Here is a 46,377-nt window from a genome sequence, read left to right on the forward strand (position 1 = left end):
AGGAACTAGGATGAAATATCTAATTCAGAAACAAGACAAAGTAGCTTTGATTTTGGAAAAATGAAATGACAGCATAGGCCCGTCCAGTATTTTTTCAGTAGAGGATAGATATCTATATCATTGGCTGACCTATAATATGACTGGAAATGATAGAGTAATTTGTTACTTTGTTCTCTGTTAAGAAAAGGAAAAGCGTGATTATAATAGAAAACGATTACTTTAGATGGAGGAACAGCAATGAAAAAAGCATTATTCATTTTGTTTGTGCTAGCGATTGGCTTTGCGCTTTCTGCGTGCAGCAAGTCAAGTGATGCGTCAGCTGAGCAAAAGACAGCAAAGAAAGAAACAACAGCAACAGAAAAGAAAACAGAGGAAAAAAACGAAACCAAAACGGACGAAAAGGTGCATAAAGTAGGCGAAACTTTTAAAGCTTCCAGCACAAATTTCTCGGTCAATAAAGTATATACGACGGCAGAACAAGGTGAATATAAGGCGAAAATAGGAGATAAAGAAAAAACAATAAATCAAAAGGAAGAATTTTTAATAGCTGAGGTATCGATCGAAAATACAAGCGACAAGCCTTTCAATTATACGAGTGGCGGTTTTGAATTGAAAGACAGCAAGGATGAATCGATCAGAGCAAACATAGTATCTACTGCTGACCTGAAAACAAGCCTAAAATCAGGGAAGTTAGCCTCGGGTAAAAAGGTATCAGGCACAGTCAGTTTTGTGATTCCAAAAGGAGAAAAAAACCTTACTCTATCATATAATCCATCATTTTTAAATTTTGAAACAGAGGATATTACATATTTGGTAAAATTGAATTAAGGTACTTTTGAGCATGTCACCGGAAGATCGGAGCATGCTTTTTTTATTTTAAAGAGACTTATGGTATAAAATGGTAGTGAGGTGATCGATTATGCAAACCAAATGGCTGGAACGGGCACAGCGGATTCGGGCCATCGCACAGGCGGGGCTTGCTTTTTCCAAGGATGTGTACGACAGGGAAAGGTACGAAGAGCTAATGAAGCTCAGCGCGGAAATGATGGCGGATTACTCACAGACGGACATTGAAGTTATCACTGATTTATGGAAAAGGGAGAGCGGCTATCCGACACCGAAAGCGGATGTGCGCGGCGCAGTATTCCGAGAGAATCAGATTTTGCTTGTCCGGGAGAAGCATGATGAGCTGTGGTCGCTGCCGGGTGGATTTTGCGAGATTGGTTTATCGCCAGCTGAAAACGTCGTCAAGGAAATCAAAGAAGAGTCGGGGTACGATACAGAGCCGTCTCGATTGCTGGCCGTGCTAGACAGCCATAAACACTCCCATCCCCCTCAGCCTTATCACTATTATAAAATCTTCATCGCATGCAGCATTACGGGCGGGCAGGGGGAAACAGGGATTGAGACGAATCATGCCGCTTTTTTTCCGGAAGACAGACTCCCGCCGCTTTCTCCAAAACGAAACACCCCCTCACAGCTTAGCATGCTGTTTGACTTTTTGCGCCATCCGGACATGAAAACGATATTTGACTAAAAAAGAAAGAGCCTATGGGCTCTTTCTTTTTTATAATGTAATGTGTTTTTCGTTGGCGAGTTTCAGAAGGGTCAAAATAGAATCGGCTTGTTTATGGCCGAGTTTTTGCTTTAATTTGTTTTCTTCAACTAATCGGCTGCCATAAATTTTGACAGAGGCTTTGTCGACGACAGTATGCCAGTTTTCCTGTTTTTTTCCCTCAACAAGCGGTTTTTCATGTCTCTCAGAAAAAGAGAACACAAACAGTACGAATGCAAGTGAAAGTAGGATGCCGACAACTTGTTTTTTGTAATCAGTCTGTGCTGCCACGTTGTTCTCTCCTTCACCTTTTACCTTCTATTTAATCATAGAATCAGCTTATTTTACATAATGGGAAAGTCATTTTTGGAGTTAGTGCATTTGGTTGAAAACAGAGACGTTTTTTGAGCGGAGCGGTGCAATTGAATCCATATTGGATTTGCGTGCTTATGCCTAAGGTCACGTTGTGAGCCAAAACAGCAGTGCAGAATAGAAAAAAATTGAAAGATTATGGTAAGATGAACGAAATTCGAGGGGGAATATATGATGCCTGCATCGAACATCGTGATCGCCTGCCTGCTGTTATCAATTTAATTATTTGTGGTAGTCCCTCTCTTTTTCGAAAGCGGGAGGTGAAGTGGAACATTAATTGCTGAATTCTTTCAAGGGGAGTGACCGTACATGAATGTGTTAAACCGCCGGCAAGCCTTGCAGCGAGCGCTGCTCAATGGGAAAAACAAACAGGATGCGTATCATCCGTTTCCATGGTACGAATCGATGAGAAAGGATGCGCCTGTTTCCTTTGATGAAGAAAATCAAGTGTGGAGCGTTTTTCTTTATGATGATGTCAAAAAAGTTGTTGGGGATAAAGAGCTGTTTTCCAGTTACATGCCGCAGCAGACAAGCTCTATTGGAAATTCCATCATTAACATGGACCCGCCGAAGCATACAAAAATCCGTTCAGTCGTGAATAAAGCCTTTACTCCGCGCGTGATGAAGCAATGGGAACCGAGAATTCAAGAAATCACAGATGAACTGATTCAAAAATGTCAGGGGCGCAGTGAGTTTGACCTTGTTCACGATTTTTCATACCCGCTTCCGGTTATTGTGATATCTGAGCTGCTGGGAGTGCCTTCAGCGCATATGGAACAGTTTAAAGCATGGTCTGATCTTCTGGTCAGTACACCGAAGGATAAAAGTGAAGAAGCTGAAAAAGCCTTTTTGGAAGAACGAGATAAGTGTGAGGAAGAACTGGCCGCGTTTTTTGCCGGCATCATAGAAGAAAAGCGAAACAAACCGGCACAGGATATTATTTCTATTTTAGTGGAAGCGGAAGAAACAGGCGAGAAGCTGTCCGGTGAAGAGCTGATTCCGTTTTGCACGCTGCTGCTGGTGGCCGGAAATGAAACCACAACAAACCTGATTTCAAATGCGATGTACAGCATATTAGAAACGCCAGGCGTTTACGAGGAACTGCGCAGCCATCCTGAACTGATGCCTCAGGCAGTCGAGGAAGCCTTACGTTTCAGAGCGCCCGCCCCGGTTTTGAGACGCATTGCCAAGCGGGATACGGAAATCGGGGGGCACCTGATTAAAGAAGGTGATATGGTTTTGGCGTTTGTGGCATCGGCAAATCGTGATGAAGCGAAGTTTGACAGGCCGCACATGTTTGATATCCACCGCCATCCCAATCCGCATATTGCATTTGGCCATGGCATCCATTTTTGCCTTGGGGCTCCGCTTGCCCGTCTTGAAGCAAATATCGCGTTAACGTCTTTGATTTCTGCTTTTCCTCATATGGAATGCGTCAGTATCACTCCGATTGAAAACAGTGTGATATACGGATTAAAGAGCTTCCGTGTGAAAATGTAATAGATAAGGAGACTGGAGATTCATGAAAAAGTACCATATTTCGATGATCAATATCCCGGCGTACGGACATGTCAATCCTACGCTTGCTTTAGTAGAGAAGCTTTGTGAGAAAGGGCACCGTGTCACGTATGCGACGACTGAGGAGTTTGCGCCCGCTGTTCAGCAAGCCGGTGGCGAAGCATGGATCTATCATACATCCTTGAATATTGATCCTAAGCAAATCAGGGAGATGATGGAAAAGAATGACGCGCCCCTCAGCCTTTTGAAAGAATCACTCAGCATTCTGCCGCAGCTTGAGGAGTTATATAAGGATGATCAGCCTGATCTGATCATCTATGACTTTGTTGCGCTGGCTGGTAAATTGTTTGCTGAAAAGCTTAATGTTCCGGTCATTAAGCTCTGTTCGTCATATGCCCAAAATGAATCCTTTCAGTTAGGAAATGAAGACATGCTGAAAAAAATAAGAGAAGCAGAGGCTGAATTTAAAGCCTACTTGGAGCAAGAGAAGTTGCCGGCTGTTTCATTTGAACAGTTAGCTGTGCCGGAAGCATTAAATATTGTCTTTATGCCGAAGTCTTTTCAGATTCAGCATGAGACGTTCGATGACCGTTTCTGTTTTGTCGGCCCCTCTCTCGGAGAACGAAAGGAACAAGAAGGCCTGTTGATTGACAAGGATGATCGCCCGCTTATGCTGATTTCTTTGGGTACGGCGTTTAACGCATGGCCGGAATTTTACAAGATGTGCATCAAGGCATTTCGGGATTCTTCATGGCAAGTGATCATGTCGGTTGGGAAAACGATTGATCCAGCAAGCTTGGAGGATATTCCTGCTAACTTTACCATTCGCCAAAGTGTGCCGCAGCTTGAGGTGTTAGAGAAAGCTGATTTGTTCATCTCTCATGGCGGGATGAACAGTACGATGGAAGCGATGAACGCAGGTGTGCCGCTTGTCGTCATTCCGCAAATGTATGAGCAAGAGCTCACTGCAAATCGGGTTGATGAATTAGGCCTTGGCGTTTATTTGCCGAAAGAGGAAGTGACTGTTTCCAGCCTGCAGGAAGCGGTTCAGGCTGTATCCAGTGATCAAGAGCTGCTCAGCCGCGTCAAGAATATGCAAAAAGATGTAAAAGAAGCTGGCGGAGCGGAGCGTGCGGCAGCTGAGATTGAAGCGTTTATGAAAAAATCCACTGTCCCGCAGTAAAAACATAAAAACCGAAATCAAATTGATTTCGGTTTTCTGTTTAAATATTTTTTTTCATCCCGCATCTCCGGCATTCTCTAAGAAATTTTCCGCCTTTTACAGAGCTTTTGAACAGTGTGTAATCACAGTTGTCGCAGCGCCCGCTGCGGGCGTCCGGATATTCATTGAATTCGTAAACGATCGATGTATCGTAGCCTTTTGTTTCATATTCTTCTTTTTTTGTTTCCATGTCGATCCTCCGTTACAAGACGTGTCTGCTGTTTATCTTACAGCAAGCTTCCGGCGTATTCAATGGATTTTAGAGGTTTGGGTTTATCTTGATTTCTCCCTTGGTTTGCGCCAAAATAGCTTTAATAAGCTTGTATACATAAAAAGCCTATGCAAAGAGGAGAGGAAACGGGTATGGGAAAAGGGTTACTTGGAAAACGCGTGGCAATCGGTGGCTCACGAAAAACGGAAGAAATCAGTACAATCATTGAAAAACAGGGCGGAATACCTGTCATCCGGCCTCTCCAAGGTACAGTTTACTTAGCAGAGAAGCAGGTGGAGCCGGATTTGCGGACGTTTGCGGAAGAAAAAGCTGACTGGGTCATTTTCACGACAGGCATCGGGTTGGAGACTCTTGTTGATATGGCAGAGAAAATTGGACTGAAAGATGAGTTTCTGCAGGCCATTCGCCAAGCGAAAGCGGCATGCAGGGGATACAAAACGCTGTCTGCGCTGAAAAAGCTTGGGATCACACCGGAAGCTTCGGATGAAGACGGGACAACAAGAGGCTTAATCCGTTCTTTGGAGCCTCACGACTTTTCAGGAAAAACAGTCATGGTGCAGCTTCATGGCGAAAAAGCGCCGGCTCTCATGGCATTTCTTGAAGAAAAAGGCGCGTTTGTCCTGCCGATTCTGCCTTATCAGCACATCCCGCCGGAGGAGGAAACGGTGGAGCGGTTATGCCGAGAGCTGATGAACGGTGAGGTCGATGCCGTTTGTTTTACAACGGCCATTCAGGTTCGTTCCCTGTTTGATTTTGCTAAGGGGCGAGGTTATATCAATGAAGTGAAGAAGGTATTCGAAGAACGCGCCATCGCAGCTGCTGTCGGAAAAGTGACTGCTGAAGCACTGCGGGAAGAGGGCATTACGAGACTGCTTGCGCCAGAGATTGAGCGGATGGGTGCGATGATTGTTGAGCTGGCCAAGTATTATGAAGAAAAGGAATAACAAGTACAAAAGCCGCTTTTCCCTCGGAAAGCGGCTTTTGTCTGTCATTCATTCTGCTTCAGCTGCTGATGAACGGTGAATAATGATGGGTATGTCAGCACGCTTAAGATTACACAAGTCAGCGCGGCTGAGGCCATCGTTGTAAACACGATTAAGAGCTGAAAGCGTACTGCCTGAATCGGGTCCGCGCCGGCTAGAATCTGGCCAGTCATCATGCCGGGAAGCTGGACAAGACCCAGTGTTTTCTGGCTTTCGAGCGTCGGGATCATACTCATTTTCATCGCTGAAGTAAGAATGCGCTGTATGGATTGCTTCGGTGTGCCGCCAAGTGACAATATTAATTGAATTTCTTCTTTGCGAACGCCGACTTCTGAGTTGAGCCGGTTTAGAAACAAACTTGAGAGCACCATCGAATTTCCAATGACCATCCCGCTGATCGGAATGACATATCGTGCCGTAAGCGGAATGATATGAAGAGACAGCAGAATTCCCTGCGTCACAATTTCTACGATTGCTAACGCGGCAAACACCCTCCAAAACGAACCGATTGCATTTTTCTTTCGCTTGATGACATTTTGCGCCGCCACCGCGAGCATTAACATCACCATCAGCAGGATAAAAACAGGATGGTCTCCGCGAAAAATCAGCGACAAAACATAACCGATGATAAGCAGCTGCACCGCGGCCCGGATGGTGGCGATGATCATGTCTTTTTCTATACCGGCTTTAAAGGATTTTGATAAAAACAAGGCGATCAAAACAAAGATCATCGTTAAAGAGAGAGAAAGGTAATCCATTACCTAGTGCCTCCCTTCAAAAATTCTTTCGCTGCTTCATGCTGCGGAGCGGAGAAAAATGTTTCGGTTTCAGCGATTTCAAGCAGCCGGCCATCTGCCATAAACCAAATGGTATCTGCTACTCGTTTTGCCTGCTCCATATTATGAGTGACCCACATGACTGTCCATTTTTTCTCTTGATGCTGACGTTTGATCAGTTCTTCAATCTCAAGAGCAGAAACCGGGTCCAAGGCCGACGTGATTTCGTCCAACAATAGAATGGAGGAAGGATTTGAGAGCGTTCTGGCCAGTGACAGTCTTTGCCGCTGCCCGCCCGATAAGTCTCTGGCGCTTCTGTCTAACAGCTCTGGCGGCAGCCCTGCAAGAGAAGCCAGCTTTTCAGGAGAGTACAGCTGGGATTGATGCAGCCTTTGTACAAGACTTAAATTGTCACGCACTGTCCCGTCGAGCACGGGAGCCGATTGAAACGCGAGGGCTGCCGTTCGCCTCAGCTCATTGACATTCCATTCTCTGACTTCCTTTCCGTATATGTTGACTTCGCCGCTGTCAGGCGTTCTCATTAAATTACACATAGAAAGGAGGGTGCTTTTGCCTGAGCCGGAAGGACCTAAAACGGCTACGAGTGCACCCTGTTGAATGTCACCGGTGACATCCTGCAGCACATCATAGGTTTGTCCATCTTGTTTATAGCTTTTTCTGACTGATCTGAAGGAGATGGCTGGTATGTTTTGTGTTTGATCGTTTGCTTCCATTACAATAATCACCTTTCAATATAAGTAGGCTGACATTATATTTAACTATAACGTGAAACAGATCCCTTTTGGTAGCACAAATAAAGGAGAACAGGCTTTCACCCATTCTCCTGCAAATGCTACGCAGTCAGATTTGACTGTGCTTTCTTTTTCGGTTTTCTCGGCTGTGAAGCGAAGGTATGTAACATCATCCCTGCTATTATAATGAATAAACCGGCAAATGATAAAAGAGATGGGAAAACGCCTGACAGCAGAACAATTTCACCCAGCAGCGCGAAAATCACTTCACCGGATTGAGTGGCTTCAACAGCTGCGAGTTTTTGAGGATTGTCTCTTACCATATCAGTGGCCCAGAAAAATAAAATCGTCGCAATGATGCCTGAGCTGATGGCAACGATAAGGATTGAACGGTTTGACTTGCTGTGGAAGGCCATCTGACCACCAGCCGTAAGCTGCTAATATAAGCCAGAATGGAAGGCTTGCCAATGTCATTCCAAGCACGCGCTGAAATGTATCAAGCCGGCCTCCGTATTCTTCGAGCATTCTCCTGTTTCCTAACGGATAGGCAAAAGCCGCAATGACAACCGGCAGCACACTGAAAAGAAGAGTGAAGCCAATATTCCAATAACGATAGCTTTCATGATATCCCTCATTCTGGCATTATTTTTTTATACTATTCGGTATCATGCAGATCAATGGAATCATGAGAAAAACATCATGTTTTGCGAACCGCAATGTGTGGAAGACAAAAAAGGGAGGTGAAATTGATGGAAAGAGAGACACAGACATACTTATTTTCGGATGACGGCAGGATTCCGAATCACCCTGATTTTCCGCTCGTGGTGTATCAAAACGCGCTTAAGGACACCGGACTGGCAGAGCGGATCGTCACCCGGCATGGCTGGTCAAACAGCTGGTCAGGGAGTGTTTTTCCATACCATCATTATCACAGCAATACGCATGAAGTCCTGATTGCCCTTAGGGGAGAAGCTGTGATTCAGTTTGGGGGAGAAAAAGGGGCTGCCATCCCTTTCAAATCAGGCGACGCAGTCGTGATTCCAGCCGGAGTCGGACATAAAAAGCTCAGCTCAAGCCCCGATTTTACTGTCCTTGGCGCCTATCCCGGAGGCGTTCAGTATGATATGAAGACGGGGAAGCCGAATGAGCGGGAGGAAGCGCTCAAACAGATTAAGCAGGCGGCGTTGCCGGCGAATGATCCGATCACAGGAAAAAGAGAGCCTCTATTGGAAATATGGGTAAAGTGAAGGGGAGAAATTGCTGGATTGTCAATAACTAGTGCCGCAGAAACGATATGACATGAGCTCCATATAAATTAATTTCATAATCGAAGCAATTCACGTTCAAATTTTGTTCAAAAAGTGTTATCATATAGAAGGTAATCGAATTGGAGTTTTTTGTGTTTGCTATTTTCAGAGAGAGTAAAGGATTTTGACTTATTCAATTGTTTATTTTTAGATAAAAATAATACTGAATATGGCAAGATGAAAAACTGGGTAGTAAACATTTATTTTTGTAAATGATTGTGCACGAATTCACAATCCTTATTCTTATGCCTTAAAAGCGTGAGACAGGGAGAGGCACTACCCTTTCCAAAAAAATCAGCAAACTGCTTATAGTAAAGGAGAATTGGATATGCCAGAAACAATCGATCAAACAAATGCGTCTGTCAGCCAAAGCCAGCAAGATCTTATTGATCAGCTATTAAAGCCAGAAGTTCAAGAATCATTGACTGTTTTAGTTGACCAGCTTCCGAAGCTGACTGAGTTAGTGAATATTTTAACGAAGTCTTATGATTTCGCTCAGTCTGTAGCGACTGACGAAGTGTTAAAGAGCGACACAGTCGGTGCGATCACTGAAATTCTCGAGCCTGTAAAAGAAACAGCGAAAGAAGTAGCTGCGACTGCGATCGAAGCAAAAGACCGCGCGGAAGCAAGCAACGAAACAATTGGACTTTTCGGCCTTCTTCGCATGCTGAAAGATCCTCAAGCTCAAAAGCTGTTCCGTTTTGCTAACAGCTACCTTGAAGTCATGAACGAACGCGAAAACCAAAAATAATCTCAGATTCAAATTGATATAAAGGACGGAGGATATACGATGTCAAAACATATTGTCATTCTAGGCGCTGGTTATGGCGGAGTTCTTTCTGCTCTAACAGTTCGCAAACATTACACAAAAGAACAAGCACGCGTGACAGTGGTAAACAAATACCCAACTCACCAAATCATTACGGAATTACACCGCCTTGCTGCAGGCAACGTGTCTGAAAAAGCGGTTGCAATGCCATTAGAAAAACTTTTCAAAGGCAAAGACATTGATCTTAAAATTGCGGAAGTAAGCTCTTTCTCTGTTGATAAAAAAGAAGTTGCGCTTGCTGACGGTTCTACATTAACTTACGATGCGCTTGTTGTAGGTCTTGGTTCTGTAACGGCTTACTTCGGCATCCCAGGTCTTGAAGAAAACAGCATGGTATTGAAATCTGCTGCTGATGCGAACAAAGTCTTCCAACATGTTGAAGATCGTGTGCGCGAGTACTCTAAAACGAAAAACGAAGCAGATGCAACAATCCTTATCGGCGGCGGCGGCTTAACAGGTGTTGAGCTTGTTGGTGAGCTTGCTGACATCATGCCGAACCTTGCGAAAAAATACGGCGTAGACCATAAAGAAATCAAATTGAAACTTGTTGAAGCAGGTCCGAAAATCCTTCCTGTTCTTCCGGATGATCTTATCGAGCGTGCGACTGCAAGCCTTGAAAAACGCGGCGTTGAGTTCTTAACAGGTCTTCCTGTTACAAATGTAGAAGGAAACGTAATTGATCTGAAAGACGGATCTAAAGTTGTTGCCAACACATTTGTTTGGACTGGCGGCGTACAAGGTAACCCATTAGTCGGTGAATCAGGCCTAGAAGTGAACCGCGGACGCGCGACTGTAAACGACTTCCTGCAATCTACATCTCATGAAGATGTATTCGTTGCTGGAGACAGCGCCGTTTACTTCGGACCAGACGGCCGTCCATACCCGCCAACTGCACAAATCGCATGGCAAATGGGTGAGCTGATCGGTTACAACCTATTCGCTTACCTGGAAGGCAAAACACTTGAAACATTCAAGCCAGTTAACTCTGGTACACTTGCAAGCCTTGGACGCAAAGACGCGGTTGCCATTATTGGTGCAAATTCTACACCGCTTAAAGGTCTTCCTGCTTCCTTGATGAAAGAAGCAAGTAACGTACGCTACTTAACACACATTAAAGGACTTTTCAGCCTGGCTTACTAATCCTTTTTATGAATTTGACATTGCCAAAAGCGTTCCTTTCCGGGTGCTTTCTGGCAATGTCTTTTTTTTTGTTTATATGCTAACGTTAACATTTCATTTTCAAAAAAGAGATTGATCCCAGAGGAATATAAAGGTAAAATAGATACAAATCAAAATGTTAACGTTAACATTTTGAAATAGAATGAAAGACGGTGAGGACATGGAACCCTTCATGGGCGAAAACTTTTTATTGAAAAATGAAACCGCTGTCAGCCTCTATCATAATTATGCGAAAGACATGCCAATTATTGATTACCACTGCCACTTAAGTCCGAAAGAAATCTATGAAAATAAGACATTTCAAAACATCACGGAAGCCTGGCTGTATGGTGACCATTATAAATGGCGCATCATGAGAGCCAATGGAATTGAGGAGACATACATCACCGGAGATGCGCCTGATGAGGAGAAATTTATGGCTTGGGCGAAAACCGTGCCGATGGCGATTGGTAATCCACTCTACAATTGGACTCACTTAGAATTGCAGCGTTTTTTTGGCATTTACGAGATTTTAAACGAGAAGTCCGGGCCGGCTATATGGAAACGGACAAATGAACTGCTCAAAGGGGAGGGCTTCGGGGCAAGGGATTTAATCGTGAAATCAAATGTAAAGGTTGTGTGCACCACGGATGACCCTGTCGATTCTCTTGAATACCATCTATTATTAAGAGAAGACAAAGACTTTCCTGTCAGCGTGCTGCCTGGATTTCGGCCGGATAAAGGACTTGAGATCAATCGTGAAGGCTTTACTGAGTGGGTGCAGGCGCTTGAAGATGCCGCCGCCATATCCATTACAACCTATGATGCGTTTTTAAAGGCGTTGGAAAAACGAGTGCGATTCTTCCACTCAGCCGGCGGCAGAGTTTCTGATCACGCGATCGATTCAATGGTATTTGCCGAAACAACAAAAGAAGAAGCTGGACGGATTTTTTCTGACAGATTACAAGGAACAGAGGTTTCTTATGAAGACGAGAAGAAATTTAAGACATATACGCTTCAGTTTCTTTGCGGTTTGTATGCGGAGCTCGATTGGGCGATGCAGTTTCATATCAACGCTTTAAGAAACACAAATACAAAAATGATGAAAAGGCTCGGACCTGATACAGGCTATGATTCAATGAACGATGAAGAAATTGCCAAGCCTTTATACAAGCTGCTGAACTCAGTTGAGATGAAGAACCAGCTGCCGAAAACGATTTTATATTCACTGAATCCAAATGATAACTATGTCATCGCCAGCATGATCAACAGTTTTCAGGACGGTATTACCCCGGGAAAAATACAATTCGGCACAGCCTGGTGGTTTAACGATACTAAAGACGGGATGCTCGACCAAATGAAAGCGTTATCAAATGTTGGACTTTTCAGCCGCTTTATCGGCATGCTCACCGATTCCAGAAGCTTTCTTTCGTATACGCGTCACGAATATTTCAGGCGGATCGTCTGCAATTTGATTGGAGAATGGGTGGAAAACGGCGAAGTGCCGCGCGATATGGAGCTTCTGGGAAGCATCGTTCAGGGGATTTGCTATGACAATGCGAAACACTACTTTCAATTTCAAGAAGAGAAAGCAAACGTGTAACAAAATATCCGCTCAGTATCCCTGAGCGGATCACTATCCGAAAATTCTTAAGGCACAGAGGTGGAACATGCGAACTGAACTGGCAAATAAGGTTGTGTCGGTCGAAACGGAAAAAAGGCTTTCATTGAAAGAGAAAATGTCCTATGGTTTTGGTGATTTTGGCAATGGTTTTATGTTTGATCTCGGCCAGATTTATTTATTGAAGTATTTCACTGATGTAGCGGGAATCCCCGCTGCGATGGCCGGCGGCATTTTTTTAGTCAGTAAGCTGTTTGCGGCGATAACAGATCCAATTGTCGGCTCATCAATCGATTATCGCAAAAATATCGGCAAACGGGGGAAATTCAGGCCTTATCTATTAATTGGCAGCATCGTGCTTGCGGTGCTTACTGTTCTTATTTTTCTGTCTCCCAATGTATCAACGACCGGAAAACTGATTTATGCATATGCATCCTATATGATTTGGGGCATCGGCTATTCGTTTGTGAATATTCCGTACGGCTCATTAGGGGCAGCGATGACTCAAAATTCTGAGGACCGGACCTCCATTTCGACGTTCCGCCAAATCGGATCACTTGGCGCCTTGTTTATCACAAGTGTTGCCGTGATGCCGCTGCTCATCAAGTTTGATAATCCGAAGGTCGGCTACCCGGTGGTCATGGGCTTGTTCGCCGCACTCGGTGTGCTTTGGTTTTATATTTGCTACCGCAACTGCAAAGAGCGCATTGTCATATCGGAAGCACCCAAAGAAAAATTAACACTCTCATCTGTCGTCAAAACATTTATTACAAATAAACCGCTGTTAACCCTTGTCCTGATGACGATTTTTTCAATTTCCGCATACAACATTAAATCCGCCATGCTAGTCTATTTCGCACAATATAACCTGGGCAATGTTGAATTAATGGCTTATATGAACTTTATAATTATCGGTTCTTCCTTTTTGGGCGTCGTATTCCTTCCAAAGCTCGTCAAGATGTTTGGAAAGAAACGAACGGCAATGATCGGCTTCGGCATCAGTGTGGCCGCGGATCTGATCAACTTTATGCTTCCATCTAACGTTTATGTGTTTACAATTCTCGCCAGTATCGCCTTTATTGGAATCAGTATCCCAAATGGCATCACGTGGGCTCTTGTCTCCGATATTATCGACTATGGCGAATGGAAATCCGGTGAACGGAAGGAAGCAACGACATATTCACTTTTCAATTTCTCCAGAAAGCTTGCTCAATCTTTGTCTGGCTTTCTCTCGGGGATCGGTTTGGGGATTATCGGCTATGTGCCGAATGCAGTCCAGACAGCACAGGCGCTGATTGGCATCAAAGCGCTGCTTCTTCTGTATCCGGCCATTGCTTTGGCATTAGCGATGATCATTATCGGCTTTCTTTATAAACTCACAGACCAGCAGCATGCTCAGATCGTTCAGGATCTTCATCAAAAGAACTGACAATATAATATAAAGAATATTTAAAATAATTTGTAAATAAAATGTGTTTGTAGGGGTTTCGCTAGGGGAGTGCCCAAAAAACTGAAAAGGAAGGAGGCACTTGTTTGAAAACGATAACAATTGCAGCTGAAGAAGCAAAGGGACTCGTTCGGCAAAAGCTGGCCGGTGCCGGTTTGAATGAACGAGATGCTGAAAAAGTAGCAGATGTTCTCGTGCACGCTGATTTGCGCAATGTACATTCGCATGGCGTGCTGCGCACAGAACACTATGTGAACAGGCTTTTAGCGGGAGGGATCAATCCTGGGGCACAGCCTGTTTTTAAAGAAACGGGGCCTGTGACCGGGGTGCTTGACGGAGACGATGGTTTCGGTCATGTGAATTGCGACATGGCGATGGACCATGCAATTGACATGGCGAAGAAAAAAGGAGTCGGCATGGTCACGGCCGTAAACAGCAGCCATTGCGGAGCGCTAAGCTATTTTGTGCAAAAAGCGGCTGACGAAAAGCTGATCGGAATGGCAATGACGCATACAGACAGTATCGTTGTCCCGTTTGGGGGGAGGACTCCTTTTTTAGGGACAAATCCGATTGCTTACGGTGTTCCGGCTAAGCATAAAAAACCGTTTATCTTAGATATGGCGACATCCAAAGTGGCTTTTGGGAAGATTCTGCAGGCCCGTGAAGAGGGCAAAGAAATTCCTGAAGGATGGGGAGTCGATGAAAACGGAGAAGCAGTAACTGATCCTGACAAGGTCGTCTCACTTTCAACATTCGGCGGCCCGAAAGGCTATGGACTATCGATTGTAGTGGATGTGTTTTCCGGATTGCTGGCGGGCGCGGCTTTTGGCCCTCATATTGCCAAAATGTACAGCGGCCTTGATCAAAAAAGAAAGCTGGGGCATTACGTTTGCGCGATCAATCCAGCCTTTTTTACTGACTGGGATACGTTTTTAGAGCAGATGGATGACATGATTGATGAACTGCAGCAATCACCGCCGGCTGTTGGATTCGAAAGAGTGTATGTGCCCGGCGAGATCGAGCAGCTGCATGAAGAAAGAAATAAGAAAAACGGAATTTCTATCGCCCGGAGCGTGTATGAATTCTTAAAAAGCAGGTGAGAAAAATGAAAGCGGTTCAAGTGCGAAAAGCGTATGATCTGGTGACAGCGGAGGTGAAGAAGCCAGTTCTTTCAAAGGATGATGAAGTGCTCGTGAAAGTCAAGCGAGTCGGCATTTGCGGTTCAGACATGCACATTTATCATGGAACGAATCCGCTCGCTACCCTCCCGAGAGTCATCGGACACGAGGTAACGGGACAAGTGGAGGAAGTTGGTGCGAAAGTACAGAGCCTAAAACCCGGTGATCATGTGGTAATTGAGCCGATTTCTTATTGCGGATCGTGCTATGCCTGCCGCAAAGGGCGGCCGAATGTTTGCGCCAAGCTTTCTGTATTTGGCGTACATGAGGACGGGGGCATGCGGGAATATATTGTGCTTCCGGAAAGGCAGCTTCACGCGGTCTCAAAGGACTTGCCTTGGGAGGAAGCAGTCATGGCCGAGCCTTATACGATAGGCGCCCAGGCAGTGTGGAGAGGCCAGGTGGAAAAAGGTGATACCGTCCTGATCCAGGGAGCGGGGCCCATCGGGATCTGTGTGTTGAAAATGGCAAAGCTGGCGGGCGCTGCTGTCATGATGACTGACTTGAACAACGAGCGGCTGGCATTTGCGAAAGAGAACGGCGCCGATGCTGTTGTAAATGTCCAAGCAGAACATGTTGCCGAGCGGGTCCATGAATGGACTGGGAATGAAGGAGCAAACGTGGTCATTGATGCTGTTTGCCTGCCGGAGACTTTTGCACTTTCAATTGAGGCTGTGTCACCGGCGGGACATGTGGTTGTGCTTGGATTTGATGAAAGAGCGGCTCAGATTTCTCAGCTGCCGATTACAAAAAAAGAAGTCACGATAACCGGATCGCGATTGCAGACCAATCAGTTTCCAAAAGTGGTAGAGCTTTTGAATAGAGGCCGGTTAGTGCATAACGGGCTGGTGACCCATACATTTTCAGTTGATGACGTTCATCATGCATTTCAGTTTATTAAGGAGCAACCAGATCAGGTGCGAAAAGCCGTCATCACGTTTGATTAAATGACTGAATCCGGAGGTGCGAGCATGAATATGACATTCCGATGGTATGGAAGAGGCAACGATACAGTCACACTTGAACACGTGAAGCAAATTCCCGGTGTCAAAGGCATCGTTTGGGCTCTCCATCAAAAGCCTGTCGGCGACGTGTGGGAAAAAGAAGAAATCAGAGCCGAGACCGAATATATTCAATCCTATGGTTTTCATGCTGAAGTTGTAGAAAGCGTGAATGTTCACGAAGCAATTAAACTTGGGAACGAAGAACGCGGCCGGTATATTGAAAACTACAAGCAAACGATCCGCAACCTTGCCGGATTTGGCGTGAAAGTGATCTGCTATAATTTTATGCCGGTTTTTGACTGGACACGCACGGACATGTTCCGGCCGCTAGAAGATGGATCGACCGCTCTGTTTTTTGAAAAGGCCAAGGTGGAAAGCCTTGATCCTCAAGAGCTGATTCGGACGGTGGAGGAAGCATCTGACATGACACTGCCGGGGTGGGAGCCAGAAAAATTGGCTCGGATCAAAGAGCTTTTTGCTGCCTACAGAACGGTCGATGAAGAAAAGCTATGGGACAATTTATCATTCTTTTTGCAGGAAATTCTTCCTGTTGCTGAGGCCTATGGTGTTCAAATGGCCATTCATCCGGATGACCCGCCGTGGCAGATTTTCGGACTGCCGCGCATTATCACAGGAGAGGCAAGCTATAAGAAACTGCGGGCGATATCAGATTCACCGTCTAATTGTATCACCCTTTGTACAGGTTCAATGGGAGCCAATCCCGCTAACGACATGGTGGAGATCGCTAAAACGTATGCCGGCATCGCTCCATTTTCACATATTCGCAATGTGAAAATTTATGAGAATGGTGATTTTATTGAAACATCTCATTTAACAAAGGATGGTTCGATCAACATTCAAGGCGTGATGGAAGAACTGCATAAGCAGGATTACGAAGGATATGTCAGACCGGATCATGGGCGCCATCTTTGGGGCGAGCAATGCCGCCCGGGATATGGCTTATACGATCGGGCACTTGGCATCATGTATTTGAACGGGCTGTGGGACGCCTATGAAGCAATGGCAAAAAAAGAGGTGGACGTATGATCCCGCTGCATGAGAACCTGACTGGTAAAACGGCTGTCATCACTGGCGGCAGCGGCGTGCTTTGCTCTGCGATGGCACGGGAGCTAGCCCGTCATGGCATGAAGGTGGCGATATTGAATCGGACGGCTGAAAAAGGCCAAGCGGTCGTGAAGGAGATAACGGCGGCTGGCGGCACAGCGTGCGCTGTTGCTGCGGATGTGCTGGACAGGATGTCACTGGAACGGGCAAAGGAAGACATCCTTGGCCAATTTGGCGCTGTTGATCTGTTAATTAACGGGGCTGGCGGCAATCATCCTGACGCGATAACCGATGTGGAGACATATGAAGAAGCGGGAGAAGGCCAATCCTTTTTTGATATGGATGAGAGGGGCTTTCTAACTGTATTCTCCACCAATTTCACCGGTGCGTTTCTGGCCTCGCAAGTGTTTGGAAAAGAGCTGCTGAAAGCCGATTCACCGGCGATCATCAACCTTTCTTCCATGAGTGCTTATTCACCTATGACGAAGGTTCCGGCATACAGTGCCGCGAAAGCATCCATCAATAATTTTACGATGTGGATGGCTGTTCATTTTGCCGAAACCGGGCTGCGGGTCAATGCGATTGCCCCAGGCTTCTTTCTGACAAAACAAAATCATGATCTGCTGATCAACCAAGACGGAACGTTCACCAGCCGATCTCACAAAATTATTGCGGGAACACCGATGAAGCGCTTCGGAAAACCCGAGGATTTGCTCGGTACGCTTCTTTGGCTGGCGGATGAATCCTATTCCGGTTTTGTCACTGGGATCACCGTTCCTGTCGATGGAGGATTTATGGCTTATTCAGGTGTGTAACGAAAGCGGTGCAACAGAAACTGAACCAACATAGGGGTGAGGTTGAGATGTTTTCAAAAGATAAGCTTCCCGTTATCCTTTTTTTGTTCCTGGCAGGGGTGATTAATTACCTGGATCGCTCGGCGCTTTCCATTGCAGCTCCTTTTATTCAGGATGATCTCACATTGTCTGCCACGCAAATGGGCTTGATTTTCAGCAGTTTTTCGATTGGTTATGCGATTTTTAACTTTCTTGGGGGCGTGGCATCCGACCGCTATGGGGCAAAGCTGACCTTGTTTGTCGCGATGGTTGTTTGGTCGCTGTTTAGCGGAGCAGTCGCCCTCGCTTTTGGCTTTGTCAGTCTGCTGATTATACGCATTCTCTTCGGAATGGGAGAAGGCCCGCTTTCGGCGACCATCAACAAGATGGTGAACAACTGGTTCCCGCCGACCCAGCGGGCGTCCGTTATCGGTGTAACCAACAGCGGCACGCCGCTCGGGGGAGCCATTTCCGGCCCGATAGTCGGCATGATCGCAGTGGCGTTCAGCTGGAAGGTATCCTTCGTTCTCATTATGATTATTGGATTGATATGGGCAGTGCTCTGGTTCAAGTTTGTCAAAGAAAAGCCGCAAGAGACGATCAAGGAAGCACCGGCAATAAAAGCAGAAACGTCTCCCGGAGAAAAAATTCCGCTCACCTTTTACCTGAAGCAAAAAACGGTCCTGTTCACGGCGTTCGCTTTTTTCGCTTACAACTACATCCTCTTCTTCTTTTTGACGTGGTTTCCGAGCTATCTTGTCGACGAGCGGGGATTAAGTGTTGAATCGATGAGTGTCATCACGGTCATACCGTGGATTTTAGGATTTATCGGGCTGGCTGCAGGGGGATTTGTTTCTGACTATGTGTACAAAAAAACGGCCCGAAAAGGTGTGCTGTTCTCGCGCAAGGTTGTGCTTGTCACGTGTTTGTTTTCATCAGCTGTCCTGATTGGTTTTGCCGGGCTTGTGGCAACGACTGCGGGGGCTGTCACTCTTGTCGCTCTGTCAGTGTTCTTTCTTTATTTGACCGGTGCTATCTATTGGGCTGTCATTCAAGATGTGGTTGATCAAAACAATGTCGGTTCTGTTGGCGGCTTCATGCATTTCCTCGCCAACACGGCAGGAATTATCGGCCCGGCTTTAACCGGATTTATTGTTGACCAAACAGGCACGTTTTCTGGAGCATTTTTGCTTGCCGGAGGGCTGGCTGTCTTCGCTTCACTTGCTGTGATTCGTTTTGTCCGTCCAATCATCGGCAAGACAGCGGGAACAGAAGCGGAAAACCCTGTGTCTTATTAATCTGGAAATACAGTGGGAGAGGCGGTATGTTTGATGATACAATATACAGTAAATAATCGCAGCCGGTATGATAAGGAAGGGAATTAGATGGTAACCATAAAAGATATCGCAAAACTCGCAAACGTATCCCACACAACCGTTTCCAGAGCACTCAACAACAGCCCTTACATCAAAGAACATACGAAGAAAAAAATATTAGAGCTAGCAGAGCAGCTCAACTATACACCAAATGTAAATGCGAAAAGTCTCGCGATGCAAAAGTCGCATACGATCGGGCTTTTCTTTACAAGCATTACAAACGGAACCTCACACAGCTTCTTTGCAGACACAATTAAAGGCGTCAATCAAGCCATAAGTGAGGATTACAATCTGTATGTGCGCGGCATTGATGATCTGAAAAACTATGACTCCGTTACACCGATGAGATATGACGGCATCATTTTAATGAGCCAAAGTGACATTGATAATTCTTTTATTTACCATATTCGCGAAAAAAACATTCCGCTTGTCGTGCTGAATCGTGATATTGATGATCGCACCATCACGAATATTTTGTCCAATGACAAGGAAGGCTCTCAAGAAGCTGTAGAATACTTCATTCAGTCCGGACATCAAGACATCGCCATCATCGAGGGGATCGAAGGCTTTAAATCTTCCCAGCAGCGAAAGGAAGGCTACTTATCTGCACTGATTCAACATCATATTCCGATCAAGCATGAATACAGTGTCAAAGGACAGTACGATATGGAAAGCGGCTTTCAAGCGATGGAGCGGCTGCTGGCACTGCCGAATCCTCCAACCGCTGTTTTTTGTTCCAATGATGACATGGCAATCGGAGCGATGAATGCGATATTCGCAAAGGGCCTGCGCGTCCCTGATGATATTTCGGTGATCGGGTTTGATGATATTGGGTTTTCACAGTACATCACGCCAAGGCTTTCAACAGTAAAGCGCCCAGTGGAGAAAATCAGCGTGCTTGGCGCGCAAAAACTCTTGTCTCTGATCAGCAAGCCCGAAACAAAAGCAGAAAAAATCTTGGAAAACACAGAATTTATGGTGCGTGATTCAGTCAGACGATTGACGACGTGATGTCCCGTTTTTCAGCGGGCATTCTTTATACAGAAAAATGTTAACGTGTGCATAAAAAGAGGGAGGCAATAGGGGTGCAGAAGCTGAATAAAAGTATGTACGATCACTATACTCAGTATCCAGAAAAAATTCTCCAGTTCGGAGAAGGAAACTTTCTTCGGGGATTTATCGATTGGCAGATTGATCAATTGAATCAACACACTGATTTTAATGGGAGTGTGGCGGTTGTTCAGCCAAGGGGTTCAGAAAAAATCAAACGATTAAATGAGCAAGATGGATTATATACGCTTTTTTTACAAGGAATGAAAGACGGAGAAGCGGTAAACGAGCATATGATTATCAACTCAATCAGCCGGGGAATTGACCTGTTTTCTGATTATGAAGCATACAAAGAATTGGCATCAAGCGAAGAGCTTCGGTTTATCATCTCCAACACCACTGAGGCTGGGATTGTATGTGATGAAAAAGATCGTTTAGAGGATAGGCCGCAAAAAACATTCCCTGGGAAATTAACTGCATTTCTCTACTTCCGCTATCAGGCTTTTAAAGGAGATCAGACAAAAGGGTGTGTCCTAATCCCATGTGAGCTGATTGAGAACAACGGTGAAAAGCTGAAGGAAACGGTTCTTCATTATGCAGGTCTGTGGAAGCTTGAGGAAGGATTTACACAGTGGATTCATGAGGCCAATACGTTTTGTAATAGTTTAGTAGACCGGATTGTTCCGGGTTTTCCCGTCGACAGCATTGATGAGATCACGGCAGATCTTGGCTATCAGGATGATTTGATAGTTGTGGGAGAGCAATATTATTTATGGGTTATCGAGGGGCCTGATTGGATTGGAAAAGAACTTCCCTTTGCGGCTGCAGGGCTGCATACAAAGATCGTCAGCGACCTCACCCCATACCGGACTAAAAAAGTAAGAATTTTAAATGGCGCTCATACAGCAATGACGCCAGTGGCTTTATTATACGGCTTGAAGACTGTTAGGGATGCAGTCGAGCATCCGGAAGTGGGGCGATTTATAAGAGAGCTGATTGATGACGAAATTCTTCCTGTTTTAAAAATGGAAGGTCTTTCTCAGTATGCTGACGATGTGCTGAACCGTTTTAAAAACCCGTATATTAAGCATTACCTGGAAAGCATTGCATTGAACGCCATTTCCAAATTCAAAACGAGAAACCTGCCGACTCTTAAGGAATATGCTGAACAAAAGGGACAGCTTCCTGAACGCTTGGTGTTTTCTTTCAGCGCTCTTCTGTATTTTTATCATGATAACGAGACATTGCAGGATGATCCGGCAGTGCTTCAATTTTTCAAAGAGGTTTGGTGTCAGGAGGATGGCGACATGCTTCGGATTGCATCAAGAGTGTTAGGCGAACAGTGGCTGTGGGGGGCAGATCTCAATGAGATACCGAAGCTGACTGATAGAGTCGCTGTTTACTTGAATCATATTCATGAGCTGGGCATGCAGAGGGCTCTTGAACAATACTGCATACAAGGGGGAGAGGTACGTTGAAGTCGTTTATAAAGATTCATAAGCAAGATAATGTCCTTCTTGCTCTGCGGGATATTGAGAAGGGAGAGCGGCTGAATGCGGATGGCATGTCGATTGAAGTGAAGGATGATATAAAAAGAGGCCACAAGATTGCGCTTCAGCCTATCAAAGAAAACGACAGCATCATCAAATACGGGTTTCCAATCGGGCATGCAACACAAGATATATCCATCGGAGAGCATATTCATGTCCATAATACGAAAACAAACCTGTCTGATATCCAAACATACAGCTATACACCGAGATTTGATGAAAATCCGTACTCAAATGAGAACCGGACGTTTAAAGGATTTAAAAGAGAAAACGGAGTTGCCGGTGTACGCAATGAATTGTGGATTGTCCCAACTGTCGGCTGTGTCAATGGGATAGCAGAAAAAATGCTGCAGCGTTTTGTCAGAGAAACAGGGGATATCACTCCATTTGATAACGTACTGGTGTTAAAGCATCAATACGGATGCTCGCAGCTTGGCGACGATCATGAAAATACGAAGCAAATCCTGCTGAATGCTATTCGCCATCCAAATGCCGGCGGCGTCTTGGTGTTAGGGCTTGGCTGTGAAAACAATGAGCTGGCAAGAATGAAGGAAGCACTGCAAGATGTGAACCTGGAGCGGGTGAAGTTTCTGGAATCCCAGTCGGTGACCGACGAAATGGAGGCAGGCGTTGCTTTGCTGAAGGAAATTCATGAAGCGGCCAAAGGAGATAAGAGAGAAGACATTCCGCTGTCTGAACTGAAGATCGGGCTGAAATGCGGAGGTTCGGACGGTTTTTCCGGCATAACCGCAAACCCGCTGCTTGGACGTTTTTCAGATTATCTCATTGCACAGGGAGGGAGTACTGTGCTGACGGAAGTACCGGAAATGTTCGGCGCAGAAACCATCCTGATGCAGCGGGCTGCCAATGAAGAAGTGTTTCATAAGATAGTCGATTTAATCAATGATTTCAAACAATACTTTATTAAACATGATCAGCCGGTGTACGAAAATCCTTCACCGGGCAACAAAGCGGGCGGCATTTCTACACTTGAGGATAAATCGCTGGGCTGTACGCAAAAAGCGGGGATTTCTCCTGTCACGGATGTCTTGAAATACGGGGAAGTGCTCAAGACAAAAGGGCTGACGCTTTTGAGCGCGCCAGGCAATGATTTGATCGCCTCCTCCGCATTGGCGGCTGCCGGCTGCCAAATTGTCCTCTTTACAACGGGAAGAGGCACGCCGTTTGGCACCTTTGTCCCGACTGTGAAAGTAGCGACAAACACCGAGCTGTATGAGGCGAAGCCGCATTGGATTGATTTTAACGCAGGCCTTTTAGCAGAGGATGATGTTCATGAGGAATATGTGCTGCGTGAGTTTATCCACTATATGATAGAGGTGGCAAGCGGCCAGCTTGTGAACCATGAAAAAAATGATTTCAGAGAACTCGCCATTTTTAAATCGGGTGTGACGCTATAATAAGAAAAGGCTATCCTTCAAGCGCGGATAGCCTTCTTCATTAAATCAATTTTAAACCGCTGACTAAAATAATGGACGCCATAATAAATTGCAGCGGACGCGGGGAGAATCGAGGCGAAAGATGGCTTCCGATCAGCACGCCGGGAATTGAACCAATGAGCAGATTAGCTGCCAGCATGTAATCCACGCTTCCGAAGCTTGCGTTCAAAATGCCTGCTGCCGTAACAAGAAGAAATGCATGCGCGATATCGGTTCCGACAATCTGTGACGCTTTCATGTTAAATAAGTAAATCATGGCGATTGCAAATAATGAGCCGGAACCGATTGATGTTAATCCGACGATAAACCCAAACACCACACCAATAAGAATTGTCAGCGCCCTCTTATTTTCAAGCGGCATCAGCTGCCAGCGGTTGGGGCGAAGTTTTCTATCCAAAAACAAACGAACGATGATTGAAATGGCAACCAGCGTTAACACATATCCTAGGGCATGCTTAATAATTTCTTCCTGATGCTGGTGAAAGGCGGGGAACAAATGCAATATGCCAATGGCTAGCGAAGCACTCGGAATACTGCCGATGGCTAAGTATTTTACCAATTTAAAGTTAATCGTTTTCTGCCGCCAATGGGAGGCAACGCCAAACAGCTTTGTGATCGAGTTATATACAAGATCCGTACCGACCGCGATGGAAGGATTAATTCCAAGCACAATTAAAAGGGGAGTTAATAAGGCCGCTCCACCCACTCCCGTCAATCCGACTAAGGCTCCGACAAACAAACCCATCAATATGATGCTTACACTCATGATAAAGGCCTCCTGAAAACCCGACTATTTTTATCAGATTATATATGATTAGGACGCGTTAATCAATTAAATTTTTTGAATTTTTGCACGTCAGCTGCTTGAAATTTTGGTATGCTCAATATCTCTATTCATTTGCCCTATAATGAGTGTCTGGACGAAATCGAGAAGTACTAAAGGCGCAAAAAAAAGATACCTCTTAACAGGTATCTTTTTTCTTGTTTACGCTACATGCGCTGCTGATAGAAAGGAAGCTCAGTGTGGCCCATTTCCCGCACATACACGAACAGGTTGCCTTTATGGTGAATTTCATGCTCCATTGCAAGCTGAAGCAGCGCGCGGCCTGTGACTTTTCTGCCGAAAGCGGATGTCAGATCAATTTCTCTGTCCAGCTGCTCTTCAGTCAGCTGTTCAAGGATAGCGGCCGTTTTTTCTGTATATGTTTTTGCCAGAACATTGAGATCTGTTTCTGTTTCTTCCTGCTTGTTTTGAAATGGTGAGGCATTGCCTTCCTTAATGACATTTGCGAACAAGTGGAAAGACGTAAGAATGTGTTTGACCAGCTCTTCTGCTGACATTGATGTTTCTGCCGGTTTGTAGCTGTAATGGTCTTTGCTGATTTTTTCGGCAAGCTCATTGGTCACGTTTCGATGGGATAAAAAATGGCTGACAATTTGATTGGATTGGCTCATTATGATCTCCTCCATATGTAAAAATAAATGGTGCAATGAAATCCTATATCAACGGTTATGAATTCACAAGTAATATGCTGTGGGATGAAACAAAATGCTATGTCAATCGTATATATAACGTTCACAAAACATGAAATGGAGTATAAACATGACTAACATACCTTTCATTTATCAGTACGAAGAAAAAGAGAATGAAAGAGCTGCGGCGGGCTACGGCACTTTCGGTTACCTTATCACACGGATTGAAGAAACGCTTTATGATCAATACGGTGTATTCTATGAGCTCTATGCCAGTGATGATCCAAATACGGAATACTGGGAGCTTCTTGTAGAAGATGTCCGCAGCGGTTCATTGGAGCCTGAGCATGTGGCATATATATTTGAAAAGCTTGAAAAGAAAACCTTTGCTTACGATGAAGATGAGAAAGAACCGGATTATACCGTCCATAAGTCTATAAGAAACAGTGTATACGCGTATCCTGAAAAGGGAGTTGCTTTTGCCAGAATTCCATATTTTCAAGATGGGAGCATTATGAGTTTTGATTGTCTGTTTGCGGTTAACGATGAAAAGATGCGTGCATTTCTGGAGGGAGTCAGACCGCGTCTTTGGGAAAAAAGCAAGCGGAAAGTGACCGTGTTTACGGATGGAGATGGAGGGACTTCAAGAGAGCAGGAAGCCATTGTCAGAGAGGTTCAGCGGAGTCAAGTCATCATGAATCCGCTATTGAAAAAAGAGATATACAGATCAATTGATCAGTTTTTTCATAGTGATAAATCGTTTTATCAAACATATGACATCCCTTACAAGCGCGGCATTCTGTTATATGGACCTCCTGGAAACGGAAAGACGACGTTAGTGAAGTCGATCGCAGGCAGTATCGATGCACCTGTTGCTTATTGGCAAATTACTGAATTTACGTCGAGCGAGACAATAGAAGAAGTCTTTCAGGCAGCGAGACGACTCGCTCCTGCAGTTCTGGTCATCGAGGATATAGATTCGATGCCGGAAGATGTACGGTCCTTTTTTCTCAATACGCTGGACGGCGCGACATCAAAAGAGGGGCTATTTCTCATCGGTACGACAAACTATCCCGAAGAGATCGATCCAGGTTTGATGAATCGTGCAGGGCGATTTGACCGTGCCTATGAAATCGGGCTTCCGGATGAAGAGCTGAGGCTGGAATATATGAAAATGAGAGGCTTTGGCATCTTTTTGAGTGAAGGAGAAATAAAAAACGCCGCAAAACTTACAGAAGGCTTTTCCTTTGCACAGCTGGGAGAATTATATGTATCTTCAGCCCTTCAATGGCACCAAGAAGGGAATCACCATATTGAAACCATGGTGAAAGACATGACAGGAGAGCAAAGAAAAAGCCAGCGGAGAAGCTGGATGGAAAGAAACAAAGTCGGTTTTCACTAAAAGAAAGCACGGGTGTTTGAAAAACCCGTGCTTTTTGTTGCGGTTAGCCGAAATTCGACAATTGCGGTTATTTTGCGTTCTTCTTTTTCTTGCAAATATGATAAAATATGACATATCTCGGGTAATTCAAAAAGGGGGGATTAATTGAGGATGAAGCAGACGATTCCGTCCTCTTATGTCGGGCTTAAAATTAATGAATGGTATACTCATATCCGGCAGTTCCACGTCGCTGAAGCCGAACGGGTCAAGCTCGAAGTAGAAAGAGAAATTGAGGATATGGAAGAAGACCAAGATTTGCTGCTGTATTATTCTTTAATGGAGTTCAGGCACCGTGTCATGCTGGATTACATTAAGCCTTTTGGAGAGGACACGTCGCAGCTAGAGTTTTCAGAATTATTAGAAGACATCGAAGGGAATCAGTACAAGCTGACAGGGCTTCTCGAATATTACTTTAACTTTTTTCGAGGAATGTATGAATTTAAGCAGAAGATGTTTGTCAGTGCCATGATGTATTATAAACGGGCAGAAAAGAATCTTGCCCTCGTCTCGGATGATATTGAGAAAGCAGAGTTTGCTTTTAAAATGGCTGAGATTTTTTACAATTTAAAACAAACCTATGTTTCGATGAGCTACGCCGTTCAGGCATTAGAAACATACCAAATGTATGAAACGTACACCGTCCGCAGAATCCAATGTGAATTCGTTATTGCAGGTAATTATGATGATATGCAGTATCCAGAAAGAGCATTGCCCCACTTAGAACTGGCTTTAGATCTTGCAAAGAAAGAAGGCAATCCCCGCCTGATCAGTTCCGCCCTATATAATCTCGGAAACTGCTATGAGAAAATGGGTGAACTGCAAAAGGCAGCCGAATACTTTGAGAAATCTGTTTCTATTTGCAAGTCGGAAAAGTTCGATAATCTTCCGCATTCTATCTACTCTTTAACACAAGTTCTGTATAAACAAAAAAATGACGCCGAAGCGCAAAAAAAGTATCGTGAAGGATTGGAAATCGCCCGTCAATACAGTGATGAATTATTTGTGGAGCTTTTTCAATTTTTACATGCGTTATACGGAAAAAATATTGACACAGAATCGGTCTCACACACCTTTCAATTTCTTGAAGAACATATGCTGTATCCTTATATTGAAGAGCTGGCGCATGATGCTGCCCAATTCTATATAGAAAACGGACAGCCCGAAAAAGCACTTTCATTTTATGAGAAAATGGTGCACGCACAAAAACAAATCCAGAGAGGAGATTGTTTATATGAAATCTAAATGGATGTCAGGTTTGTTGCTCGTTGCGGTCGGGTTCAGCTTTACTCAGGTGATGGTTCATGCAGGTGAAACAGCAAACACAGAAGGGAAAACATTTCATATTGCGGCACGCAATCAAACATGATGCATAAAAAAGACCCTTAAGGGTCTTTTTTATTTCTTCAGCTTCCATTCTTTTATCGTCAGCTCAGAAGATCCACTTGCCACCAGCGGATCCGCATGCCCGATTTCCGCTGCCTCTTCCAGTGAATTTGCTTCGATGACATACGCTCCGCCTGTGGCGTCGCTGAATGGCCCAAACATTTTTAAACGTTTTTCTGCTTGTAAACGATCCAGAAATTCATAGTGCCCAGCCACATGCTCCTGATTAAATTTCTCCGTTCTCATTGTCAGCATTAAATATGTATACATATTCAGACCCTCCGTGAACTTCAGTTTAACACATTTATCCATATTACGGTGATAGATGATATGAGCTTTTCGTCCTACGAATGCCACCTATTTATGAAAAAAGAAAAGGAGAGATGATAGGTGAGCATTCCAGTAAAGAAAAATTTGGTTTCTGAGGCGAAATACGCGTTGAAGTGTCCTAATGCAATGTCCGCTGAATACATTACCATTCACAACACGGCAAACGATGCATCAGCGGCCAATGAAATCAGCTATATGATCGGGAACACAAGCTCGACAAGCTTTCATTTTGCGGTCGATGATCAAGAGGTGATTCAAGGTCTGCCGCTTAACCGAAACGCCTGGCACACAGGTGACGGCACAAACGGTCCGGGAAACCGCAAATCAATCGGTGTTGAGATTTGCTACAGCAAATCGGGAGGCCCGAAGTATGAGGCAGCTGAAGCCTTGGCGATTTCATTTGTTGCACAGCTTTTGAAGGAGCGCGGCTGGGGCATCGATCGTGTGAGAAAGCACCAGGACTGGAACGGAAAGTATTGCCCGCACCGCATTTTATCAGAGGGGCGCTGGGATCAAGTGAAGGCGGCAATTGAAAAGGAATTAAACGGGGGCTTATCAGCTAAAAAAGCTGCAGTCTCTTCTTCAGCGTCTGTATATCAGGTGAAAAAAGGCGACACATTGTCAGGGATTGCCGCATCACACGGAGTCAGTGTGAAAACGCTGCAAAGCATCAATCATATTACTGACCCGAATTACATTAAAGTCGGACAAGTGATCAAACTGCCTCAGACGGCATCTGCTTCTAAAAGCCATGCCGCATCCTCATATCCTCTCCCATCCGGCGTGATCAAAGTGACAAGCCCGCTGACGAAAGGGACAAAAGTAAAGCAGGTGCAGACCGCTTTAGCCGCTCTTTATTTTTATCCTGATAAAGGAGCGAAAAATCACGGCGTTGACGGCGTTTATGGCCCGAAAACAGCAAATGCAGTGAAACGTTTTCAGTCTGTCAGCGGTTTAACGGCTGATGGGATTTACGGTCCGAAAACGAAAGCGAAGATGGAGGAAAAGCTGTAAATGAAAAGACGGAAGCTGTGAAGCTTCCGGCTTTTTATCTTACATACAGACTGCGGCAAGCACCTTTTGAATATCATAAATGCTCTCATCTTTTTTAAACTGCTTTGAGACGGCAGGAAGTTCTGCGCCGGAAATCCAAATTTTCAGCTCTGAATCGAGGTCAAAGCGGCCGGCCGTTTCCACGCTGAATCTGGAAATGCTTTTGTACGGAATCGATTGAAACTCCGTTTTCTTGCCTGTGATTCCCTGCTTGTTCACAAGAATAAGCCGCTTGTCAGTGAAGACAATCAAATCGCGAACCAGCTTAAACGCGGCTTCAACCTTCTCACCCTCAAGTAAAATATGAGCAAGCTCTTCTTTTACAGCAGCCGTTGGCAGTGTTGACGCATTGCCGAGTAATCCATCAATAAACCCCATCATATACCTCCTCTGCGTATTCTATCAAATCATACTATAAAAAAGGTTTTCATTCATAGATGAGTAGAGTAAACTGGTGCTGACTGGTAAAGGGGGCGTTCAAAATGGAAGATATGTATGACAGCTTTGCGGCCCTTTCTGCTTCTGAGTCGGAGTACCGGATTATTTATGAGGAGAAAAACGGAAGTGAGCTTATCGTCCTCGGTCCTCACGGCGGCAGAATTGAGCCTGGCGTCAGTGAACTGGTGCGGGCATTTTCGGATCGATGTTCCATCTATTTGTTTGAGGGTCTAAAGCAGCGAAACAACCGTTCCTTGCATCTCACTAGCATTCGTTTTGATGAGCCGCTGGCTTTAGAAAAAGTGAATGACCACCATTACGCATTAGCGTTTCACGGGTATTATGATCCGAAAATCCCGCATACATTGGTCGGGGGGGCGGATCGTAAAAAAGCCAAGCTCATTTGTGAGCGTCTGAATGAAGCAGGTTTTAGCGCCGAGCTCACTAATGAGAAAGACCGCCTGGCAGGTGTACACCCAAACAATATTGTCAATCGGACGAAAAGAGAAATGGGACTGCAATTGGAGGTAAGCACGGCACAGCGAAACGCGCTATTCCGCAATTTTGGGTGCCGTGATAAAAGCTACATACAAAACGATTTGTTTGATCGATATGTGGAAGCCGTCAAGCTTGGCTTTTATAAATAAAACTAGACGGGACCTGCACGGTCGGCCTATTCCTTCATACGCTGGGGTTGTGCGAAAGTGTAGGAGGAATGATTCATGTTTTATCATATAAAAGAGCTTCAATATCAAGCAAAGCCAGCTCATCCCGATCCGGTTTATGCGAAAAAACTTCAAGAGGTGCTCGGCGGCCAATTCGGTGAAATTAGCGTCATGATGCAGTATTTGTTTCAAGGGTTTAACTGCAGGGCGGATGCTAAGTATAAAGATTTGTTATATGATGTGGGGACCGAAGAGATTGGGCACGTAGAAATGCTGGCAACGATGATTTCCAGACTTCTGGACAATGCACCCGCGGATGTACAGGAGGATGCTTATAAAAGCAATCCCGCTATTGCAGTAGTCATGTCAGGGATGAATCCTCAGCACGCGATTGTGTCCGGATTGGGGGCGATGGCATCAGATAGTGAGGGCTATCCGTGGAATGCAAAATACATTATCTCAAGCGGAAACCTGCTGGCCGATTTTCGCGCTAACTTAAATGCGGAGGCCCAAGGACGCCTTCAGGTGACACGGCTTTATGCCATGACCGATGATCCAGGGGTAAGAGATATGCTGTCATTTTTGATTGCAAGGGATACCTATCATCAAAATATGTGGTACGCGGCCATTAAAGAGCTGGAGGAAAGAGAACGGGATATTGTCGTCCCGACGACGTTTCCGCGTGAGCTCGAAAAGCAGGAAGTCTCCTATGACCTGTTTAACTTTTCCAGGGGAGATGAAAGCTCACAAGGAAGATGGGCACATGGGGAAGCCTTTGACGGCCGGGGTGAATTCAGGTATATCCCGGCTCCGATTGCGTTCGCATCTGCGCCTCATCTTAAACCGGCGCCCATGTGGCTGCATAATACAGTTCCCCCAATGTCGAAATGTTAGGTTCTCTTCTGGGCTGAGGAATATATCCTCAGCCCTTATTTGATCAGATGTTTTTGCCAATATGATATAACGCTTTTTCCTCAGCGACCTGCAAGTGCTGCTGATCGCCTTCCTCGTACGCATGTGGCCGCTTGTGAGATAATAAATAAGCGAGCCGCTTCTGAAATTGAATACCTGCTTTACGCCGTTCAAACATGTCAAGCCTTTTATCAGCAAATTCCTTTGTTACCCGGAATACCGCCGAAATTGTGGCGAGTGCCTGGCTTCTCCATTGCGGCAGTTCCATCTGCAACAGCATAAAGGTTGGCACACAGAAGTGGTACATAAATTGATTTGCCTGGAATTCCTGAAGCTCTCTGAAGAGCTTGTTCATCTGAAAATGATTGCCTGCATGCTTTAACACGTGGCACAGCTCATGGCCAAAATCCTCCCATTGCTCTTCCCGTGACTTTTTTTGGTTTAATACGATACTGTACATGCCGTCGTATTTCACCATCATGCTCCCCATATCCTCAAAATGCACCCAAATATCCAGATCCTTTGCGATTTTCAGCATGTCAATGTGATGAGGGGATGTGATGCCCAGCCGGCCGTATAAATTTTTAACGTATTCCTCCAGATGTGATAAGTAATCGCCCAATTGAATACTCCCTTTCGAACATTTGTTCTGTTTTTAGCGAGAAAGAAAAGCCCGTATAGGACTGGAAAGTAGTGTAGAAATCTTTCCCTTTTCTTTAAAAAATAAACACTTTTTTCTTTATATCGGTCTACTTTTTATATGTTTTAGAGAACAGAGAACGATTTATTTATTTTTCGGTTTGCGGTTTTTCTCTTTTTCTTTTAAATAGTTGATAAATTCGATGGCCTGCTGTTTGCTTTCTGGGGAAAAATCCTGCATATCGCGGTATGCAAGCTGCAGGTCCGGATCTGAGAACATATCGTCATCGGATTTTTTGTCTTTTCCCGTTAATAAGTAATCAGTCGTTACTTGAAAGTAATCAGCCAGCTTTTGGAGTGTGTCGTAATCAGGTTCGCTTCGCCCATTTTCATAGTGGGAATATCGTGCCCGTGACACACCGATGTGTGATGCGATTTCTTCCTGTGTCCTTTTCCCTCTGAGACTCTTCAATCTGCCGCCTATCATACTATGACCTCTCTTTTTTAAACTCCCTAAGTTACTTATGATTATAGATACAATATGTATCAAAATAAAGTTATGATAAAAAAAGTATCAAAAATAACTTGATGATACATTTAGTATCGTTTATACTTGGTAACATCCGATACAAAATGTATCAAAAAAAGATCAGGAGAGTGATCACATGTATCCGATCCAAATCGTTTTTAGTGAAAGTCCCATAGATCAGCGCCATCTCGGACAATCCGGCGGCACCATTTCGTTTACCGCATGCGGCCTTCCGGTGTTTCACTTTGAAACGCAGGAACAGTTTCAAGCATACATGATGTTAAAAGGAGAAGCGGCGTCCAATGAAAAACGATAAAAGCTATCCTTTTCCGACGTATTCAGGGTTATTGAATTCAGAACATTATGACAAAATTGGCCCGGCGCTATGGCTGTTTCTCTGGTTTATCAGCTCAACAACAAAAGAAATCGAAAAAGACGGCGTAAGCTGGGGCATCGTACTCGGCCATAAGCCGTTAAAAGCGAGAGAAATGGCGGCAGTCTTCGGCGTAAGTGAAAAAACCGTCAGAAGATGGCTGGAGCTTCTCGAAAACCATGATTACATAAAGGCCGTCCGTGCGCCATACGGACTGATGATTTCGGTAAAGCATTCCAAAAAATTCAGCTTCAGATCGGACAATACTGTACACGGGAGTCTAAAAGAACGGCCATTTTCGCCGCAGACACCGGACACAAACGACCGTACAGATATAGATAAAACAAACAAATATACTGCTGCTGATGATGCAGTGGATCACATTGCGAAGCGGTTTACACAATTACGGTCGGCTCAAGAAGGACGCACCGTGTATCCTTCCTCAAGAGATTATCAAGCCATCGCCCGCATTGTTGCCATCGGCGTTCCTGTCACGCAAACAATCAAATGGCTTGAAGAATGCTTTCAGGCTTTTGAAAACCGGCGGACCGCCGCTTCTGAAACAATCAAGGCTTTTCGCTACTGCTCGAAATTCATTGAAGATCGATTTTTCGCGCAGCAAGCCAAAAAGAATGCCGCAATTCAGCATGAGAGGATGAAAAAACATGACAAAACGAACAATCGAACAGATTTTGGACGAGCTGAGAAGAGGGAGACGTCCATTACTGGCGGACAAACCGGCCGAATCAGACGCAAGCAGGTATGATTGCCTGCGCTGCAAGGATCAGGGAGGTTATCTCGTCAGGCAGAATGGCCTGGAAGTCTGGACGATGTGCAGCTGCATAGCAGAACGGAAAGTGAAGCGGCTGCTGGGTGCAAGTGAGATTACCCACGCTTTCAGACAGCTCGGCTTCAAGGAATTCCGCACGGAGGGAAAGCCGCAGGCCATAAAAGACGCATTTGAGTGTACAAAAGAGTATGTTGCCGATTATGAACAAATCAAGGATTGCCGAAAAAACAGCATTGCCCTTTTAGGACAGCCTGGATCAGGGAAAACACACCTTTTGACTGCCGCTGCCAACGAATTAATGAGAACATGCTATGTGCCTGTCATTTATTTTCCGTTCGTGGAAGGCTTTACTGATCTGAAAAATGATTTTGCCCTATTAGAAGCGAAGCTGAACCGGATGAAGCAGGCGGATGTGCTGTTCATTGATGATCTGTTTAAACCGGTTAACGGCAAACCCCGCGCTACAGATTGGCAATTAGAGCAAATGTATTCGGTACTCAATTATCGCTACTTAAATCATAAACCGATTTTGCTTTCTAGCGAGCTGACAATTGAAGCACTTGTACGGGTCGATGAAGCGCTCGGCACGAGAATCTATGAGATGTGCAGTGACTATTTAGTGATTATCAAAGGAGCAGCCTACGAGCTTAACCATAGATTGGAGGGCGTCAGATAATGTGCAAGCTTTGTCAAACAAAGAAAGTCATTGTGGAACATACCGGTATTGGGGTCGTTTTTCATCCATGTCCGAACTGTCGGTCCGGCACTGACTTAACGCCTGTCATTCAAAAGCTGGAGCAAATGCTGACAGCGGGAAAAGCGAGGCTGAATATCTATGATTAAACAGCTGACTGCTCTAATCACTTTGCTGTTTCGGGCAAAGCGAACAGAAAAAAACATTGAACAATGGTATAAGGACGACGGGAAGTGAAAGTGTTGGTAAAGACAAAACAGGCAGAGAAAAGCCCTGCGCCGTGGCGTGCTGTCCCGTGCGGGGATACGAAACCGATCTATATTTATTCAGCTTACAGTGAAGAAGAAAAAGAAAGATTCCCATATTCAAACGGACGGCTGATTGCCGCTGTATTTGACCTCAGCTCTTATTCGCAAAAAAGCAATGCCACTTTGATGGCCGCTGCGCCTGAATTGCTGGAAGCGTCTAAAGCAGCGCTTGATTTTCTGAAAGGGAATTCTGTTCATTCAAAGGAGCGCATCATTCAGCTATTAGAAAAAGCTGAAGCAAGCGCTGCACCGAAAAGGGGAGGAAATAAAACATGATTCATCCTAAAAAACTGCTGCATATCGATTCCGTCACGCTTAAGAGCCAGCTGGAGGACGGGAAAATCCGTGTCATTATTGTGGATGGCATCAAGCAAGAAGCATGGATCACAGAAGCGCCCGAGCATGGAAAAACGCTCGTCGAAACAAGAAAGGGCGACCTTGCCCGAGTGGAATTTGAAATCGGCTACAAATTAAATTAAAGCGAAAACAGAATACGTCCAAGACGGAAAGCCTGCGGACACTGATCAACTGTACAGCATTTGTGCGTTGATTGGTGTCCGTTTTTTATTTGCCAAAAATGAGGAGGATCATAGAATGCAAGACTTACTATTTGAATATAAACGAACGCTCAAACAAACAAGAAACCAATATAAACCGCTCGCTGAGGCAGATGAATCCGTGCTCTCAGCTGAAGAGCTGAAGGATAAAAAAATCATTAGAAATATGATTACTGATCTTGAATATGTAACAGAGTGGCTTGAAAAAGGAAGGCAGCCCGGCATCAGACGGGCGATTGACCGGCGTGATGCCTACCAGCGGCTGATGATCAAGGACCCGAGGATCATCGAATCATTTTCCAGCGCTATGATGTTTGAGCCGGACGGACAGGTATCAGAAGAGGACAGAGAGAGAATTCGAGAAGCATTAGCCCTGTTAACGGACAGAGAAAAGGAAATGTTTTTGCTGCATAAGGTAGAATGTTTTTCTTATGAACGGATCGCCGATCTTCTCGGCGTAAAAAAATCGACAGTGCAAACGACGATTAAACGGGCGATTGTAAAGGTGCAAAGACAGCAGAAAGAAATGAATCGATCACTTGCCTGAAAGCTTGTCATACGTTTGCCACCTATAAGTGAATAGCATGACACATAAGCGGCTGGCTGATCAGCCGCTTTTATGAATAAACAACCATGCTGGAGGTGGCGGTGATGCCGTAGCATGAAAACACAACTTCGCGAACAAGCATTAGCAATCTATCAACAACATCAAGGAAAGATCACAAATCGGGCGATTGCGGACACAATCGGTGTTTCCGCGAAAACAATCGGCATCTGGAAAAAACAAGACAAATGGAAAGAGGCGCTGTTTTCTGCGTCCAAAAACGAACAAAAACAGCGCCCTATAGACAACGATGAATTAAATGAACGCCAGCGGCTGTTTTGCCTGTATTACGTCAAAAGCTTCAATGCCACACAGTCAGCAATCAAAGCGGGCTATTCTCCGGACAGCGCTCATGTGACGGGCAGCCGGCTCTTAAAAAACGAAAAGGTCGCTGCTGAAATCAGACGCATAAAAAAAGAAATGGTCAATGAGATGTTTATTGAAGCGATGGATGTGCTGCAGGTTTATATCAAGATCGCGTTTGCGGATATTACGGACTATGTGACCTTTGGAAAAAAAGAGGTCCAGGCTGTCGGGAAATCGGGTCCGCTGTTTGATGAAGATGATAACCCGATTATGAAGGAAATCAGCTTTGTCGATGTCAAAGACTCCGGGCTCGTTGACGGCACCATTGTAACGGAAGCAAAGCTTGGCAAAGAAGGCATTGCCATCAAGCTTGCAGATAAAATGAAGGCGCTTGAGAAGCTATCCTTATATTTTGATTTGTTTCCAGATCAATTTAAACAAAAAATAGAAAATGAGAAATTGAAGCTTGCCAAACAAAAAGCGGAGAAAACAGATGACAGCCAAGAGCCGATTGAAATTATGATCAAACGAAAAGAGCGCAAGTCATGATTGTAAAAGAAATCAACCCACATTTCGAAGACTACGTGTTCAATTGGGAGCAGACGTACCAGTTTCTTGTCGGCGGCTACGGCTCATCCAAAAGCTATCATACCGCATTGAAAATCGTGCTAAAGCTGCTGAAGGAAAAACGGACGGCCCTTGTGATCCGGGAGGTGTTCGATACCCATCGGGATTCGACCTTCGCCTTGTTTCAAGAGGTGATCGAAGAGCTCGGTCTCACAAAGGCCGTGGCATCTCTTTCTTCCCCGCTGCAGCTGCGATTTCACAATGGCAGCCGGATCATGTTCAAAGGAATGGACAATCCGGCAAAATTAAAATCGGTTCATAACATTTCATTAATATGGATTGAAGAGTGCTCAGAGGTGAAGTATGAGGGGTTCAAGGAGTTAATCGGACGTCTTCGCCATCCTGAGCTGAAGCTTCATATGATCTGTACCACCAATCCCGTCGGCACCTCCAATTGGACGTATAGGCATTTTTTTCGGGATGAACGCAAGAAACGGTTTGTGCTGGATGACAGTGAACTTTACGAAAAGCGGACGATTGTAAAGGGAGATACGTATTACCATCATTCCACCGCTAGCGACAATCTTTTTCTCCCGGAAAGCTATCTGAAACAGCTTGACGGACTCAAAGAGTATGATCCCGACCTGTACCGGATTGCCCGCAAAGGACGATTCGGCGTCAACGGGATCAGGGTGCTGCCGCAGTTCGAGGTACTCCCGCATGATCAAGTGAAAAAATGTATCGCAGCCATCAGCAAGCCAATCTTTCGTACAGGTATGGATTTTGGATTCGAGGAATCCTATAATGCCGTCGTCCGGCTTGCTGTAGATCCTGAAAAAAAATACCTCTACATTTATTGGGAGTATTATCAAAATAAAATGACAGATGATAGGACGGCTGAGGAGCTGCGTGAGTTTATTGAGACACAGGAATTGATCAAAGCCGACTCGGCTGAGCCGAAAAGCATCCAATATTTCCGCCAGCAGGGCTTTCGGATGGTTGGAGCCAGAAAGTTTCCCGGATCCAGGCTTCAATATACCAAAAAGGTAAAACGGTTCAAAAAAATCTTCTGTTCGGACCGCTGTGAAAATGTCATCTATGAGCTCAAGACACTTACGTATGCCAAAGATAAAAACGGCGCGCTGATAGAGGATGAATTCACGATTGACCCGCATACGCTTTCTGCTATTTGGTATGCGCTTGATGATTATGAGGTTGCTGATATGAAAGAGACAGCAAACAAACGTATCCGGCCGAACCGGGAAAGGAGGAGGTCATAAATGATGCACAATCAAACAGTCAGAGCAACTGTATTCAAAGCTAATTCCGCCGCTCCTCAGACAAAGCAAATCTATGAAGATGACTTTTCTGAGCTGTACGGAGAGGATATTATCGCACCGCCCTACAATATCATCGAGCTCAAAACCATTGCTGAATACTCGACCATTCTTCAGCAATGCATAGATGCGTACAGAGTCAATATTACAGGTTTTGGCTTTGATGTTGAGTATACGTTTGATGTTAACGCCACTGACGTCGATCAGGCGAAAAAGAAAAGGGCGGAAAAAGACTGGGCCAGACTCGAAGCCTTTTATAAATGTCTTCATTTTGACGAATCAGCCGAAATGATTTTAGGCTATGCCATCGAAGACAGAGAAAAAACAGGCAATGGCTTTATGGAAGTGCTTCGGGACGGGATGGGAAAACCGGCTGGCATCGAATATTTAGATGTGAAAAATATGCGTGTATGCGGAGCCGGCGAGCCTGTTGAAGTATCTTTTATGTATGAAGAAAACGGAAAAGTGAAGAGAATCAAAAGGCAAAAACGTTTCCGAAAATATGTGCAGATGATCAATGGAAAAAAAGTATTTTTCAAAGAATACGGTGATCCGAGAAAAATGGACATGCGCACGGGTGAATATGTGAGCACATTGGCAGAGAAATATCAAGCGAATGAAGCCATTCACCTCAAAATCGGAAGCGGCGTATACGGCGTGCCGCGCTGGGTAGGCAATATCGTCAATCTATACGGAGCGCGAAAAGCGGAAGAGCTCAATTTTATGTATTTTAAGCAGGGCCGTCACGTCCCCGCTGCGATCACAGTGGAAAACGGGATGCTGTCGGAAGCTTCTTATCGGGAGCTGCAAGAATACATGAATGATCTTGAAGGCGTGGAAAACGCCCACAAATTTCTCTTGATTGAAGCGGAAGGAATCGCGAAAGAGAAGGATCTCCACGGGGGAGAGGATATTACGCCGGTGTCCGTGGAAATCAAGTCCTTGGCGGAAATTCTCCAGAACGACGCCTTGTTTCTTGAGTACGATGAAAAAAGCAGAAATAAGCTGCGCTCGGCGTTCCGCCTCCCGCCTCTGTATACAGGCGAGGCGCAGGAATACAACCGGGCGACAGCTGATACCGCTAGAAAAATTACGGAGGAGCAGGTCTTTCAGCCGGAGCGAAAAACGCTCGTGAATAAACTGAACACGCTGCTTTTGCCGGAGCTGAATATCCATGACGTCAGGCTGACATTAAAAGGACCGGACTTTCGTGATCCGCTTGAGATTGCGAAAGTGCTCGGTCCTTTTATTACAGCCGGAGCGGTATCGCCGAATGATTTACGCGATCTTGCGGGGCGGGTGCTTGGCAAAACGCTGGAGGAGTGGCCTGAGGAAATCTATAAACGGCCTGCAGGACAGGATGCGGAAAAGGCAAACCTGACTGCTCTCATGCAGGAGCTGAAAGAAAGCATCGAAGATATCAAAACGTCCTGAAGGGAGGTGAATCAAGCAGGTGGCGCGAGAATTAAGAAATGCCAAAATCAGCTTTGTCAGTTATGTGGACAAGGCGGCTAACCAGACAGAATTTTTCTTTACGAAGTCAGCCGAACCTCCGTCATTTGAAAAAAAGGTTCGGCTGTTTACAAAAAGTGAGCAGGATGAACAAAAGCTCGTGTACGGAATCGTGTATGAGCCTGATGTTCCTGATGCCCACGGCGATTTTATGACCGCCGAGGAAATTGAAAAAGCGGCGCACGGTTTTCTCGCGGAGGCACGGGAGATTGATATCAATCACAGCTTTGAGGGTGGAACCGGCGTCGTGGTCGAGTCCTATGTGGCGCCCGATGATTTTATGATCGGATCAAAGCGGATTACAAAGGGCTCATGGGTGCTCGTGACAAGAGCGTCTGACGAGGTGTGGGAACAGATTAAGGCTGGAATCATCACCGGCTACAGCATGGCTGGCACTGCAGATGTGTATGAAGAAGAACCGGTCGAAAAAGCAGGGTTCTTTAGTGTATTCAAGCAAATGCTTGCTGACAAAACAGGGAAGGAGACTGAAGAAATGAGAAAAGAAGACATGAAAGAATCATTCGAGCATGCGCTTTACCCTCTGCTCAAACGGCTTGAGCGGATTGAAAAAAACACAGACACGGAGGAAAAGCCGGAGCAGACGGGTGATGACGAGCGTCTGAAAAAGCTCGTTGAAGACATGCTTGCCCCACTGATCGAACGCATCGAGGCTTTGGAAAAAGCGCGAGGCGCGTCTAAGCAGACAGCGGACGATATGGGCGGCAATACAGAGCAAGTCAAAAAATCAATCTGGAGCGGACTGCTGTAAAACCAGTCAAGGAGGAGGAAATCAATTGAGAAATCAAGAGATCATTCGGAAAGCGGAAATGTCGCTTTCTGCTTTAAAAAGCGGCGGGCTCATGAACCCTGCGCAAGCATCGGCTTTTATCCGCATGGTGCAAAACACGCCGACCATTTTCAGTGAATCCCGCGTGATTCAAATGGAAAATGACTCGCAAAAATTTGAGAAAATCGGCTTCGGCCAGCGTATTCTGCGGGCTGCGCAAGAAGGAAAAGCACTGTCAAACGACGAGCTGACAGTTCCAACGACAAGCACGGTCCAACTGAACACGAAGGAAGTCATTGCGGAAATCAATATTACGTATGACACACTTGAAAACAATATTGAAAAAGACGGCCTGCAGCAGACAATCATGCAAATTTTAGCAGAGCGCGCAGCCGTTGATATTGAAGAGCTGATCGTTAACGGTGATACAGCATCAGCTGATCCGTATCTGGCGCAGCTGGACGGCATCCGCAAACAGGCGGTTTCCCATATCGTTGACATGAACGGTGAAGAACTGTCCAGAGCGACATTCAAGAAAGGCTTAAAGGCAGTTCCGCCAAAATATTTGCGCATCCCTCAGGAATTCAGATTCTATACGTCTCACGGCCTAGAAGTTGAATGGAAGGACCGCGTGGCAGACCGCCAGACAAACCTTGGGGACCAGGCTGTTCAGGGCGGCTTGTCAACAGCATTCGGCGTACCGGTCAAAGGGGTATCCAATATTCAGCCGTACACAGTCGGTGAGGGAGACGCGCAATATGACGCTTCTGATATCATTCTCACACATCCGAAAAATATCATTCTCGGCTTCTCCCGCAATATCCGAATTGAAGTCGACAAAGACATCCGCTCCCGTAAATTCATTATTGTCTTAACGGCCAAGCTGGACAGCAAGTTCGAGGAAGAGGATGCCTGCGCGAAATTAATTAACGTAAAAGAATAATAGAAACGAGGTGGTCAGCTCATGCTCATTGAACCGACTGACGTAGCCTCCTATTCGGTCTATGATCGGGTGAAAAACAGGCCGGAAGAGCTGCTGGCGCAGGATATCATCGAGGCGGAAGCGGAAGCGGCTCTCATCACGGGCCACCGCTTTGAAGACAGCTTGTATGATCCGCTGCCCGGCAAGGTGAAGTTGGCTTTAGTAAAGCTTGCCCAGTATTTTGCGCTTGTCAACAGCGATGAATCTGCCTCATCAAGCTATCAGTCTGAGAAAATGGGGGATTATTCCTACACGGTTTCCGGAGAAGGCGGGATTCAGCGGCCTGAGGTGTATCATTTGCTCGAAGAGTTTATCAAGCCGGGCTACGTCCCTGAATCCTCCAGACTGAAGGTGAGATCTTTATGAGCTACAAGCAGATGCTCATTCACCGCTGCGATATTTATCATGAAGCAGCGCAAGCGCCGTCTGCAGGCCGATTTGGGATTCCGGCAGACAGGCTGCAGCCGGTGATTTCATATCCGGATACACCCGATGAACAAGATGTCCCTTGTTATTTTACCGAAAAAACGCAGCAACTGATTCAGGAGGAGCCGGATCAAACTGTATATCATAGCTTTCTCGTCCATTTTCCGTTGTCAGCGGACATCCGCGTGAACGATAAAATCATTTGGGAGAATCATAAATATATACTAAAGCTGCCGAAAAGGATCAGACATCATCATTGGGAGGTCATCGCAGTCAGGGATGAAAGCCTATGAAAATAGCGGGATTGAAACAGCTGAACACGGCATTAAAAGAAGCGGCTTCAGGCGGTTTTTCCAGACAGGCGTCCCGGTGGCTTGAGGAGTGCGGGCAAGATTTTCTGGAGATCGTCCAATCTGAACTCATCAGCACACAAACGATTGATACAGAAAAACTGCTCAGTTCCTTTGAGAAAGGCGCAGAGGACAATCTCTGGATTGTGCAAAGCGGCGGGCTTTCGCTTGAGGTGGGGACACAGCTTGATTACGCCTCATTTCTTAATGACGGCCATTGGACGTCAAAACAAGATGTGAGATGGGTGCCGGGGCGTTTTCAAGGCTCACGGTTTATTTATGATCCAGCGGCTTCAACGGGAATGGCGCTCAAGAGAAAATGGATACCGGGCACGAGCTACTGGGATCATGCACTGCTTTTATATGAACAGCTGTTTGAAAAATCGCTGGAAAGCAAACTGCGCCAGTGGCTGAAGAAGCTGTAAAGGAGGAGCAGGATGAACAGTGAAACAGGATCGATCATGGCGTTTTTGTACAGCCGGTGGTCTGTTCCCATTTATGAACGCGAGCTTCCTGATCACTTTCAGGTGCCGTCGTTATACGTCCCGCCACCATCTGTTTTCGAGGAAACAGATACGGTCTCCACATTTAAAAAAACCTACAGTCTCAATGTAAAACTGTTTCATCTGGACTCCGTTCAGGCGCTGGATGAAGCGGACAGGCTCGCGGATGCCATAAGAGAGGCGAGAAATATGATTCCGCTGCTGAGTGAATCCGGCGAGAAGACGGGGGATATGGTTCGCATCTCCCAAATCGAGACAAGGGTAGGAGACAGGGGCGAGGCGGCCATGGTGATCAGGTGGAGCAGCCGATATTATTATCACAAAATAGAACAGCCTGTCTTACAGGATATCGACATGAACAGCGGGGTGAAATAAACGGTGTCAAAGGACAAACAACAGAAGAAGGCTGTACATACAAAGAGCCGGGAAGCTCTATTTGATACAGCGGATTTGATTAAGCACGCGAAGGAACTGTTCGGCGTTAAGCCGGATATTCTTCAGGGGGCTTTATTTGGCGTGGATCAACCACGTATGACGAAATCAGAAGCCAACCAATTGATTCAAACATTTCTAACCAAGGAGGTCATGTCATCATGAATGGCGGAACATTTACAACAGGCAAAGAAAAAGAACGTGCAGGCATTTATTTTAACTTTAAAACGACGGCACAGGAGCGGGTATCACTCAGTGAACGGGGAACAGTCGCACTTCCGGTCGCATCAAGCTGGGGCGAAGCGAAAACGTTCGTCTCCATTTCCAGCGTTGAAGACCTGAACAAAAAAGTGGGTCTCAGCATTGATGACCCGTCTTTATTGCTGCTGCGTGAAGCGAAGAAAAATGCGAAAACGGTATTGATGTACCGTCTAACCGAAGGTGTCCGAGCGTCTGCTGATATTGCTGAAGGCGTCAAAGCAACTGCAGTATATGGCGGAACAAAAGGAAATGACATTATCATCCGCATCAATCAAAATGTGCTGGATGCTAATTCTTTCGATGTGACAACATATATGGACGAATCAGAGGTTGATAAACAGACTGTCAAAAAGGCTGAAGAATTAACAGCTAACGGCTATGTCACTTTTACCGGAACAGGCGATCTTTCTTCAACGATTCCTCTCACTGGATCAGAAGGAGACACTGCAGCTGAGACGCTGAATGCATCCGCGGGAATCCGTTTATCTGGCGGTACGGATAAAGCCCCGGTCAACTCCGACTATACAGATTTCTTAGCCGCGGCTGAAACAGAGAGCTTTGATGTGATTGCGCTGCCTGTTGCAGAAGGTGACCAGTTGAAGGCGACGTTTGCTGCTTTTATTAAACGCCTGCGCGACGGCCAAGGACAAAAAGTGCAAGGCGTCACAGCCAATTATGCCGGTGATTATGAAGGCATCATCAACGTAACAGAGGGTGTGCTGCTTGAAGATGGCACGGAAGTTACACCGGACAAAGCAACAGCTTGGGTAGCTGGAGCGAGTGCAGGAGCAACCTTTAACCAATCACTCACATTTGTAGAGTACGAAGGCGCCGTTGATGTGTTACACCGCCTTGACCACGATACGATTGTTGAACGTCTGGGCAAAGGTGAATTTTTATTCACATTCGACGCCCGCGATAAATCCGTCAGTGTAGAAAAGGATATTAACTCACTCGTGACGTTCACAGCTGAGAAAAACAAGAAATTTGCGAAAAACAAAATCGTTCGTGTCCTGGATGCTGTGAATAATGATTTAACACGCGAGCTGAAAGCCTTAATTAAATCAAGAAAAGGCAGCGGAAGCGATATCCCGGCATCTGAAGACGGACTGCAGTATGTAAAAACGATGATCACGCAATACATGACAACACTTCAGGATGCAGGCGGCATCACTGGCTTTGATTCCGATGAAGATATCACAATTTCAATGAATGAAGATCGTGACGGCTTCTTGATTGACCTGGCTGTACAGCCTGTCGATGCAGCAGAAAAATTCTACTTTAATGTGGAGGTAAACTAATATGGCATTAAAAGCACAAAACACAATCTCAGGAAAAGAAGGCCGCTTATTTCTCGATGGTGAGGAAATGGCGCACATCAAAACATTTGAAGCAAACGTTGAGAAAAACAAATCCGAAGTCAACATTATGGGCCGCCGCATGACAGGCCATAAAACAACAGGGGCAAATGGAACAGGGACCGCAACGTTCTACAAAGTCACATCAAAATTCGTGCTATTGATGATGGACTATGTCAAAAAAGGCAGCGATCCTTATTTCACACTCCAAGCCGTGCTGGATGATCAATCCTCAGGCCGGGGCACAGAGCGAGTCACGCTGTACGACGTCAACTTTGACTCTGCCAAAATCGCAAGCCTTGATGTCGATTCAGAAGCGTTAGAGGAAGAAGTTCCATTTACATTCGAAGACTTCGACGTCCCTGAAAAGCTGTCTGACACGTTTTAATAAAAGGCGCATACGCAGACCTTTCTCAGAAAGGTCTGTTTTTTTACAGGATCAAACTAAACAATAGACAAGGGAGTTTTTTACATGAGCGAGAAGAACGAAAACGTATATGATCTTTCCTTTTTTATGCCGGGAAAAACAATTGAAGCTGAGGAAATCAAAGTGCCAATCTCAAAGCGTTTTGTTGATAAAAAAGGGAACATCGTGCCATTTATTTTTAAAGCGATCACGACGGAGCGCATTGATGAATTGGAGAAAGAAACAACAACGTATAAAAATGTCAAAGGCAGAGGCCGTGTAAAAGATTTAGACAGCCAACGCTTTTATGCCCGAATCGCAGTTGAATCAACCGTTTATCCGGACTTCCGTTCAAAAGAGCTTCGAGAAGCTTACAAAACGGCTGACCCGGTAGAAGTTGCGAAACGCGTGCTCTCAGTTGGAGGCGAGTATGCGAACTGGTTAAACAAAGCGATTGAGATTAATGGATTTGAAGATGAATTAGAGGATCTGGAAGAAGAAGCAAAAAACTAATCAAGGATGGGCATAAAGAAGCCGTGTATCTCTACTATGCGATGCACGAGCTTCATTATTCTCCATCAGATTTATTAGCGCTCTACGAAGCGCCCAGAAACTATAAAGCGCTGTTGTATGGAATGATCGGATATAAGCTCGATCTCCTTGAAAAACAAGCAAAGAAAGGAGGGGCATCGTAATTGGCAAAGCTGACAGCAAGGTTTGAAATGGAAGACCGTGTAAGTAAAAAGTTAAGAAAGATCCAGAATGGGTTTAGAGCACTTGAAAAATATAGAAAAATGGTGCAGCGAAAAAGCGCTATTGATGTACGAAAAGAAAGCAAAACTGTATTAAGGACAATTGATCGCATACAAAAATCATTAAAGAAAAAGCTTGGCGCCCAAATGATCTCCATTTCAACTGAGGATAAAGCCAGCAGTGTCATTCAGCAGGTTAATGTTCAATTGCAGGGATTGCCGTCATCTGTATCTATTAAAATAGATGCTAGTGACCAAGCAACCGAAAAGTTTGAACGATTAAGAGAGCTCGTGGCAGGTTTTAAAGGCTTTACGATTATGCTGAGTGCAGAAGATCAAGTGTTGCCGGCTGTGCAAAAAATACAGCGCTATATGGAAACTGCACTTAAAAATGGTTACTCTGTTACGATACGCGTGATTGATCACGTCATGAAAACAGTCGGTCGTATTTCTGCTGGTATTGATGCCTTAACAGGAAAAGACAACAAACTTGAGCTCGCTATTAATGACAGGGTGTCAAATAAGCTGGATTCATTGCAGAAAAGAATTGACAGCATGGGAAGCTCAGGTCCCTCCGAGAAAGGAGCGCCTTCATCAGGAGGAAATACAGGAGATATTGCGAGCATGTTTGATCCAGAAACGATTTTGACAGCACTGGACAAATTTGCTGCTTCTTTCATGGAAAAGGTGGATGAAATCGCCACAAAGTTCAGCCCGGAAACAATCTTAACAGAGCTGGATAAATTTACGACATCGTTCATGAATAAGGTGGATGAAGTCGCCACAAAGTTTAGTCCAGAGACAATTTTGTCGCAGCTGGATAAGTTCACAACATCGTTCATGAGTAAAGTGGACGCAATTGCAACGAAGTTCAGTCCAGAAACGATTCTGGCACAGTTGGATAAGTTTACAACATCGTTCATG

At 45.3% G+C, this 46,377-nt stretch carries 55 protein-coding genes and 2 pseudogenes; 46 read left to right on the plus strand and 11 right to left on the minus strand.

Features of this window, described 5'->3' with window-relative positions; genetic code table 11:
* Positions 1 to 237: 237 nt before the first annotated feature.
* Together AC07VD_RS07180 and AC07VD_RS07185 are read left to right on the plus strand one after the other, a co-directional pair.
* Positions 238 to 828 carry a DUF4352 domain-containing protein gene (locus AC07VD_RS07180; RefSeq protein ID WP_124059741.1) on the plus strand — a complete coding sequence of 197 codons (591 nt, stop codon included), beginning with the start codon at positions 238 to 240 and terminating at the stop codon, positions 826 to 828.
* 91 nt (positions 829 to 919) lie between these two features.
* Entirely contained in the window at positions 920 to 1,537 is a 618-nt protein-coding gene (locus AC07VD_RS07185) for an NUDIX hydrolase (protein ID WP_101169462.1), read from the plus strand.
* A 30-nt stretch (positions 1,538 to 1,567) separates the two neighbouring features.
* On the opposite strand, the gene AC07VD_RS07190 is transcribed toward AC07VD_RS07185, so the two are convergent.
* Entirely contained in the window at positions 1,568 to 1,846 is a 279-nt protein-coding gene (locus AC07VD_RS07190; RefSeq protein WP_003232791.1) for a hypothetical protein, read from the minus strand.
* A 390-nt stretch (positions 1,847 to 2,236) separates the two neighbouring features.
* Between AC07VD_RS07190 and yjiB the strand changes: the two genes are divergently transcribed.
* Entirely contained in the window at positions 2,237 to 3,427 is a 1,191-nt protein-coding gene (yjiB, locus tag AC07VD_RS07195; RefSeq protein ID WP_124059742.1) for a monooxygenase YjiB, read from the plus strand.
* Between the two features lie 22 nt (positions 3,428 to 3,449).
* A complete protein-coding gene (locus AC07VD_RS07200; RefSeq protein ID WP_124059743.1) occupies positions 3,450 to 4,628 on the plus strand; it encodes a glycosyltransferase in 1,179 nt (392 codons plus the stop codon).
* Positions 4,629 to 4,668: 40 nt separating this feature from the next.
* Here AC07VD_RS07200 and AC07VD_RS07205 read toward each other — a convergent pair whose 3' ends face one another.
* Positions 4,669 to 4,857, minus strand: a complete 189-nt coding sequence (locus tag AC07VD_RS07205; RefSeq protein WP_003232781.1) for a DUF8096 family protein — start codon at positions 4,855 to 4,857, stop codon at positions 4,669 to 4,671.
* A 173-nt stretch (positions 4,858 to 5,030) separates the two neighbouring features.
* Between AC07VD_RS07205 and AC07VD_RS07210 the strand changes: the two genes are divergently transcribed.
* Positions 5,031 to 5,843: a uroporphyrinogen-III synthase gene (locus tag AC07VD_RS07210; RefSeq protein WP_124059744.1), complete on the plus strand. Its 813-nt coding sequence runs from the start codon at positions 5,031 to 5,033 to the stop codon at positions 5,841 to 5,843.
* A 44-nt stretch (positions 5,844 to 5,887) separates the two neighbouring features.
* Here the strand turns inward: AC07VD_RS07210 and AC07VD_RS07215 are convergent, their stop codons facing one another.
* The 3 genes and pseudogenes from AC07VD_RS07215 to AC07VD_RS07225 form a co-directional block, all read right to left on the minus strand.
* Positions 5,888 to 6,640, minus strand: a complete 753-nt coding sequence (locus AC07VD_RS07215) for an ABC transporter permease (protein ID WP_124059745.1) — start codon at positions 6,638 to 6,640, stop codon at positions 5,888 to 5,890.
* Positions 6,640 to 7,392, minus strand: a complete 753-nt coding sequence (locus tag AC07VD_RS07220; RefSeq protein WP_042974221.1) for an ABC transporter ATP-binding protein — start codon at positions 7,390 to 7,392, stop codon at positions 6,640 to 6,642. The genes AC07VD_RS07215 and AC07VD_RS07220 overlap by 1 nt, the downstream gene beginning before the upstream one ends.
* Positions 7,393 to 7,511: 119 nt before the next feature.
* Positions 7,512 to 8,007, minus strand: a pseudogene (locus AC07VD_RS07225) (multidrug resistance efflux transporter family protein); the annotation flags it as partial.
* Positions 8,008 to 8,159: 152 nt separating this feature from the next.
* On the opposite strand from AC07VD_RS07225, the gene AC07VD_RS07230 reads away from it, so the two are divergent.
* The 13 genes from AC07VD_RS07230 (at position 8,160) to AC07VD_RS07290 (ending at position 23,246) form a co-directional block, all read left to right on the plus strand.
* Complete coding sequence (locus tag AC07VD_RS07230) at positions 8,160 to 8,657, plus strand: cupin domain-containing protein (protein WP_124059746.1); 498 nt, start codon at positions 8,160 to 8,162, stop codon at positions 8,655 to 8,657.
* A gap of 388 nt (positions 8,658 to 9,045) precedes the next feature.
* Positions 9,046 to 9,468, plus strand: coding sequence for a helical membrane plugin domain-containing protein (locus tag AC07VD_RS07235; protein ID WP_003220510.1), 423 nt, complete (start codon positions 9,046 to 9,048; stop codon positions 9,466 to 9,468).
* A 39-nt stretch (positions 9,469 to 9,507) separates the two neighbouring features.
* The gene (locus AC07VD_RS07240) at positions 9,508 to 10,686 is read left to right on the plus strand and encodes an NAD(P)/FAD-dependent oxidoreductase (protein WP_003232765.1); all 1,179 of its coding nucleotides are present in this window, start codon (positions 9,508 to 9,510) and stop codon (positions 10,684 to 10,686) included.
* Positions 10,687 to 10,885: 199 nt separating this feature from the next.
* Entirely contained in the window at positions 10,886 to 12,307 is a 1,422-nt protein-coding gene (gene uxaC, locus AC07VD_RS07245; RefSeq protein ID WP_124059747.1) for a glucuronate isomerase, read from the plus strand.
* 67 nt (positions 12,308 to 12,374) lie between these two features.
* Positions 12,375 to 13,754: an MFS transporter gene (locus tag AC07VD_RS07250; protein WP_038428817.1), complete on the plus strand. Its 1,380-nt coding sequence runs from the start codon at positions 12,375 to 12,377 to the stop codon at positions 13,752 to 13,754.
* Positions 13,755 to 13,858: 104 nt separating this feature from the next.
* The gene (allD, locus tag AC07VD_RS07255; RefSeq protein ID WP_124059748.1) at positions 13,859 to 14,872 is read left to right on the plus strand and encodes an ureidoglycolate dehydrogenase; all 1,014 of its coding nucleotides are present in this window, start codon (positions 13,859 to 13,861) and stop codon (positions 14,870 to 14,872) included.
* Between the two features lie 5 nt (positions 14,873 to 14,877).
* Positions 14,878 to 15,897, plus strand: a complete 1,020-nt coding sequence (locus AC07VD_RS07260; protein WP_124059749.1) for a zinc-binding alcohol dehydrogenase family protein — start codon at positions 14,878 to 14,880, stop codon at positions 15,895 to 15,897.
* A 24-nt stretch (positions 15,898 to 15,921) separates the two neighbouring features.
* Complete coding sequence (gene uxuA / locus AC07VD_RS07265) at positions 15,922 to 17,001, plus strand: mannonate dehydratase (protein ID WP_124059750.1); 1,080 nt, start codon at positions 15,922 to 15,924, stop codon at positions 16,999 to 17,001.
* Positions 16,998 to 17,834 (plus strand): SDR family oxidoreductase, encoded by an 837-nt coding sequence (locus AC07VD_RS07270; protein WP_003232752.1) that lies wholly within the window; start codon positions 16,998 to 17,000, stop codon positions 17,832 to 17,834. The genes uxuA and AC07VD_RS07270 overlap by 4 nt, the downstream gene beginning before the upstream one ends.
* Positions 17,835 to 17,881: 47 nt before the next feature.
* A complete protein-coding gene (locus AC07VD_RS07275) occupies positions 17,882 to 19,150 on the plus strand; it encodes an MFS transporter (RefSeq protein WP_029946346.1) in 1,269 nt (422 codons plus the stop codon).
* An 87-nt stretch (positions 19,151 to 19,237) separates the two neighbouring features.
* Positions 19,238 to 20,239, plus strand: coding sequence for a LacI family DNA-binding transcriptional regulator (locus AC07VD_RS07280; RefSeq protein WP_015383414.1), 1,002 nt, complete (start codon positions 19,238 to 19,240; stop codon positions 20,237 to 20,239).
* Positions 20,240 to 20,313: 74 nt separating this feature from the next.
* Complete coding sequence (locus AC07VD_RS07285; RefSeq protein WP_124059751.1) at positions 20,314 to 21,756, plus strand: tagaturonate reductase; 1,443 nt, start codon at positions 20,314 to 20,316, stop codon at positions 21,754 to 21,756.
* Complete coding sequence (locus AC07VD_RS07290) at positions 21,753 to 23,246, plus strand: UxaA family hydrolase (protein WP_124059752.1); 1,494 nt, start codon at positions 21,753 to 21,755, stop codon at positions 23,244 to 23,246. The genes AC07VD_RS07285 and AC07VD_RS07290 overlap by 4 nt, the downstream gene beginning before the upstream one ends.
* 40 nt (positions 23,247 to 23,286) lie before the next feature.
* Here the strand turns inward: AC07VD_RS07290 and AC07VD_RS07295 are convergent, their stop codons facing one another.
* Together AC07VD_RS07295 and AC07VD_RS07300 are read right to left on the minus strand one after the other, a co-directional pair.
* On the minus strand, positions 23,287 to 24,051 hold the full coding sequence (locus AC07VD_RS07295; protein WP_014476525.1) for a sulfite exporter TauE/SafE family protein: 765 nt from the start codon (positions 24,049 to 24,051) through the stop codon (positions 23,287 to 23,289).
* A 224-nt stretch (positions 24,052 to 24,275) separates the two neighbouring features.
* On the minus strand, positions 24,276 to 24,740 hold the full coding sequence (locus AC07VD_RS07300; protein ID WP_014479541.1) for a DinB family protein: 465 nt from the start codon (positions 24,738 to 24,740) through the stop codon (positions 24,276 to 24,278).
* Positions 24,741 to 24,888: 148 nt separating this feature from the next.
* Here AC07VD_RS07300 and yjoB point away from each other — a divergent pair, with 148 nt between their 5' ends.
* The 3 genes from yjoB to phrA all read left to right on the plus strand — a co-directional run bounded on the left by yjoB (position 24,889) and on the right by phrA (position 27,565).
* Positions 24,889 to 26,160 (plus strand): ATPase YjoB, encoded by a 1,272-nt coding sequence (yjoB, locus tag AC07VD_RS07305; protein WP_124059753.1) that lies wholly within the window; start codon positions 24,889 to 24,891, stop codon positions 26,158 to 26,160.
* Between the two features lie 144 nt (positions 26,161 to 26,304).
* Positions 26,305 to 27,441, plus strand: a complete 1,137-nt coding sequence (gene rapA, locus AC07VD_RS07310) for a response regulator aspartate phosphatase RapA (RefSeq protein WP_015252291.1) — start codon at positions 26,305 to 26,307, stop codon at positions 27,439 to 27,441.
* Positions 27,431 to 27,565 (plus strand): phosphatase RapA inhibitor PhrA, encoded by a 135-nt coding sequence (phrA, locus tag AC07VD_RS07315; RefSeq protein WP_003245487.1) that lies wholly within the window; start codon positions 27,431 to 27,433, stop codon positions 27,563 to 27,565. The genes rapA and phrA overlap by 11 nt, the downstream gene beginning before the upstream one ends.
* A gap of 29 nt (positions 27,566 to 27,594) precedes the next feature.
* On the opposite strand, the gene AC07VD_RS07320 is transcribed toward phrA, so the two are convergent.
* Positions 27,595 to 27,852, minus strand: coding sequence for a YciI family protein (locus AC07VD_RS07320; protein WP_124059754.1), 258 nt, complete (start codon positions 27,850 to 27,852; stop codon positions 27,595 to 27,597).
* Between the two features lie 120 nt (positions 27,853 to 27,972).
* Between AC07VD_RS07320 and AC07VD_RS07325 the strand changes: the two genes are divergently transcribed.
* Entirely contained in the window at positions 27,973 to 28,926 is a 954-nt protein-coding gene (locus AC07VD_RS07325; protein ID WP_124059755.1) for an N-acetylmuramoyl-L-alanine amidase, read from the plus strand.
* Between the two features lie 39 nt (positions 28,927 to 28,965).
* Here AC07VD_RS07325 and AC07VD_RS07330 read toward each other — a convergent pair whose 3' ends face one another.
* Positions 28,966 to 29,343 carry a PH domain-containing protein gene (locus AC07VD_RS07330; protein WP_124059756.1) on the minus strand — a complete coding sequence of 126 codons (378 nt, stop codon included), beginning with the start codon at positions 29,341 to 29,343 and terminating at the stop codon, positions 28,966 to 28,968.
* A gap of 104 nt (positions 29,344 to 29,447) precedes the next feature.
* Between AC07VD_RS07330 and AC07VD_RS07335 the strand changes: the two genes are divergently transcribed.
* Both AC07VD_RS07335 and AC07VD_RS07340 read left to right on the plus strand, forming a co-directional pair.
* On the plus strand, positions 29,448 to 30,050 hold the full coding sequence (locus tag AC07VD_RS07335; RefSeq protein WP_015252289.1) for a poly-gamma-glutamate hydrolase family protein: 603 nt from the start codon (positions 29,448 to 29,450) through the stop codon (positions 30,048 to 30,050).
* Between the two features lie 75 nt (positions 30,051 to 30,125).
* A complete protein-coding gene (locus tag AC07VD_RS07340; RefSeq protein ID WP_494721673.1) occupies positions 30,126 to 30,962 on the plus strand; it encodes a manganese catalase in 837 nt (278 codons plus the stop codon).
* A 43-nt stretch (positions 30,963 to 31,005) separates the two neighbouring features.
* Here AC07VD_RS07340 and AC07VD_RS07345 read toward each other — a convergent pair whose 3' ends face one another.
* Positions 31,006 to 31,602 carry an ImmA/IrrE family metallo-endopeptidase gene (locus AC07VD_RS07345; protein ID WP_024572596.1) on the minus strand — a complete coding sequence of 199 codons (597 nt, stop codon included), beginning with the start codon at positions 31,600 to 31,602 and terminating at the stop codon, positions 31,006 to 31,008.
* Between the two features lie 162 nt (positions 31,603 to 31,764).
* Positions 31,765 to 32,106: an HTH-type transcriptional regulator Xre gene (xre, locus tag AC07VD_RS07350; protein ID WP_003232719.1), complete on the minus strand. Its 342-nt coding sequence runs from the start codon at positions 32,104 to 32,106 to the stop codon at positions 31,765 to 31,767.
* Positions 32,107 to 32,284: 178 nt separating this feature from the next.
* Between xre and AC07VD_RS07355 the strand changes: the two genes are divergently transcribed.
* The 22 genes and pseudogenes from AC07VD_RS07355 to AC07VD_RS07460 form a co-directional block, all read left to right on the plus strand.
* Complete coding sequence (locus AC07VD_RS07355; RefSeq protein WP_019712457.1) at positions 32,285 to 32,464, plus strand: YjzJ family protein; 180 nt, start codon at positions 32,285 to 32,287, stop codon at positions 32,462 to 32,464.
* Positions 32,451 to 33,287 carry a phage-like element PBSX protein XkdB gene (locus tag AC07VD_RS07360; RefSeq protein ID WP_003245799.1) on the plus strand — a complete coding sequence of 279 codons (837 nt, stop codon included), beginning with the start codon at positions 32,451 to 32,453 and terminating at the stop codon, positions 33,285 to 33,287. Before AC07VD_RS07355 ends, AC07VD_RS07360 begins: the two co-directional genes overlap by 14 nt.
* On the plus strand, positions 33,187 to 33,987 hold the full coding sequence (locus AC07VD_RS07365) for an ATP-binding protein (protein ID WP_080009791.1): 801 nt from the start codon (positions 33,187 to 33,189) through the stop codon (positions 33,985 to 33,987). The genes AC07VD_RS07360 and AC07VD_RS07365 overlap by 101 nt, the downstream gene beginning before the upstream one ends.
* Entirely contained in the window at positions 33,987 to 34,154 is a 168-nt protein-coding gene (locus AC07VD_RS07370) for a hypothetical protein (RefSeq protein WP_003245588.1), read from the plus strand. The genes AC07VD_RS07365 and AC07VD_RS07370 overlap by 1 nt, the downstream gene beginning before the upstream one ends.
* Before the next feature lie 84 nt (positions 34,155 to 34,238).
* The gene (xkdD, locus tag AC07VD_RS07375; RefSeq protein WP_217017602.1) at positions 34,239 to 34,589 is read left to right on the plus strand and encodes an XkdD/Y8K6 family phage-associated protein; all 351 of its coding nucleotides are present in this window, start codon (positions 34,239 to 34,241) and stop codon (positions 34,587 to 34,589) included.
* Positions 34,586 to 34,792 carry a phage-like element PBSX protein XtrA gene (gene xtrA / locus AC07VD_RS07380; protein ID WP_003244900.1) on the plus strand — a complete coding sequence of 69 codons (207 nt, stop codon included), beginning with the start codon at positions 34,586 to 34,588 and terminating at the stop codon, positions 34,790 to 34,792. Before xkdD ends, xtrA begins: the two co-directional genes overlap by 4 nt.
* A gap of 115 nt (positions 34,793 to 34,907) precedes the next feature.
* Positions 34,908 to 35,417: a sigma-70 family RNA polymerase sigma factor gene (locus tag AC07VD_RS07385; RefSeq protein WP_124059758.1), complete on the plus strand. Its 510-nt coding sequence runs from the start codon at positions 34,908 to 34,910 to the stop codon at positions 35,415 to 35,417.
* A 114-nt stretch (positions 35,418 to 35,531) separates the two neighbouring features.
* Entirely contained in the window at positions 35,532 to 36,329 is a 798-nt protein-coding gene (gene xtmA, locus AC07VD_RS07390; RefSeq protein ID WP_019712461.1) for a phage terminase small subunit, read from the plus strand.
* The gene (locus AC07VD_RS07395) at positions 36,326 to 37,627 is read left to right on the plus strand and encodes a PBSX family phage terminase large subunit (protein WP_124059759.1); all 1,302 of its coding nucleotides are present in this window, start codon (positions 36,326 to 36,328) and stop codon (positions 37,625 to 37,627) included. The genes xtmA and AC07VD_RS07395 overlap by 4 nt, the downstream gene beginning before the upstream one ends.
* 3 nt (positions 37,628 to 37,630) lie before the next feature.
* A complete protein-coding gene (locus tag AC07VD_RS07400) occupies positions 37,631 to 39,118 on the plus strand; it encodes a phage portal protein (RefSeq protein ID WP_124059936.1) in 1,488 nt (495 codons plus the stop codon).
* Positions 39,119 to 39,137: 19 nt separating this feature from the next.
* The gene (locus AC07VD_RS07405; RefSeq protein ID WP_124059760.1) at positions 39,138 to 39,965 is read left to right on the plus strand and encodes an XkdF-like putative serine protease domain-containing protein; all 828 of its coding nucleotides are present in this window, start codon (positions 39,138 to 39,140) and stop codon (positions 39,963 to 39,965) included.
* Between the two features lie 25 nt (positions 39,966 to 39,990).
* Positions 39,991 to 40,926, plus strand: a complete 936-nt coding sequence (locus AC07VD_RS07410; RefSeq protein ID WP_003232690.1) for a phage major capsid protein — start codon at positions 39,991 to 39,993, stop codon at positions 40,924 to 40,926.
* Positions 40,927 to 40,947: 21 nt separating this feature from the next.
* Positions 40,948 to 41,331 carry a protein YqbG gene (gene yqbG / locus AC07VD_RS07415; protein WP_021479474.1) on the plus strand — a complete coding sequence of 128 codons (384 nt, stop codon included), beginning with the start codon at positions 40,948 to 40,950 and terminating at the stop codon, positions 41,329 to 41,331.
* Positions 41,328 to 41,684 carry a YqbH/XkdH family protein gene (locus tag AC07VD_RS07420; protein ID WP_015383432.1) on the plus strand — a complete coding sequence of 119 codons (357 nt, stop codon included), beginning with the start codon at positions 41,328 to 41,330 and terminating at the stop codon, positions 41,682 to 41,684. Before yqbG ends, AC07VD_RS07420 begins: the two co-directional genes overlap by 4 nt.
* Positions 41,681 to 42,166, plus strand: coding sequence for an HK97 gp10 family phage protein (locus AC07VD_RS07425; RefSeq protein WP_116315571.1), 486 nt, complete (start codon positions 41,681 to 41,683; stop codon positions 42,164 to 42,166). The genes AC07VD_RS07420 and AC07VD_RS07425 overlap by 4 nt, the downstream gene beginning before the upstream one ends.
* 12 nt (positions 42,167 to 42,178) lie before the next feature.
* Positions 42,179 to 42,619 (plus strand): hypothetical protein, encoded by a 441-nt coding sequence (locus tag AC07VD_RS07430; protein ID WP_024572798.1) that lies wholly within the window; start codon positions 42,179 to 42,181, stop codon positions 42,617 to 42,619.
* Between the two features lie 3 nt (positions 42,620 to 42,622).
* On the plus strand, positions 42,623 to 42,841 hold the full coding sequence (locus tag AC07VD_RS07435) for a YqzN/YkzM domain-containing protein (RefSeq protein WP_003232679.1): 219 nt from the start codon (positions 42,623 to 42,625) through the stop codon (positions 42,839 to 42,841).
* A complete protein-coding gene (locus tag AC07VD_RS07440) occupies positions 42,838 to 44,238 on the plus strand; it encodes a phage tail sheath family protein (RefSeq protein WP_003245369.1) in 1,401 nt (466 codons plus the stop codon). The genes AC07VD_RS07435 and AC07VD_RS07440 overlap by 4 nt, the downstream gene beginning before the upstream one ends.
* 1 nt (position 44,239) lies before the next feature.
* On the plus strand, positions 44,240 to 44,683 hold the full coding sequence (locus tag AC07VD_RS07445) for a phage tail tube protein (protein WP_003232677.1): 444 nt from the start codon (positions 44,240 to 44,242) through the stop codon (positions 44,681 to 44,683).
* Between the two features lie 84 nt (positions 44,684 to 44,767).
* Complete coding sequence (locus tag AC07VD_RS07450) at positions 44,768 to 45,214, plus strand: phage tail assembly chaperone (RefSeq protein ID WP_015715734.1); 447 nt, start codon at positions 44,768 to 44,770, stop codon at positions 45,212 to 45,214.
* 41 nt (positions 45,215 to 45,255) lie between these two features.
* Entirely contained in the window at positions 45,256 to 45,396 is a 141-nt protein-coding gene (locus tag AC07VD_RS07455) for a hypothetical protein (RefSeq protein ID WP_129138065.1), read from the plus strand.
* Positions 45,397 to 46,377 (plus strand): annotated as a pseudogene (locus tag AC07VD_RS07460) (transglycosylase SLT domain-containing protein); the annotation flags it as partial.

The sequence above is a fragment of the Bacillus sp. GW821-FHT01G09 genome (genome assembly GCF_059422205.1).

What these genes read in the sequence shown, in the direction of transcription:
- AC07VD_RS07180 (WP_124059741.1), top strand. Translation starts at nt 238, where the DNA reads ATGAAAAAAGCATTATTCATTTTGTTTGTGCTAGCGATTGGCTTTGCG.
- AC07VD_RS07185 (WP_101169462.1), top strand. Translation starts at nt 920, where the DNA reads ATGCAAACCAAATGGCTGGAACGGGCACAGCGGATTCGGGCCATCGCA.
- yjiB (WP_124059742.1), top strand. Translation starts at nt 2,237, where the DNA reads ATGAATGTGTTAAACCGCCGGCAAGCCTTGCAGCGAGCGCTGCTCAAT.
- AC07VD_RS07200 (WP_124059743.1), top strand. Translation starts at nt 3,450, where the DNA reads ATGAAAAAGTACCATATTTCGATGATCAATATCCCGGCGTACGGACAT.
- AC07VD_RS07205 (WP_003232781.1), bottom strand. Translation starts at nt 4,857, where the DNA reads ATGGAAACAAAAAAAGAAGAATATGAAACAAAAGGCTACGATACATCG.
- AC07VD_RS07210 (WP_124059744.1), top strand. Translation starts at nt 5,031, where the DNA reads ATGGGAAAAGGGTTACTTGGAAAACGCGTGGCAATCGGTGGCTCACGA.
- AC07VD_RS07215 (WP_124059745.1), bottom strand. Translation starts at nt 6,640, where the DNA reads ATGGATTACCTTTCTCTCTCTTTAACGATGATCTTTGTTTTGATCGCC.
- AC07VD_RS07220 (WP_042974221.1), bottom strand. Translation starts at nt 7,392, where the DNA reads ATGGAAGCAAACGATCAAACACAAAACATACCAGCCATCTCCTTCAGA.
- AC07VD_RS07230 (WP_124059746.1), top strand. Translation starts at nt 8,160, where the DNA reads ATGGAAAGAGAGACACAGACATACTTATTTTCGGATGACGGCAGGATT.
- AC07VD_RS07235 (WP_003220510.1), top strand. Translation starts at nt 9,046, where the DNA reads ATGCCAGAAACAATCGATCAAACAAATGCGTCTGTCAGCCAAAGCCAG.
- AC07VD_RS07240 (WP_003232765.1), top strand. Translation starts at nt 9,508, where the DNA reads ATGTCAAAACATATTGTCATTCTAGGCGCTGGTTATGGCGGAGTTCTT.
- uxaC (WP_124059747.1), top strand. Translation starts at nt 10,886, where the DNA reads ATGGAACCCTTCATGGGCGAAAACTTTTTATTGAAAAATGAAACCGCT.
- AC07VD_RS07250 (WP_038428817.1), top strand. Translation starts at nt 12,375, where the DNA reads ATGCGAACTGAACTGGCAAATAAGGTTGTGTCGGTCGAAACGGAAAAA.
- AC07VD_RS07260 (WP_124059749.1), top strand. Translation starts at nt 14,878, where the DNA reads ATGAAAGCGGTTCAAGTGCGAAAAGCGTATGATCTGGTGACAGCGGAG.
- uxuA (WP_124059750.1), top strand. Translation starts at nt 15,922, where the DNA reads ATGAATATGACATTCCGATGGTATGGAAGAGGCAACGATACAGTCACA.
- AC07VD_RS07270 (WP_003232752.1), top strand. Translation starts at nt 16,998, where the DNA reads ATGATCCCGCTGCATGAGAACCTGACTGGTAAAACGGCTGTCATCACT.
- AC07VD_RS07275 (WP_029946346.1), top strand. Translation starts at nt 17,882, where the DNA reads ATGTTTTCAAAAGATAAGCTTCCCGTTATCCTTTTTTTGTTCCTGGCA.
- AC07VD_RS07280 (WP_015383414.1), top strand. Translation starts at nt 19,238, where the DNA reads ATGGTAACCATAAAAGATATCGCAAAACTCGCAAACGTATCCCACACA.
- AC07VD_RS07295 (WP_014476525.1), bottom strand. Translation starts at nt 24,051, where the DNA reads ATGAGTGTAAGCATCATATTGATGGGTTTGTTTGTCGGAGCCTTAGTC.
- AC07VD_RS07300 (WP_014479541.1), bottom strand. Translation starts at nt 24,740, where the DNA reads ATGAGCCAATCCAATCAAATTGTCAGCCATTTTTTATCCCATCGAAAC.
- yjoB (WP_124059753.1), top strand. Translation starts at nt 24,889, where the DNA reads ATGACTAACATACCTTTCATTTATCAGTACGAAGAAAAAGAGAATGAA.
- phrA (WP_003245487.1), top strand. Translation starts at nt 27,431, where the DNA reads ATGAAATCTAAATGGATGTCAGGTTTGTTGCTCGTTGCGGTCGGGTTC.
- AC07VD_RS07320 (WP_124059754.1), bottom strand. Translation starts at nt 27,852, where the DNA reads ATGTATACATATTTAATGCTGACAATGAGAACGGAGAAATTTAATCAG.
- AC07VD_RS07330 (WP_124059756.1), bottom strand. Translation starts at nt 29,343, where the DNA reads ATGGGGTTTATTGATGGATTACTCGGCAATGCGTCAACACTGCCAACG.
- AC07VD_RS07335 (WP_015252289.1), top strand. Translation starts at nt 29,448, where the DNA reads ATGGAAGATATGTATGACAGCTTTGCGGCCCTTTCTGCTTCTGAGTCG.
- AC07VD_RS07340 (WP_494721673.1), top strand. Translation starts at nt 30,126, where the DNA reads ATGTTTTATCATATAAAAGAGCTTCAATATCAAGCAAAGCCAGCTCAT.
- xre (WP_003232719.1), bottom strand. Translation starts at nt 32,106, where the DNA reads ATGATAGGCGGCAGATTGAAGAGTCTCAGAGGGAAAAGGACACAGGAA.
- AC07VD_RS07355 (WP_019712457.1), top strand. Translation starts at nt 32,285, where the DNA reads ATGTATCCGATCCAAATCGTTTTTAGTGAAAGTCCCATAGATCAGCGC.
- AC07VD_RS07360 (WP_003245799.1), top strand. Translation starts at nt 32,451, where the DNA reads ATGAAAAACGATAAAAGCTATCCTTTTCCGACGTATTCAGGGTTATTG.
- AC07VD_RS07365 (WP_080009791.1), top strand. Translation starts at nt 33,187, where the DNA reads ATGACAAAACGAACAATCGAACAGATTTTGGACGAGCTGAGAAGAGGG.
- AC07VD_RS07370 (WP_003245588.1), top strand. Translation starts at nt 33,987, where the DNA reads ATGTGCAAGCTTTGTCAAACAAAGAAAGTCATTGTGGAACATACCGGT.
- xtrA (WP_003244900.1), top strand. Translation starts at nt 34,586, where the DNA reads ATGATTCATCCTAAAAAACTGCTGCATATCGATTCCGTCACGCTTAAG.
- AC07VD_RS07385 (WP_124059758.1), top strand. Translation starts at nt 34,908, where the DNA reads ATGCAAGACTTACTATTTGAATATAAACGAACGCTCAAACAAACAAGA.
- xtmA (WP_019712461.1), top strand. Translation starts at nt 35,532, where the DNA reads ATGAAAACACAACTTCGCGAACAAGCATTAGCAATCTATCAACAACAT.
- AC07VD_RS07395 (WP_124059759.1), top strand. Translation starts at nt 36,326, where the DNA reads ATGATTGTAAAAGAAATCAACCCACATTTCGAAGACTACGTGTTCAAT.
- AC07VD_RS07400 (WP_124059936.1), top strand. Translation starts at nt 37,631, where the DNA reads ATGCACAATCAAACAGTCAGAGCAACTGTATTCAAAGCTAATTCCGCC.
- yqbG (WP_021479474.1), top strand. Translation starts at nt 40,948, where the DNA reads ATGCTCATTGAACCGACTGACGTAGCCTCCTATTCGGTCTATGATCGG.
- AC07VD_RS07420 (WP_015383432.1), top strand. Translation starts at nt 41,328, where the DNA reads ATGAGCTACAAGCAGATGCTCATTCACCGCTGCGATATTTATCATGAA.
- AC07VD_RS07425 (WP_116315571.1), top strand. Translation starts at nt 41,681, where the DNA reads ATGAAAATAGCGGGATTGAAACAGCTGAACACGGCATTAAAAGAAGCG.
- AC07VD_RS07430 (WP_024572798.1), top strand. Translation starts at nt 42,179, where the DNA reads ATGAACAGTGAAACAGGATCGATCATGGCGTTTTTGTACAGCCGGTGG.
- AC07VD_RS07440 (WP_003245369.1), top strand. Translation starts at nt 42,838, where the DNA reads ATGAATGGCGGAACATTTACAACAGGCAAAGAAAAAGAACGTGCAGGC.
- AC07VD_RS07445 (WP_003232677.1), top strand. Translation starts at nt 44,240, where the DNA reads ATGGCATTAAAAGCACAAAACACAATCTCAGGAAAAGAAGGCCGCTTA.
- AC07VD_RS07450 (WP_015715734.1), top strand. Translation starts at nt 44,768, where the DNA reads ATGAGCGAGAAGAACGAAAACGTATATGATCTTTCCTTTTTTATGCCG.
- AC07VD_RS07455 (WP_129138065.1), top strand. Translation starts at nt 45,256, where the DNA reads ATGCACGAGCTTCATTATTCTCCATCAGATTTATTAGCGCTCTACGAA.